Source organism: Lacinutrix venerupis (genome assembly GCF_003663945.1).
In the GTDB taxonomy this organism is placed as follows: Bacteria; Bacteroidota; Bacteroidia; order Flavobacteriales; family Flavobacteriaceae; genus Lacinutrix; species Lacinutrix venerupis.
In genome coordinates this window covers 1-57671 of the sequence record NZ_RCCH01000005.1, presented here as the reverse complement: position 1 = coordinate 57671, position 57671 = coordinate 1, and the positions used below count along the sequence as shown (strand labels likewise).

46 protein-coding genes (1 of these 46 running past the window's edge) are annotated in these 57671 nt (G+C 31.0%); 26 read left to right on the top strand and 20 right to left on the bottom strand.

Annotation, left to right across the window (positions count from 1 at the left end):
* The 8 genes from CLV86_RS08460 to CLV86_RS08425 form a co-directional block, all read right to left on the bottom strand.
* On the bottom strand, positions 1 to 288 hold the 5' portion of the coding sequence (locus CLV86_RS08460) for a hypothetical protein (RefSeq protein ID WP_076731445.1). The gene continues 117 nt to the left of window position 1, outside the view; the window shows 288 of its 405 coding nt (coding positions 1–288); its start codon is at positions 286 to 288; its stop codon lies off the left edge, out of view.
* Positions 289 to 328: 40 nt separating this feature from the next.
* Positions 329 to 1777, bottom strand: a complete 1449-nt coding sequence (sufB, locus tag CLV86_RS08455; protein ID WP_076731444.1) for a Fe-S cluster assembly protein SufB — start codon at positions 1775 to 1777, stop codon at positions 329 to 331.
* Positions 1778 to 1795: 18 nt separating this feature from the next.
* On the bottom strand, positions 1796 to 2125 hold the full coding sequence (locus tag CLV86_RS08450) for a HesB/IscA family protein (protein WP_076731443.1): 330 nt from the start codon (positions 2123 to 2125) through the stop codon (positions 1796 to 1798).
* Between the two features lie 129 nt (positions 2126 to 2254).
* Positions 2255 to 3322 (bottom strand): cytochrome-c peroxidase, encoded by a 1068-nt coding sequence (locus CLV86_RS08445; protein WP_121051602.1) that lies wholly within the window; start codon positions 3320 to 3322, stop codon positions 2255 to 2257.
* Between the two features lie 8 nt (positions 3323 to 3330).
* Complete coding sequence (locus CLV86_RS08440) at positions 3331 to 4095, bottom strand: MbnP family protein (protein WP_121051600.1); 765 nt, start codon at positions 4093 to 4095, stop codon at positions 3331 to 3333.
* Between the two features lies 1 nt (position 4096).
* Positions 4097 to 5458, bottom strand: coding sequence for a hypothetical protein (locus CLV86_RS08435; RefSeq protein ID WP_121051598.1), 1362 nt, complete (start codon positions 5456 to 5458; stop codon positions 4097 to 4099).
* Between the two features lie 7 nt (positions 5459 to 5465).
* Positions 5466 to 6824 (bottom strand): choice-of-anchor B family protein, encoded by a 1359-nt coding sequence (locus tag CLV86_RS08430; RefSeq protein ID WP_121051596.1) that lies wholly within the window; start codon positions 6822 to 6824, stop codon positions 5466 to 5468.
* Between the two features lie 11 nt (positions 6825 to 6835).
* Complete coding sequence (locus CLV86_RS08425) at positions 6836 to 8365, bottom strand: choice-of-anchor B family protein (RefSeq protein ID WP_121051594.1); 1530 nt, start codon at positions 8363 to 8365, stop codon at positions 6836 to 6838.
* A 170-nt stretch (positions 8366 to 8535) separates the two neighbouring features.
* Here CLV86_RS08425 and thiL point away from each other — a divergent pair, with 170 nt between their 5' ends.
* Positions 8536 to 9582: a thiamine-phosphate kinase gene (gene thiL / locus CLV86_RS08420; protein ID WP_076731438.1), complete on the top strand. Its 1047-nt coding sequence runs from the start codon at positions 8536 to 8538 to the stop codon at positions 9580 to 9582.
* Between the two features lie 3 nt (positions 9583 to 9585).
* Here thiL and CLV86_RS08415 read toward each other — a convergent pair whose 3' ends face one another.
* Both CLV86_RS08415 and CLV86_RS08410 read right to left on the bottom strand, forming a co-directional pair.
* A complete protein-coding gene (locus tag CLV86_RS08415) occupies positions 9586 to 9828 on the bottom strand; it encodes a hypothetical protein (protein WP_076731437.1) in 243 nt (80 codons plus the stop codon).
* A 91-nt stretch (positions 9829 to 9919) separates the two neighbouring features.
* A complete protein-coding gene (locus CLV86_RS08410; RefSeq protein ID WP_121051592.1) occupies positions 9920 to 10699 on the bottom strand; it encodes an alpha/beta hydrolase in 780 nt (259 codons plus the stop codon).
* A gap of 63 nt (positions 10700 to 10762) precedes the next feature.
* On the opposite strand from CLV86_RS08410, the gene brnQ reads away from it, so the two are divergent.
* From brnQ to CLV86_RS08390, 4 genes are all read left to right on the top strand, one after another.
* On the top strand, positions 10763 to 12064 hold the full coding sequence (gene brnQ / locus CLV86_RS08405) for a branched-chain amino acid transport system II carrier protein (protein ID WP_121051590.1): 1302 nt from the start codon (positions 10763 to 10765) through the stop codon (positions 12062 to 12064).
* Between the two features lie 10 nt (positions 12065 to 12074).
* Positions 12075 to 12914, top strand: coding sequence for a helix-turn-helix domain-containing protein (locus tag CLV86_RS08400; RefSeq protein ID WP_121051588.1), 840 nt, complete (start codon positions 12075 to 12077; stop codon positions 12912 to 12914).
* A gap of 363 nt (positions 12915 to 13277) precedes the next feature.
* A complete protein-coding gene (locus CLV86_RS08395; RefSeq protein ID WP_121051586.1) occupies positions 13278 to 13838 on the top strand; it encodes a carboxymuconolactone decarboxylase family protein in 561 nt (186 codons plus the stop codon).
* 32 nt (positions 13839 to 13870) lie between these two features.
* Positions 13871 to 14251 (top strand): cupredoxin domain-containing protein, encoded by a 381-nt coding sequence (locus CLV86_RS08390; protein ID WP_121051584.1) that lies wholly within the window; start codon positions 13871 to 13873, stop codon positions 14249 to 14251.
* Between the two features lie 53 nt (positions 14252 to 14304).
* Here CLV86_RS08390 and CLV86_RS08385 read toward each other — a convergent pair whose 3' ends face one another.
* Together CLV86_RS08385 and CLV86_RS08380 are read right to left on the bottom strand one after the other, a co-directional pair.
* Positions 14305 to 14772: a nuclear transport factor 2 family protein gene (locus CLV86_RS08385; RefSeq protein WP_121051582.1), complete on the bottom strand. Its 468-nt coding sequence runs from the start codon at positions 14770 to 14772 to the stop codon at positions 14305 to 14307.
* A 10-nt stretch (positions 14773 to 14782) separates the two neighbouring features.
* Complete coding sequence (locus CLV86_RS08380) at positions 14783 to 15433, bottom strand: hypothetical protein (protein WP_076731430.1); 651 nt, start codon at positions 15431 to 15433, stop codon at positions 14783 to 14785.
* A 103-nt stretch (positions 15434 to 15536) separates the two neighbouring features.
* On the opposite strand from CLV86_RS08380, the gene CLV86_RS08375 reads away from it, so the two are divergent.
* The gene (locus CLV86_RS08375) at positions 15537 to 16865 is read left to right on the top strand and encodes an aspartate kinase (protein ID WP_121051580.1); all 1329 of its coding nucleotides are present in this window, start codon (positions 15537 to 15539) and stop codon (positions 16863 to 16865) included.
* A gap of 93 nt (positions 16866 to 16958) precedes the next feature.
* On the opposite strand, the gene CLV86_RS08370 is transcribed toward CLV86_RS08375, so the two are convergent.
* On the bottom strand, positions 16959 to 18251 hold the full coding sequence (locus CLV86_RS08370; protein WP_121051578.1) for an aminopeptidase P family protein: 1293 nt from the start codon (positions 18249 to 18251) through the stop codon (positions 16959 to 16961).
* 193 nt (positions 18252 to 18444) lie between these two features.
* Between CLV86_RS08370 and CLV86_RS08365 the strand changes: the two genes are divergently transcribed.
* The 5 genes from CLV86_RS08365 (at position 18445) to CLV86_RS08345 (ending at position 26633) form a co-directional block, all read left to right on the top strand.
* Entirely contained in the window at positions 18445 to 21285 is a 2841-nt protein-coding gene (locus tag CLV86_RS08365) for a WD40/YVTN/BNR-like repeat-containing protein (protein WP_121051959.1), read from the top strand.
* An 84-nt stretch (positions 21286 to 21369) separates the two neighbouring features.
* Positions 21370 to 23067: an alpha/beta hydrolase family protein gene (locus CLV86_RS08360; RefSeq protein ID WP_121051576.1), complete on the top strand. Its 1698-nt coding sequence runs from the start codon at positions 21370 to 21372 to the stop codon at positions 23065 to 23067.
* A gap of 104 nt (positions 23068 to 23171) precedes the next feature.
* Positions 23172 to 23846 carry a succinate dehydrogenase cytochrome b subunit gene (locus CLV86_RS08355; RefSeq protein WP_076731425.1) on the top strand — a complete coding sequence of 225 codons (675 nt, stop codon included), beginning with the start codon at positions 23172 to 23174 and terminating at the stop codon, positions 23844 to 23846.
* A gap of 15 nt (positions 23847 to 23861) precedes the next feature.
* Entirely contained in the window at positions 23862 to 25874 is a 2013-nt protein-coding gene (locus CLV86_RS08350) for a fumarate reductase/succinate dehydrogenase flavoprotein subunit (RefSeq protein WP_076731424.1), read from the top strand.
* 12 nt (positions 25875 to 25886) lie between these two features.
* Positions 25887 to 26633, top strand: coding sequence for a succinate dehydrogenase/fumarate reductase iron-sulfur subunit (locus tag CLV86_RS08345; RefSeq protein ID WP_076731423.1), 747 nt, complete (start codon positions 25887 to 25889; stop codon positions 26631 to 26633).
* A gap of 73 nt (positions 26634 to 26706) precedes the next feature.
* On the opposite strand, the gene CLV86_RS08340 is transcribed toward CLV86_RS08345, so the two are convergent.
* Positions 26707 to 27348: a T9SS type A sorting domain-containing protein gene (locus CLV86_RS08340; protein ID WP_121051574.1), complete on the bottom strand. Its 642-nt coding sequence runs from the start codon at positions 27346 to 27348 to the stop codon at positions 26707 to 26709.
* Positions 27349 to 27554: 206 nt separating this feature from the next.
* On the opposite strand from CLV86_RS08340, the gene CLV86_RS08335 reads away from it, so the two are divergent.
* Positions 27555 to 28502 (top strand): M28 family peptidase, encoded by a 948-nt coding sequence (locus CLV86_RS08335; RefSeq protein ID WP_121051572.1) that lies wholly within the window; start codon positions 27555 to 27557, stop codon positions 28500 to 28502.
* A 5-nt stretch (positions 28503 to 28507) separates the two neighbouring features.
* Entirely contained in the window at positions 28508 to 30277 is a 1770-nt protein-coding gene (locus CLV86_RS08330) for a MutS-related protein (RefSeq protein ID WP_121051570.1), read from the top strand.
* Between the two features lie 58 nt (positions 30278 to 30335).
* Here the strand turns inward: CLV86_RS08330 and CLV86_RS08325 are convergent, their stop codons facing one another.
* A complete protein-coding gene (locus tag CLV86_RS08325; RefSeq protein ID WP_121051568.1) occupies positions 30336 to 30971 on the bottom strand; it encodes a thioredoxin family protein in 636 nt (211 codons plus the stop codon).
* 132 nt (positions 30972 to 31103) lie between these two features.
* Entirely contained in the window at positions 31104 to 31643 is a 540-nt protein-coding gene (locus CLV86_RS08320) for a TlpA family protein disulfide reductase (protein ID WP_121051566.1), read from the bottom strand.
* A 184-nt stretch (positions 31644 to 31827) separates the two neighbouring features.
* On the opposite strand from CLV86_RS08320, the gene CLV86_RS08315 reads away from it, so the two are divergent.
* On the top strand, positions 31828 to 32805 hold the full coding sequence (locus CLV86_RS08315) for a sensor histidine kinase (protein WP_249037466.1): 978 nt from the start codon (positions 31828 to 31830) through the stop codon (positions 32803 to 32805).
* Positions 32802 to 33497: a LytR/AlgR family response regulator transcription factor gene (locus CLV86_RS08310; RefSeq protein WP_121051564.1), complete on the top strand. Its 696-nt coding sequence runs from the start codon at positions 32802 to 32804 to the stop codon at positions 33495 to 33497. Before CLV86_RS08315 ends, CLV86_RS08310 begins: the two co-directional genes overlap by 4 nt.
* 115 nt (positions 33498 to 33612) lie before the next feature.
* Here the strand turns inward: CLV86_RS08310 and CLV86_RS08305 are convergent, their stop codons facing one another.
* Positions 33613 to 35703 carry a S46 family peptidase gene (locus CLV86_RS08305; RefSeq protein ID WP_121051563.1) on the bottom strand — a complete coding sequence of 697 codons (2091 nt, stop codon included), beginning with the start codon at positions 35701 to 35703 and terminating at the stop codon, positions 33613 to 33615.
* Between the two features lie 95 nt (positions 35704 to 35798).
* On the opposite strand from CLV86_RS08305, the gene CLV86_RS08300 reads away from it, so the two are divergent.
* Genes CLV86_RS08300 through CLV86_RS08290 form a run of 3 tightly spaced genes read left to right on the top strand, consistent with a single transcriptional unit; the run spans position 35799 to position 38238 of the window.
* Positions 35799 to 36941 (top strand): methionine aminotransferase, encoded by a 1143-nt coding sequence (locus CLV86_RS08300; protein WP_121051561.1) that lies wholly within the window; start codon positions 35799 to 35801, stop codon positions 36939 to 36941.
* 30 nt (positions 36942 to 36971) lie between these two features.
* The gene (locus tag CLV86_RS08295; RefSeq protein ID WP_121051559.1) at positions 36972 to 37454 is read left to right on the top strand and encodes a hypothetical protein; all 483 of its coding nucleotides are present in this window, start codon (positions 36972 to 36974) and stop codon (positions 37452 to 37454) included.
* A 1-nt stretch (position 37455) separates the two neighbouring features.
* Positions 37456 to 38238, top strand: coding sequence for an amidohydrolase (locus tag CLV86_RS08290; RefSeq protein ID WP_121051557.1), 783 nt, complete (start codon positions 37456 to 37458; stop codon positions 38236 to 38238).
* On the opposite strand, the gene CLV86_RS08285 is transcribed toward CLV86_RS08290, so the two are convergent.
* Together CLV86_RS08285 and CLV86_RS08280 are read right to left on the bottom strand one after the other, a co-directional pair.
* The gene (locus tag CLV86_RS08285) at positions 38222 to 39835 is read right to left on the bottom strand and encodes an Ig-like domain-containing domain (RefSeq protein WP_121051555.1); all 1614 of its coding nucleotides are present in this window, start codon (positions 39833 to 39835) and stop codon (positions 38222 to 38224) included. The genes CLV86_RS08290 and CLV86_RS08285 overlap by 17 nt on opposite strands.
* A gap of 106 nt (positions 39836 to 39941) precedes the next feature.
* Complete coding sequence (locus tag CLV86_RS08280; protein WP_076731411.1) at positions 39942 to 40619, bottom strand: ComF family protein; 678 nt, start codon at positions 40617 to 40619, stop codon at positions 39942 to 39944.
* Positions 40620 to 40896: 277 nt separating this feature from the next.
* Here CLV86_RS08280 and CLV86_RS08275 point away from each other — a divergent pair, with 277 nt between their 5' ends.
* From CLV86_RS08275 to CLV86_RS08260, 4 genes are all read left to right on the top strand, one after another.
* Positions 40897 to 41802 carry a hypothetical protein gene (locus CLV86_RS08275; RefSeq protein ID WP_121051553.1) on the top strand — a complete coding sequence of 302 codons (906 nt, stop codon included), beginning with the start codon at positions 40897 to 40899 and terminating at the stop codon, positions 41800 to 41802.
* A 182-nt stretch (positions 41803 to 41984) separates the two neighbouring features.
* Positions 41985 to 42812, top strand: coding sequence for a hypothetical protein (locus tag CLV86_RS08270; RefSeq protein ID WP_147427024.1), 828 nt, complete (start codon positions 41985 to 41987; stop codon positions 42810 to 42812).
* Between the two features lie 65 nt (positions 42813 to 42877).
* Positions 42878 to 44422, top strand: coding sequence for a glycine--tRNA ligase (locus CLV86_RS08265; RefSeq protein WP_121051549.1), 1545 nt, complete (start codon positions 42878 to 42880; stop codon positions 44420 to 44422).
* Between the two features lie 222 nt (positions 44423 to 44644).
* The gene (locus CLV86_RS08260; protein WP_147427023.1) at positions 44645 to 45667 is read left to right on the top strand and encodes a hypothetical protein; all 1023 of its coding nucleotides are present in this window, start codon (positions 44645 to 44647) and stop codon (positions 45665 to 45667) included.
* Here CLV86_RS08260 and CLV86_RS08255 read toward each other — a convergent pair.
* Positions 45664 to 49134 (bottom strand): hypothetical protein, encoded by a 3471-nt coding sequence (locus CLV86_RS08255; RefSeq protein ID WP_121051545.1) that lies wholly within the window; start codon positions 49132 to 49134, stop codon positions 45664 to 45666. The two genes, CLV86_RS08260 and CLV86_RS08255, sit on opposite strands and share 4 nt — an antisense overlap.
* Before the next feature lie 123 nt (positions 49135 to 49257).
* Between CLV86_RS08255 and CLV86_RS08250 the strand changes: the two genes are divergently transcribed.
* The 4 genes from CLV86_RS08250 to CLV86_RS08235 all read left to right on the top strand — a co-directional run.
* Positions 49258 to 50019, top strand: coding sequence for an exodeoxyribonuclease III (locus CLV86_RS08250; RefSeq protein WP_076731405.1), 762 nt, complete (start codon positions 49258 to 49260; stop codon positions 50017 to 50019).
* Positions 50020 to 50038: 19 nt separating this feature from the next.
* Positions 50039 to 50998 carry an OmpA family protein gene (locus CLV86_RS08245; protein ID WP_121051542.1) on the top strand — a complete coding sequence of 320 codons (960 nt, stop codon included), beginning with the start codon at positions 50039 to 50041 and terminating at the stop codon, positions 50996 to 50998.
* A gap of 186 nt (positions 50999 to 51184) precedes the next feature.
* Positions 51185 to 52222 carry an aldo/keto reductase gene (locus tag CLV86_RS08240; protein ID WP_121051540.1) on the top strand — a complete coding sequence of 346 codons (1038 nt, stop codon included), beginning with the start codon at positions 51185 to 51187 and terminating at the stop codon, positions 52220 to 52222.
* A 170-nt stretch (positions 52223 to 52392) separates the two neighbouring features.
* The coding region (locus CLV86_RS08235; RefSeq protein ID WP_121051538.1) for a fibronectin type III domain-containing protein at positions 52393 to 57671 on the top strand (5279 nt) is incomplete at its 3' end.

The window sequence follows — 57671 nt, the reverse complement described above, 5'->3', positions numbered from 1 at the left end:
ACCACGAACTTGAACAAGTACACCATCTGTATCTTCTGTTCTAAATGGTTTTCCCATTTTATGTAATTCGTGCATTTTTTCATTTAATACAACACCGTATATAGCGCTGTTTCCAACTTGTAAAACTGCAGCGTCTTCATAATAAGAAAACTCACCATTTAATGTGGTTAAACCATCGTTTTGTTCTACTGTTTTATTTGTATCGTCTATTGGTGTTTCTGTTTTTGCATCATTTTTACAATTTGTAAAAATGGAAAACATAAGCAGTAAGGTTAATATTTTTTTCATTTTTATTTATTTAAAAACAACTTGCTATTTGGTGTAACTTTTATCCTACAGAACCTTCAAGGCTAATTTCTAATAGTTTTTGTGCTTCTACTGCAAATTCCATTGGTAATTTGTTTAATACATCTTTACTAAAGCCATTTACAATTAATGCTATTGCTTTTTCGGTATCGATACCACGTTGGTTACAATAGAAAATTTGGTCTTCACCAATTTTACTTGTTGTAGCTTCGTGCTCTATCATAGCACTTTTGTTATTTGCTTCTATATATGGGAATGTGTGTGCACCACACTCGTTACCCATAAGTAAACTATCACATTGGCTAAAGTTACGTGCGTTTTCTGCACGAGAGCTTACTTGTACTAATCCACGATATGAATTTTGAGATTTTCCAGCTGAGATACCTTTAGAAATAATGGTTGATTTGGTGTTTTTTCCCAAATGAATCATTTTTGTTCCTGTATCTGCTTGTTGATAATTATTTGTTACAGCAATAGAATAAAATTCACCTACAGAATTATCTCCTTTTAGAACGCAACTTGGATATTTCCATGTTACAGCACTTCCTGTTTCAACTTGAGTCCATGAGATTTTAGCATTTTTTTCGCATAAACCTCTTTTGGTTACAAAGTTATAAACACCACCTTTTCCTTCTGCATTTCCTGGAAACCAGTTTTGTACTGTTGAGTATTTTATTTCTGCATCGTCAAGCGCAATAAGCTCTACAACTGCAGCGTGTAATTGGTTTTCATCACGACTAGGAGCTGTACAGCCTTCTAGGTAAGAAACATAACTACCTTCGTCTGCAATTACTAATGTACGCTCAAATTGTCCTGTTCCTGCTTGGTTAATTCTAAAATATGTAGACAACTCCATTGGGCATTTTACGCCTTTTGGAATATAACAGAAAGAACCATCACTAAATACTGCAGAGTTTAATGCTGCATAAAAATTGTCTTTAGTTGGAACAACTGTACCAATATATTTTTTAACCAATTCTGGGTGTTCTTGTATGGCTTCAGAAATTGGCATGAAAATAATACCTTTTTCTGCGAGAGTTTTTTTAAAGGTTGTTGCTACAGAAACAGAATCTACAACAATATCCATAGCAATATTGTTCATTTTCTTTTGTTCGTCTACAGAGATTCCTAACTTTTTATACATTGCTAGTAAATCTGGATCTACATCGTCTAATGTTTTGTTTGGGTCTATAGATTTTGGAGCAGAATAATAAGCAATAGCTTGAAAATCTGGTTTGGTGTAATTAACATTTGCCCAATCTGGTTCTTCCATAGATTCCCAAACTCTAAAAGCTTCTAGTCTCCATGCGGTCATCCACTCTGGCTCTTCTTTTTTCTTAGAAATAGCACGAACAATATCTTCGTTTAAACCAATAGGAAAAGTTTCAGATTCTATATCGGTATAGAAACCGTACTCGTATTCCTTTGTTTTTAATTCTTCTCTTAAATCGTCTTCAGTGTACTTCGACATAATACGTTCTTTCAATTTTTATAATGAAAATGATTCTCCACAACCACAGGTACGGTTTGCGTTTGGATTATTAAACACGAAACCTGTTCCGTTTAAACCTCCAGAGTATTCTAAAGTGGTGCCAATAAGATATAAAAAGCTTTTTTTATCGACTATGATTTTTACATCATTATCTTCAAAAACTTTATCATCTTCTTCCTTGATTTTATCAAACTTTAAATCGTAAGATAAACCAGAGCAACCTCCACTTTTAACACCAACACGAACGAAATGTTCGTTTGGATTAAAGCCGTCATCTGTCATGAGTTCAACGACTTTCTTTTTAGCTGTATCAGAAACTTTAATCATATTCTTATATAGAATTATCTAAATAGGTTGCAAAGATACAATATTGGTCTGTGTTTACCATACAACCTAACATTATATTAGCATATGGTTAAATAGGTGTTTTTTATAGCCTTTTTTCTTTGTGTTTTCTTACTCTTGAAAGTCAGGGTTGGTAAGAAATGATGGGTCTGAAAGTGATAATAAAAAAGCTTTTAAATCTGCTTTGTCTCCTTCTGAAAGATTAACACCACCAAATTCTACTTTTTTCATAAGTGGATCTATGGTTTCAGAATCTTGTAGTCCTGTGCTGTAAAATTCTATAACTTGGTCTAAAGTTTCAAATCTGCCATCATGCATATAAGGAGCTGTATAGGCAAGGTTTCTAAGCGACGGGCTTCTAAATTTGCCATTATCGTTTTCATCTCCAGTAACACTTCCTAAACCTAAATCTGTAAATGTGGCATCTAAGCCATTGTTATGAAAAGAATTATCTGTCCATAGCGGATTATTTGGGTTTCCATGACAATGGAGGCAATCTCCTCTATCTTCGTCCATAAAAACATTTAAGCCATTTTGTTCTTGAGGTGTAAGCGTTGCTTGACCTAATGAAAATTTATCGAATTTTGAATTTGCCGAAATAAGTGTGCGCTCAAATTGAGCTATAGCTTTGGTGGTGAGCTCTTTTGTAATTATTGAAGTTTTAAATGCTAAACGAAATAATTCTGGATACTCTGCATCGCTTTGCAGCCTATCTACTACGTTGTCCCAATCACTATGCATTTCTATAGGGTTTTGAACAGGTTCTAATGCTTGACGTTCTAGGCTTAGCTCCTCTCCATCCCAAGTAAAGCGCTCGTTATAATTCCAAGCTAAATTAAATAATGGCATAGAGTTTCTGTCTCCAAAAGTGCCATCTATTCCAGCGCTTGTAGATGTATTGTCTGTAAATGCGTGTTGTGGAGAATGACAAGAGGCACAAGCCATAGTTTGGTCTCCCGAAAGTTTTTTATCATAAAATAACTTTTTACCTAATGCAACACCTTGAACTGTTAGTTGATTGTTAATTGGTATTACTGGTGGGATGATGTTGTTTTTAAATATTTCAGGAATATCTAATGAAAGTGGAGTAGGCTCATAAGTTTCTGTATCTGGTTCGCTCTCTTTAGAGCAAGCCGAAATAGAAATAATTAATATTATATATATAAACCAATTTTTCATAAATTAGTTTACTGTGTAACATTTGTTATGCTAAATACACTTAAAACATTTTCTTGTATCATTTTTTGAGCAGTATAATTAGGCATTAATGGTGTGTCTAAAACATTTAAATCCCACGTGTTTGGGTTTTTAAAAAATTCTGCAATATTCATGTTTACATTTATTGTAGTATTATTTGTTATTACAATAGGTGTTTCTAATTCAATAATTGCAAAATTTTGTTCGAAGTTATCTGTGTCTACACGAGCGGTTCCGTTATGGAAATTAAACGGGCTAGGTGAGGTGTCTACATTATACATACCATCAAACTGTAAAAAGTGATAACCACCACCTAACATTGTTGGCCAATTCCAAGAAGCGCTATTTAAATCTAAATAAGTACCGTCAATATTATCTTCTTCATTAAATCCCCAAACAAATTTTAAGGTGTAAGTTCCAGTTGGAATAGTATTGTTTACTGGTGTAAAATTATAGGTGTTTGGTGCTTCTAAATCTGTAAATTTATATCCATCAAAGCTATACGTTTCTCCAGCAGTATTTGTTAATTGTAACCTTGAAACAAGATACCTTAGTCTTGTAATGTTTATAGATTCACCATTGGCATTTACTACTGTTTCTGTAGTTAGATTGTTATTATTTATTATTGTATTGTCCCAAGTATGAGAAAACGTAAAATTTACATTTGCATTAGCAACTAAATTATCATCGTTATCCTCTGCGCAAGAAGCAAAAATTAAAAAGGTAGATAATAATAAGATGAATGTTTTTTTCATTTTAATCAATGTTAATAATTAGTAAGTCTGAGAATCCTTTGTTTTCAGTAATATCTTCATCGTTACTGTAGGTGTCACCAACTACAACAACTTTTTTATTGTTTAATTCGGTAATGCCATAACCATAATCTATGTTGGTTCCTCCAATTGTAGCTTCCCACTCTATGTTGCCAACACTGTTTATTTTAAGTGCCCAAACATCGTTTTGTCCTTTATTTTGCGAAACATCTCCGTCGCTACTTCTTGAGCTTCCGGCTAATAAAAATCCGCCATCTTGTGTTGCAGAAATATCTCTTGCGGCATCAAAACTTGTTCCTCCTAAGGTTTTTTCCCAAAGTAATTCGCCTGAAGGAGAAATTTTAATTAGCCATAAATCTGCCGCACCAATATTATTTGAAATATCTACATTATTACTTCTAGTGTCTCCTGCTATTAAGTAATTTCCATCGCTAGACTTAACTATAGACCAGGCATCGTCTATTTCTTCTCCTCCAAAAGATTTTTCCCATTCAATATTGCCTGTTTCAGAAATTTTAACAACCCAAAAATCATAAGAGCCAATATTGTTAGAAATATCAGTATCGTCGCTATCTGAGCTTCCCACCATAATATAGCCATTGTCTTCTGTTTGTACTACATTTTGTGGTGTATCGGAAAGTAAGCCACCATAATATTTACTCCATTGTAAAGTACCAGAATTATCTAATTTTATTGCCCAATAATCTCCTCCTGCATGATTTGTATTATTTTGCTTTGTATTGCCTTCTCCATTGGAGGCTGTAACATCTAATACTCCGGTAATTAAGTAGCCGGAATCATTAGTTTGAATAACTGAAATTCCGTAATCTGCACCTTGGTATCCAAAAGACTTTTGCCATAAAATATTTCCTGAAGCATCTAGCTTTGCAAACCAAAAATCATTTTGACCATTGTTGCTAGAAACATCTTCATTATTGCTAAAACTTTCTCCTAAAATGGCATAACCGCCATCATTAGTTTGAATAATGTCTTCTCCTTTATCATCGCCCGTTCCACCATAGGTTTTATTCCATTCTATTTCATTATCTTGATTAAACTTTAAAACCCAAAAATTATAACTTTCATGTTGTTTATCTATAATATCGCCATCCATGCTTTGTGTAAAGCCTAAAACAGCATAACCTCCGTCGCTGGTACTTACAATTTCTTGAGCGCTGTCGTTAATAGAGCCTCCAAATGTTTTTACAGCAGTAACTAGACCGGTAGCAGAAGTATTATTTTCTGTAATTACAGCAATATCTCCATCATCGTTTTTACAGCTTATTGATATGATAGTAATTCCAATAAGAGATAGATAAAATAGTACGTTTTTATTATAGTTCATTTAAAAATTAATTACTTTTTCTTAATACAAATAATCCACCTTCAATATCACTAACAATAATATTTCCGCTTTCAAAATAAGGGTATACACTCCAAACACCATTAAAATTTGCATTATCATTGTCCGGAAAAGTGTCAAAAAATGCGGTTTCTACCATTGCGTTTGATGATGCAGAAATATTAGTAATATCTAATATTCTTAATCCAGCTCTATAATTAGCAAGGTAGAATTCGTTTCCTTTAATATAACCATTATGATCTATAGCAGTTGTTGGTCCAAAAAAAGTTGATGATAATGATGGATTATCTAAATCTGTTAAATTAAAGATTAAAGTTTTTGTGTTGAATCCAAATTCATCTTCATCTAACTCGTCACCTAAAACAAAGTAGGCATGATCGTCTGTAAACCAACCTTGATGTGCGTAATCTATTTGTGGGTATGTAAAGTCGCTAATTGGAATTACATTATTTTTATCTGTAACATCAAGTATAACAACTTTGTCTGTGTTACCATTGCTTCCAACATATATTTGTCTGCCAGTATAATCTAAATCTGGCCCGTTATATGTAACTACTTGAGCGTCGTGAGAGTAACCTCCAGCTGAATAATCGCCTAAAAAAGTTGGATTAAGAGGATTGGAAATGTCTACAAAAATAGGACCTCCGCCATTTGTTGAAGTACAGCCTACTAAATAGGCAACAGCTTCACTTTCGTTAATAACAATGTTATGGCAGCTACCAACTCCTGTATAAACAGTATCTGCAGTAAAACTTTCGGGAGCATTTGGTACATTTCTTAATCTAGTTAGATCAAAAACCTGCATACCATGATTTCCGACATTATCTGCAACTATAAAAGCATGGTTGTTATAGACTTTAACGTCTCTCCAAGCGTTTGTACCAGCGTTGGTGTTTAAACGTCCTAAAAAAAGAGGATTTACAGGATCTGTAACATCTACAAAGGCAGTACTATTTGTTAAAGCTATTATAGCGTATTCATTGTTATTAGTTGGGTCCGTCCATCCCCAAATATCTGCGCCATTTATACCTGCGCTTCCGCCTAAAACCTCTGCGCTTATAGCAGATAACAAATCTATGCCATTACAAGGATATATGCCTGCCATACCATTTACACAAGGAGTTAAAGCGGTAATGCTAGATTCGCAAGCATCTCCTATACCGTTATTGTTAGCATCTTCTTGGTTAGGATTAGGAGTGTTTAAACAATTATCTTGTGCATCTGGTATTCCATCGCCGTCTACATCACTAATTTGAATAATGGAATTACCTGTATCATCGTTTGAACAGTTATTTAATGTAAATAATACAATAATACAAACTATTATGTATGATGTAGTGTTTTTCATTTTTAGATTTATTATTCAATTACCAGTTTTTTGGTAATTGTATTATTAATTTTTATTAAATAAACTCCTGCTGAATAATCGCTTACAGGTAAAACGAATTCTTGACTGTTAATATTGTTCTTTTTATATACTTTTTGGCCAAGAATAGTATAGATTTCAATAGATTTAATAATATTATTTTTATCACCTTTTAAAGTCGAAGTCGAAGTTGTAGGATTTGGAGATAAATGAAAATTTTCTTGTAATTTAAAATTAGCTGTATTTAAAGTACCACTTTTTCTTACTATAAATAGGCCACTTTCTATATCGCTAATAATAATATTTCCACTTGAAAAATAAGGATAAACACTCCATGCACCATTAAAGTTAGCGCTATTGCTTGACGGGAAAGTGTCAAAATAACCAATTTCGGCATTAGAATTATTAGTCGATATTAATGTTGGTACATCTAAAACACGTAAACCAGCTCTATAGTTTGCCATATAAAATTTATTTCCGTTAACATACCCATTATGGTCTATAGCAGCAGTTGGTCCATAATAATCATTAATTAAATTTAAAGCAGGATTGTTAAAATTAGCATCTAAATCTTGGAAATCGAAAATTAAAGTACGCGTATTGTTCCCAAAAGATTGTTCATCGGTTTCATCTCCCAAAATAAAATAACGTTGATCGTCTGTAAACCAACCTTGATGCGCATAAGATATTTGAGGATAAGAGAAAGTTCCTATTGGAATAATATTGTTTTTGTTTGTAACATCTAAAATTACTACAGTATCCGAGTTTCCATTACTTCCTATGTAAATTTGTCTTCCAGTTATGCCATTTGCAGGATCGTAATAATCTGTATCTGGACCTGTGTATGTAACTACTTGTGCATCGTGAGAATATCCGCCAGCAGTATAATCTCCAATAACATTTGGATTTGATGGGTTGGAAATATCTACAAAAATTGGACCTCCTCCATTTGCAGAACCGCAACCTACTAAGTAAGCAATACCTTCAAATTCATTTATAACAATGTTGTGGCAGCTACCAATAGTAATTTCTCCTTCGCCTCCATTTCCTTGAAATCTTAAAACTTGGTTGCCATCATAGGTTAGATCTGCATCAACACCATTTCTTAAAATTGTTAAATCAAATATTTGCATACCGTGATTTCCAACGTTATCTGCAACAATAAAAGCATGGTTGTTATACACCTTAACGTCTCTCCAAAATGAATTGTTTCCATTTGCAGTTTCTATACGTCCTAAAAATACAGGATTAATAGGATTTGTAATATCTACAAAAGCCGTACTATTTGTTGTTGCAATTATGGCATATTCTTTTCCGTCTAATGGATCTGTCCATCCCCAAATGTCACTACCTTCTGGGTTTCCAGAAGTTGTTGCAAGTGTGGAAATTGGTATTCTAGACATTAAATCATAATCATTACAAGGATAAATATCTGCCATACCAGATTCGCAAGGAGTTTGGGCATTCGAAAGCAATGAATAAGAAGTAAAAACAAGTAGAAATAAAAAGTAATTTTTAAACATGAGGCTTAATCTTAATTAAAGATGGTTTGCGAAATTAACGAAAAATAAAGATAAAATGTTGGTTTATAGTATGAAAATACAGGGTTGTAAAGTTTGGATGTTATTTTTTATGCAGAAAAAACAAAGTAAATTTTACATTACTTATTAATTCATCTTCTTATTTTTGCATTATGATAGAAGATAAAAATCAAGCACGTACACCATTAAGTGAATTAGGAGAATTTGGACTTATAGATCACTTAACCAAACAATTTGAAATTAAACACACATCTACAGTAAAAAGTATTGGAGATGATGCTGCAGTTTTAGAGTTTAGTAATAAACAAATTGTAGTAACTACAGATATGTTGGTAGAAGGTGTACATTTCGATTTAAGCTATGTTCCTTTAAAGCATTTAGGATATAAGTCTGTAATTGTAAATTTATCTGATGTTTACGCTATGAATGCTCAAGCAACTCAGGTAACAGTTTCTATAGCAGTTTCAAATCGTTTTCCTTTAGAGGCTTTAGAAGCTTTATACGAAGGTGTTGCTTTAGCATCTAAAATATATAATATTGATGTTGTTGGTGGAGATACTACCTCTTCAACTTCTGGTTTATTAATTTCTGTTACAGCAATTGGAGAAGTAAATCCTGAAGATGCAGTATATAGAACAGGTGCAAAACCTAACGATTTGCTTGTTGTAACCGGAGATTTAGGTGGTGCTTATATGGGACTTCAAGTTTTGGAGCGTGAAAAAGAAGTATTTAAAGTGAACCCAAATAACCAACCAGATTTAGATGCTTATACTTATATTATGGAGCGTCAATTAAAACCTGAAGCTAGAAAAGATATTGTAAAACTTCTTAAAGATTTAGATGTAAAACCAACATCTATGATTGATGTAAGCGATGGTCTTTCTTCAGAAATTTTACATATTTGTAAAGCTAGTAAGGTAGGATGCGATTTATATGAAGATAAATTACCACTTGATCCTCAGGTTATTTCTACTTGCGAAGAATTTAATATAGATAGTACAACTGTTGTGCTAAATGGAGGTGAGGATTATGAGTTATTAATGACTATTTCTCAAAAAGATTTTCCAAAAATAAAAGCAAATCCTAATTTAACTGTTATAGGTTATATAACAGATGAAAGTGTTGGAGCAAATCTAGTAACTAGAGGTGATACAAAAATACCATTGCAAGCACAAGGTTGGAAGAATTTTAATAGCTAAAATTTAAGATGTCATTTTATAAGCAATATGTAGTTCTTCTCTACGTAATCTTGCTTGCCTTTTATTGTGTATTCGAGAAAGAATAGAATTAATTTCTTGATATTTTGGTGTAAGCTCTACTAATTGTCCATTGCCATTAGTAGTTAATTGCTTATTACAATTACAACATTTATACTCTTTTACGTGATACGTTACTTTTTTTGAAACTTCGTATTTATGGCCAAATAGATTACAAAATACAGACATGGTTAATTAAGTTTTTAAGATGATTTTGACTTTGAACTTTGATTAATAGGCAGTTAAATATATATAAAAAAATAATATCATCGTTTAAAAGTTATATTTTTTCGACAAAAAGCATAATTTGTTTAATAAAATCTATTTTGTTTTCGATATGGCTCATATGTCCTTCTGAAAAAATATAACTTTCAATATTGTGTTTTTTGGTAAATTTTAGAATGTTTTCAACATCAAGAATAGTATCTTTTTTACCTAATAATACTATTTTTTTAAATGATGCTTCAGTAAAAAAAGTAGAAGAATCTTCTCTTAATCGCATACCTTCATTTGCAGACATATAACCTTGAATAGGTGTTTTAAGTGCTGTTTTTAAAGCTTCATTATAAACTTCGTTATATTTTAATTTACTTTCGGCACTAAAAAGATTGGCAAAACTCATGCGTACCATATTTTCATAATTGTTTTGTGCCATTTTGTTAGCGCGAGCTCTTAGTTGTTTTCTTTCAATACTATCTTCTTGATATGTAGAGTTTAATAAACATAAGCCTTTAACGCTTTCTAAGTGTTTTTTTGCAAAAGCTAAAGCTACATAACCACCCATAGAATGACCTATAAAAATGTATTTACGAAGTTTTAATGTTTTTAAAACAAAATAAACAGCATTTGCCATATCTTCCATTGTATGTATGTAACCCAAACATGCTGTTTTGCCGTGTCCTAATAAATCTATTGTAATTACTCTGTTTTTTTGTGCTAATACAGGTGTTAATGTGTCCCACATCGAGCTGTCTTCTAAAAAACCATGAAGCAAAACAACAACTTGACCTTTGCCTGTGTCCGAATAAAAAACGGGTATTCCTTTGTAATCTAAAATCATTTTTAAAGTATATTAGACAAATATAATTAAGAGCATTGCCAATGCTTAATTTTTTAAAAATAAATGATAAACACTAAAAATTTACTTGTTACTAGTTTTGCTTTATTTTCTTTATTTTTTGGAGCAGGAAATTTATTGTTGCCTCCACTTTTAGGATATAATGCTGGTGAAAATTGGTTTTGGGTTACTTTGGGTTTTATAATAACAGCAGTTGCTATTCCAATAATTGGTATTTATGCGCATGCTAAGTTGCAAGGCACTTTATACGATTTTGGTAAAAAAGTATCACCTTTTTTTAGTTTAGTATATTGTGTTTTAATATATGTAATTGCTGTTTCCATTCCATCTCCAAGAACAGCTGCAGCTACTCATGAAATAGCTATACATCCCAATTTTGGTACTTCACCTTTATTAACAAGTAGTATCTATTTTGTTTTGGTGCTAATTTTTGCACTCAATAGATCAAAAATATTAGACCTTATAGGTAAATACTTAACACCTTTTATAGTGTTAATGTTACTTTTGGTTATAGGAATAGGTTTGTACTCTACTCAAATGGTAACAAATGTAACTCAATTTAAAGCACCTGTTGTAAGTGGTGTTTTAGAAGGTTATCAAACTTTCGATGCTATAGGAGCTGTAGTAGTGGGAGCCGTAATAATAATCTCTATAAATTTAAAGACAAAGGCTCCTTTTAAAGAGAAAAAAAACCTTATAAAAAAAGCTGGGCTTATAGCAGGATTAGCACTATTTATTATTTATGCTGGATTAATTGCTGTTGGTGCTTTTTATGGCTCAGAAATAGATGTAAATAGCGCTTTAAGTAGCGATATGCAACGCGCAAATTTATTAACAGGTATTACCAAACAAGCACTAGGAACTTTTGGTAATACCGTTTTAAGTATATTAATAGCATTAGCATGTTTTACAACTGCTGTAGGTATTGTAACAGGAACTGCAGATTATTTTAAAGGTTTAATTAATAATTCGCAAACAGTTTATGTAGTAACAGCTATAATTGCTAGTGTTTTTGGAGTAATAATAGGTCAATTAGATTTTAATTCTATTATAGTAATAGCGTTACCCGTTTTGTTATTTATTTATCCAATAACAATTGTGCTTATTTTACTCAATGCACTTCCAGATAAATATGCATCAAAATTAGTGTTTCGTATTGTTGTTTTGCTAACATTTGTTTTTAGTATTCCAGATGTTTTAGGCTTTTTAACGCCATCTAAAGAATTAAGTAGTGTTATAGATGTTATTCCATTTGCAAAACATAGTTTAGGTTGGGTCTTGCCAGCTTTTATTGGGTTTATTTTGTTAAATTTTAAAACTTTTACGACTAAAGCTATATCTAATTAATATTTGCAATATGGCAGAGCAAGACATTAAAAAATACGCTTATAAAAATATATTTTCACTTAGTGTTGTACAGTTTGAAAAAGCTTGTGTTTTTAATAAACCAGAACAGGTAGATGCATATAGTATTTATTGGATACAAAAAGGAAAAGGCACATATAATATAGATTTTGAAAGTTATGATTTTCAAGATAATATTTTGTTTTTTCTCTCTCCAGGACAAGTGTTTTCTATAGATACCGAAAAAATTAATACAGCATATAAAATTACATTTGTTCGTGACTTTTATTGTATTCAAACACATGATAAGGAGGTTGCTTGTAATGGCGTACTATTTAATAACGTTTACAAAACGCCTTTTGTAAAACCTTGTAAAAGCGATACGCAAAAATTACAATTAATATTAGAAGGTTTAATAGAAGAGTTTAAAACTAGCGAGGCAGCACAATACGATATGCTTCAAACTTATTTAAAGCAATTTATTATCCATGCAGTTCGCGTACAAAAAGAACATCATACAATAAAAAAAGACGAAGAAACTAAGCTTTTTAAGGACTTTAGTGTATTAGTAGAACAAAACTTTAAAACACTTCATACTGTAACAGAATATGCAAATAGGTTAGGGCTTTCACCAAAATCCTTAACTAAACATTTTAATAAAATAGGAAATCAAACACCTAGCGATTTTATTAAAAATAGAATTATCCTAGAAGCCAAAAGACAACTCATTTACTCTAACGATTCAGTAAAGCAAATAGCCTACAAATTAGGTTTTAATGATGCAGCCTATTTTACCAGGTTCTTTAAAAAAGCAACATTAAAATCACCACTTCAATTTAAAAAAGAATATTAATATTTTGGGCGTGACCTAAAGGTCAGGCTGTACATTATATCTTTTTTTTGCCATATATGGCAGCAAAAAAAAGGATGCCATTTCCATCCTTCACGCAATAATTACAGGTTCAACACTCTGTAAAAACCCAAAAAAACAAGTAAGTCCAAGCATAAGGAACTTTTGTCCATTTTTTAAGGTCTCTTCTCGTCGCATCTTTGCATTGTAATTAAAATAAAACAAATTATGAGCGAAGCACAAAACACACAATGCCCAAATTGTTGGGGATTTCAAGAATACGACGAAGCGCAACCAGATAATAAAATTTGCGATTGTAAATAGAAATAAAAAACAAATAAACAAATAAATAAAAAATTAAAAATTATGAGCACAAGAATTCAAACACTAAACCCAGAAACAACAACAGGAAAATCTAAAGAGCTATTTAATGCAGTACAAAGCAAATTAGGTTTCATACCAAACCTAATAAAAGTATTCGGAAACTCTCCAGCAACCTTACAAACCTATTTAAGTTTAGGCGAATTAACAGCTAGTGGAAACTTTAATAACAAATTTAGAGAACAATTAGCATTAGCAATTGCAGAAGAAAACTCATGTAATTACTGTTTATCAGCGCACACAGCAATAGGAAAAATGAATGGTTTAACAGAAGAGCAAACAGAATTAAGTAGACAAGCAATTGTGGCAGATACCAAAACACAAGCAGGTTTACAATTTGCGCAAACAGTAACAAAAAATAGAGGAAAAGTTTCTGCACAAGCTATACAAGAAGTAAAAGCAGCAGGTTATAACGATGAAGACATTTTAGAAATAGTGCTTAATGTAGTATCAAACACATTAACAAATTATGTAAATCACATTGCGGAAACCGAAGTAGATTTCCCAAGTGTAGAAGCAGGAAAATTTACAGTAACAAATAATTAATTTAATACAATAAACAGTAAAAACACAAAATCATGAAAAATTTATTTATCGCCATTTTTTTAGTAGCATTCTCTATTACAGCAACAGCTCAAGACAAAATGAACAAAACCGTTAAAACCGTTGCCTTAGAACAAACGTTAGGAGAATTTACACAACAATCTTTAACATTAAAAGAAGGAACTTATGTGTTTAATGTAACAAACACAAATGCCGCGCCAGAAGTAGGATTAGTTTTAGTAGAAGCAGGAAAAGATGCAAATAACGCTAAAAACCATATTGCAGATGCTTACGTAACAAAAATGGTAAAGCATGGAGAAACACAATCTTCAAAAGAAGTGACACTTACAAAAGGCACATATAAATATTTTTGTCCTTTTAATAAAACACCACAGTATACTTTAGTAGTGGAGTAATTAATAATTAGTTTTTAAGTAAAAAAGCGAGCTTGTAGAGGCTCGCTTTTTGTTTATTTTTTACTTATAAAATTATCTAATTTTTTTCTAGTGGTTTTTTGAATTTTAGTTTTCATAAAAGGAGTCCATCCTAATAATAATCCTGTAAAGCCAAGTGCTTGTCTAGACCAGTTCCATAAATTAAAAGTGTCTATATGTTTTATTATTTTGCCATTTTTAAAGGTGAAATTTGCAGTAATATTATTAACTACTTTTCTGTTTTTATTGCCATAAAGATACTTTGCAGTCCAGTTAACAGCGCCTTTATTTCCTTCTGTTGTTATGTTTGTAAAAGTAATTTTGGTAGTATTACTTTTTTTAGAGAGCAACATTCTCCACATATTAAAAACATTGTTCCCTTTTAATGTTCCAAATGCAGGATCTTTAAATAGTACATCTTCATGGTAACAGCTAATCATTTCTTCTGCATTGCAACTGGAAAAAGCAGTGTAAAATTTTTCTATTAATTCTTTATTATTCATAAATTAAATATTAATTATTCAACCTTTTTATAGCAGAAAAAGCTTTTTCTACATTTTCGTTTTCAACTAAAACTGTAAATTCATTCGTAGTAGAAATTACTTCATATAACGAAATACCTTCCCAAGCAAAGCGTTTAAATATTTGGTAGTATAACCCAGAAATTTTAGAATTATTTTCAGGTAAACGAATACTTATTGCAGATAGATTTTCTTGTAACCCAATCATAAATTCATTTTTAAAATAATTTTGTGTTTTCTGTTTTTCTGAAGCTGAAATCACCAAATTACTTTCGTAAATACCACGTGAGAAACCATAAAAGATATTACTATCTATGGTTTCTAATAGCTTACTGTGACTGTTAATTAAAGTTTTGGAATTTTTAAATGTAAAATCAACCAAATTTGAACGTACAGTAATGTCTCCTAAATTTTTTAAAACTAATTTTAACTGATTAGAATGTCTTAAATCTTTAGGAGGATTGTAGCGACGTAATGCCATCATTATAGCACCCGTTTTTACTGGTTTTCGTAGCATAGCGCCAATAGGCGCTTGTAATTCTTCTGCTAAGGCAGAAAAATTAATAATACTTCGTGATAATGCTTCCTCGAGAAACGGTTGTGTTACTAAAATCTCTTCAACACAAGTAGCAATAGTTTTCATTTTTGTTAATTATTTAACAATTTGTGCAAATGTAGTATATATTTTTCATTTTTATGTTTAATTAACGCTTGCGAGGTAGTTTCGTACAATAAAATAAATAGAAATGTTAGTATTAAAATTTGGAGGAACATCTGTTGGGTCTATTGAGAATATGATTCATGTAAAAGAAATTATTAATAATGAGCAAAGAAAAATAGTAGTATTATCTGCAATGTCTGGTACCACTAATGCGCTAGTTAAAATTTCAGAGCATATAAAAAACCAAAATAAAGATGAGGCTTTAATAGTTGTTAACGATCTTAGGAATAGTTATAATACAACTATTAAAAACCTTATAACAAATCAACAGTTTTACAAAACAGTTTTTGTTTATGTAAACGATGTGTTTAATACTTTAGAGTCCTTGGTGAATAAGGAATATAATAGCTTATTATATAACCAAATAGTTGCTCAAGGCGAACTACTATCTACTTATATATTTAGTAAATATTTAATGCAAGAAGGTATTAAAACAGCATTATTGCCTGCTTTAGATTTTATGCGAATTGATAAAACTAATGAGCCTGATAATTTTTATATCCAGCAAAATTTAAATAGAATTATGGACGAAACTCCAAATGCAGATATTTATATTACGCAAGGATTTATTTGCCGAAATGCAGAAGGAGACATAAGTAATTTGCAGCGAGGTGGTAGCGATTATACGGCAACAATAATTGGTGCTGTAGTTAATGCAGAAGAAGTACAAATCTGGACAGATATTGATGGTTTCCATAATAACGATCCGCGTTTTGTAGATAATACTAATGCTATTTCTAATCTATCTTTCGATGAGTCTGCAGAGTTGGCTTATTTTGGAGCCAAAATATTACATCCACAAACGGTAATGCCTGTTAGAGCATTAGATATTCCTGTACGTCTAAAAAACACAATGGCTCCTAAAGCGCACGGTACATTAATTACAAATCAAATTCATGGAGAAGGTATAAAAGCAATAGCAGCAAAAGATGGTATTACAGCCATAAAAATAAAATCTGCTAGAATGTTGCTGGCTCATGGTTTTTTAAAAAAAGTATTCGAGATTTTTGAACGCTATGAAACAGCTATAGATATGATTACAACATCTGAGATTGCTGTGTCTTTAACAGTAGATAATACTACGCATTTATCTGCAATAGTAGAAGAGTTAGACCGTTTTGCAACAGTTGAGGTAGACAATTATATGAGTATTGTTTGCTTAGTTGGAAATGCTATTATATACCATCCAGATACACCAAATTTATTTCAAGTATTACAAGATGTTAACGTGAGAATGATTTCTTATGGAGGTAGTAATAACAATATATCACTGTTAATAAACACTAGCGATAAAATTGAAACACTTCAAAAATTACAGCGCTATGTTTTTGAAAGTGATGGTGTTTTGGTTTAAAAATATTAGTACATCATATAATAGTATTATGTCAATATAATTGAATAAAAAAGCCTCTTGTTTAAGAGGCTTTTTTTTAAGTATATAATTTTTTTATTTATTCATTAAATCTTCGATCTCTTCAATTTCAATAGGAATGTCTCTCATTAAATTAAAAGGTTCTCCTTTTTCTTGAACGACAACATCATCTTCTAATCTAATTCCAAAACCTTCATCAGGAATATAAATACCTGGCTCAACAGTAAATACCATATTTGCTTGCATAGGTTCTGTTAAAATACCATAATCATGCGTATCTAGTCCCATATGGTGACTTGTACCATGCATAAAGTATTTTTTATAAGCTGGCCAATCTGGATTTTCATTTTTAACATCAGCTTTATCAAGTAATCCTAAGCCTAAAAGTTCACTAGTCATTAACTTGCCAACTTCAACATGGTAATCTGCCCAAATTGTTCCAGGTACTAACATTTTTGTAGCTTCATTTTTAACTCTAAGTACAGCGTTGTAAACAGCTTTTTGTCTTTCGTTGTATTTTCCAGAAACAGGAATAGTACGTGTCATGTCACTTGCGTAGTTAGCGTATTCTGCACCTGCATCTATTAAAATTAAATCGCCTGCTTTACACTCTTGATTATTTTCAATATAATGTAAAACATTTGCATTATTTCCAGAACCTACAATTGGTGTATAGGCGAATCCTTTAGAGCGGTTATTTAAAAACTCATGCATAAATTCGGCTTCAATATTGTATTCCATTACACCTGGTTTTACAAAGTCTAAAACTCTTCTAAAACCTTTATTAGTAATATTACAAGCGGTTTGTATTAAATCTATTTCAATTTGATCTTTTACAGATCGTAAACGCTGTAATATTGGGTTGCTTTTTGCCACACGATGCGCAGGATATTTATCTTTTAACCATTTTACAAACCGTGCTTCGCGAGTTTCGGTTTCAACATTTGCACGATAATGCTCGTTAGTGTTTATGTAAACAGTATCTGCTTGAGACATAATTTCGGCCAGAACTTTTTCAAGGTCTTGTAGCCAGTAAACTGTTTTTATTCCGCTAGTTTCTAAAGCAGCTTCTTTGGTTAATTTTTCGCCTTCCCATATAGCAATGTGCTCGTTTGTTTCTTTTAAAAATAAAATTTCACGATTTTTTGGGTTTGGACAGTCTGGATATAATACCAAAATACTTTCTTCTTGATCAACACCACTTAAATAAAAGATATCTCTGTGTTGCTGAAAAGGTAAAGTGCTATCTGCACTTATAGGATAAATATCGTTAGAGTTAAAAACAGCAAGACTGTTTGGTTGCATTTGTTTTGCAAAATTCTTACGATTTTTTATAAAAAGGCTGCTGTCTATTTTGTGGTATTTCATGAAAAAATATTTTTATTCCCTTGAAAACGGGAATATAATTAGTGTTTTAATTTTTCTCCGTCAAGCGGAAAAACTAAGAGGCTTGAATTAAGCTTGTCGGAGTGTCAAAAATAACATTTAATTACTAAAAAGCATTTCGGTTTTGCTCAATTTTAACAGAATGACTACCTTGAAACTTTATAAATCAATTTATATGAAATTTAAATTTCTTTTCACTTCTGCTTTTCTTTTTTTTCTAAATGTACAAGCGCAACAGCCAGCAACAAATTCTAATACTATAAAAGAAGCTCTTGCGAAAAAGAAGTTAATGGCAGAAGCGTCATTAGTTAAAAATGTAGCCTTTAAAAATATAGGACCAACCGTAATGAGTGGTCGTGTTGTAGATATAGATGTTAACCCAAATAATACTTCAGAGTTTTATGTTGGTTATGCCTCTGGAGGATTGTGGCATACAACAAATAATGGGTCGTCTTTTACACCAATTTTAGATAGTGCACAAACTCAAAATGTTGGTGATATTGCAGTAGATTGGAAATCTAGAACCATTTGGGTTGGTACAGGAGAAAATAACAGTTCACGCTCATCTTACGCTGGAATAGGTGTTTTAAAATCCACAAACAATGGTGAGACTTGGGAACATGTTGGCTTGCCAGATTCTCACCATATTGGGCGTATTTTAATAAACCCAAATAATGTTAATGAAGTTGTGGTTGGTGTAACAGGTCATTTATATTCATCAAACCAGGAACGCGGCATTTATAAAACAAAAGATGGTGGTAAAACATGGCAGCAAACGTTGTTTGTAGATGAGAATAGTGGCATTATAGATGTGCAACAATCACCAAATAACTTTAATACTCTTTATGCTTCATCATGGACAAGAGACAGAAAAGCTTGGAGTTTTGATGGCAGCGGAAATAATTCTGCAATATTTAAAAGTACAGATGCAGGAGAAACTTGGCAGAGAATGTCAACTAAAAAAAGTGGATTTCCAACAGGAAATGGCGTTGGGAGAATAGGCTTAGCAGTATCAAACGATAATGTTTTATATGCTTTTCACGATAGCCAATTTAGAAGAAAAGAAGAAGGAAAAAAAGAAGAAACACGTGGTCTAAAAAAAGAAGAGTTTAAAACCATGAGTACAGAAACCTTTTTAGCTTTAGATGATAAAAAGTTAAACGGATTTTTAAAAATGAATGGCTTTCAAGAAAAGTATCGCACTGAAAATGTAAAGCAAATGGTACGAAGCGGAAACGTAAAACCTGTTGATTTATCCAACTATCTTGAAGATGCAAACTCGATGTTGTTTAATACACCTGTAATTGGAGCTGAGGTATACAAGAGTACAGATGGCGGAAAAACATGGAAGAAAACCCACGACGATTATTTAGACGATGTATACTATTCTTATGGCTACTATTTTGGAGAAATTAGAGTCGATCCTCAAGATGAAAACGGTATTTATATTATGGGAGTTCCTATTTTAAAATCTAAAGACGGCGGAAAAACATTTACATCTATTAGTAAAGAAAACGTGCATGCAGACCATCAAGCTTTATGGGTAAACCCAAAAGTAGCTGGACATTTAATAAACGGTAACGATGGTGGTTTAAACATGTCTTACGATGATGGTGAAACTTGGGAAAAACTAAACGTTAATAGCGTTGGGCAGTTTTATGCTATAAATGTAGACAATCAAAAACCATATCGCGTTTATGGTGGCTTGCAAGACAATGGTGTTTGGGTTGGTGCTCATAATGCACCACAAGATAGAGCTTGGCATCAAAACGGTCAATATCCTTGGGAATCTATTATGGGTGGCGATGGTATGCAAATAGAAATCGATAACCGTAATGCAAATATTGTGTATACAGGTTATCAATTTGGAAATTATTATAGAATTAATAGAGAAACAGGAGAGCAAAAATACATACAGCCAAAACATGAGTTAGGCGAAAGTCCTTATAGGTTTAATTGGCAAACACCAATACATTTATCACGTCATAATCAAGATATATTATACTTAGGCGGTAATAAATTAATGAGATCATTAGATAAAGGCGATAGCTGGAAAGCCATTTCTAACGATTTAACTAATGGTGGAAAAAAAGGAAACGTAGCTTATGGAACATTAACTTCTATTAGCGAATCACCATTTGAATTTGGATTAATTTATGTTGGTAGTGATGATGGTTTAGTGCATGTTACTAAAAATGGAGGAGGAAATTGGATTAATATTTCTGCTGGATTACCAAAAGATTTATGGGTAAGTAGAGTAGTGGCATCAAAACATAAAAAAGAACGTGTTTATTTAACCTTAAACGGTTACCGTTGGGACGATTTTACAAGTTATGTCTATAAATCTGATGATTATGGGCAAACATGGTCGTCAATTTCAGCAAATATTCCAACATCTCCAGTAAACGTTATTCGTGAAGATTATAAAAACGAAAACATCTTGTATTTAGGTACAGATAATGGTGCTTACGTGTCGTTTAATAAAGGTGAAAATTGGGAAGCCTTTTCTAAAAATTTACCAGCAGTAGCAGTGCATGATATTGTGTTACACGAAGAGTCTAACGACTTGTTGTTAGGAACTCATGGTAGAAGCATTTATAAAACAAATGTCGAGCCATTGCAAGAGATGAATGCTTCTGTAAAAAATCAATCATTAACTATTTTTAATATAGAAAAAACCAGAAGTAGTCGCCGTTGGGGAAACAGTTGGAGTAAATGGATGCAACCTTATGAGCCTTCAATTACCTTAACGTTTTATTCAAATGAAGAATCTAAAAAAATAATAGAAATAAGAAGTGATAAAAACTCAGTATTACAAACTATAGATGTCGATGTAAATAAAGGATTTAATTATGTTGAGTACGATATTACTTTAACCGAAAAAGGACGCAAAAAACTATTAAAGGAAAACACAGCAATAGATATAGTAAAAGCAAAAAATGAAAAATATTACCTGCCTAAAGGAAATTATATAATTTCAATTGATGGTGTAACAAAAGGCTTCGAGATAGAATAGATGTTATAAAGTTGTTTGTTTTAAATATTTAAAGGTGTAACAAAAAGAAAAACTTTATCTCTTAAATTATATAAATCACAAACTATGAAGCCAATTGCAATTACTCTAACCGTTTTTTGTTTAATATTTTTTGGGTGTAAAAATGATAATATAAACGCTAACACATCTTATAAAAAAATACAAGAAAAAGCATTAAGCTTATCTAACACAGGAGATTCTATTAAGCAATTAGAGGCATTGCAGCTTTATGAAAAAGCGTTTAATAAATTTCCAGATAGTATAGACGAATATTCAAGATACGATGTAAGTTTAATAGCTAGTAAATACAAGAAATTTGATTTAGCTTTTAGAGAATTAAAATATTTAGCAGGCTTGTATGAGGATGAAGAAGGTTATCCTGGATGGAGTTATATTTTAGATGAATATGCAGAAGAAGATTATAAAAATTTAAAACAAGATAAAAGGTGGGAGGTTTTGTATAGTAAAGCCTTAATTGATAAAAAACAGTTTTTTGAAAATTTAAAAGAAGACGAAAAAGAGTTTTTCAATATTAAAAAAAAAAGTAAAGATTTAAATGCTTTTGAGGCCGAAGAGTTATATCATTATTTAAAAACTTCAAATAACTATTTGCCTAAGAAAAAACAAAACTATTCCATTTCATTTAAAATAAATGATACGGTTAATACTTCGTATTTTATTCACTTACCAAAAAACTACAAACCAGAAAACAAGTATTCGGTTCTAGTTGTGTTACATGGTGCAGTAAGAGGCACATCGCTTTCAGAATACGAAACAGTTAGTAATCTAAAATATTTTAATAGGTTTTACACCAAATATGCAGATATAAATAATGTAATTTTAGTATTTCCAAAAGCAGATAAAAATTTCAATTGGATGCTTAACGATGCTGGTTTCTTTATGGTGCCAAAAATTGTAAAACAAATTAAAACTGTTTTAAATATTGATAATAATAAAGTCTTCGTATCAGGACATTCTAATGGAGCAACAGGCTCATTTTCATATTTAGTAAAACAACCTTCACCTTTTGCCGGTTTTTATGGTTTTAATACACAACCAAAAGTTTATACGGGAGGTACTTTTATACAAAATGTACTAGCTAGATCTTTTGTGAATTTTTCTACAGATCAAGATTATTATTATCCTCCAAATGCCAATGATAGTTTAAATGTTTTAATGGCTAACATAAAAGCTGATTATAAAGATTATCGCTATAATGGTTTTCCGCATTGGTTCCCGGAATTTGACGAATCTGAACCAGCACACAAAATATTATTTGATGATATATTAAAGCGAAAAAGAAATCCGTTTCCTAAAACAATAGAGTGGGAATTAGACGATAACGCTAATGGTAATATAGATTGGATTAGTGATATTAAATTAGACACCCTAAAGCAAAAAGAAAGTTGGCATAAAACATTAAATTTTGAAATTAATAAGTGGTTAAAATACAGTAAAAATGATAGTCTAATTGCTGTAGATGTTAACAAGAAAGCCTTCGATTTTCCAAGGCAGTCTGGAAAAATTATAGCAAATTACGATAATAATAAATTTGAAATAAAAACGTCATGCTTAAAAGCGTTCACAATTAATATTTCTCCAGAAATGATTGATTTAAAAAATCCAGTTAAAGTTTATATAAATAATAAATTGCATTTTAATGATACTTTAAACTTTAATAAATCCTTTTTATTGAAGACTTGGGAAAACACTTTAGATTCAAATCAGCTCTGGATAAATGCTATTAATTTTGAAATTGATTAGCTATTACTTAAACCCATTCTAAATAGTACAAAAAAGTTTTAAAATTTGTTGCGAAAGCGTTTGCGTTGTATCTTTGTGGTAACTATACTTTAACTACAAATATAATGAGCGGAATTTTAAATTCTTCAATAGGAAGAAAGTTTGCTATGGCACTTTCGGCACTCTTTCTTATGATTTTCTTATTACAACATTTTACAATTAACTTACTATCTGTATTTAGTGCTGATGCTTTTAACGAAGTTTCTCATTTTATGGGTACATTTTGGTTAATTCAATATGTATTACAACCTGTTTTAATTTTTGGTGTAATTTTTCACTTTATAATGGGATTTGTTTTAGAAATAAGAAACAGAAATGCAAGACAAGTAAGCTATGCAAAAAACAATGGTGCTGCAAATTCATCTTGGATGAGCAGAAACATGATTTGGAGCGGATTAGCAATTTTAGCATTTATTGGTCTTCACTTTTACGATTTTTGGTTACCAGAAATTAACACAAAGTACATTCAGGGAGATATGTCTGGTTTACTTGCTAATGGTGAGTTTAGATACTTTGAAGAGCTACAGCATAAGTTTGTAGATATTTGGAGAGTAGTACTGTATTGTATTGCTTTTATCTTCTTAGCACTTCACTTATTACATGGGTTTAGTTCAGCATTCCAATCAACAGGAATGAATAATAAATACAGCAAAGGTTTACAAAGTTTTGGAAAAGCGTATGCAATAATTATTCCATTAGGATTTATTTTTATTGCATTATTTCATCACTTTACTCACTAAAAAAAACATCTAAAAATGGCTTTAGATTCAAAAGTACCAAAAGGTCCAATTAAAGATAAATGGACTAATTATAAAAATAAGATAGATCTTGTAAATCCAGCAAACAAAAGAAACATTGATGTTATCGTTGTTGGTACAGGATTAGCAGGAGGTTCTGCAGCTGCTACTTTAGCAGAATTAGGATATAACGTAAAAGCATTTTGCTTTCAAGATTCTCCACGTCGTGCGCACTCTATTGCAGCACAAGGAGGAATTAACGCAGCAAAAAACTACCAAGGTGATGGAGACTCAACGTACCGTTTATTTTACGATACTGTAAAAGGTGGAGATTATCGTTCACGTGAGGCAAACGTTTACCGTTTAGCTGAGGTGTCTGCAAATATTATTGACCAATGTGTTGCTCAAGGTGTTCCTTTTGCAAGAGAGTATGGTGGATTATTAGATAACCGTTCTTTTGGAGGAGTATTAGTATCTCGTACTTTTTACGCAGCAGGACAAACTGGACAACAATTATTATTAGGAGCGTATTCTGCTATGAACCGTCAAATTGGTCGTGGTAAAATTAAAATGTACAACCGTCACGAAATGTTAGACGTTGTAAAAGTTGATGGAAAAGCTCGTGGTATTATAACACGTAACCTAATTACTGGTGAAATTGAAAGACACTCAGCACACGCTGTTGTTTTAGGAACCGGTGGTTATGGTAATGTATTCTTCTTATCAACAAACGCGATGGGAAGTAACGTAACTGCAGCATGGAAAGCTCACAAACGTGGTGCTTACTTTGCAAATCCATGTTACACACAAATTCACCCAACTTGTATCCCTGTTTCTGGAGACCATCAGTCTAAACTAACATTAATGTCTGAGTCTTTACGTAATGATGGACGTATTTGGGTACCAAAACATATGAAAGATGTTGAGGCTATTAAAGCAGGAACTTTAAAACCAAAAGATCTAGCAGAAGAAGATAGAGATTACTACTTAGAACGTCGTTATCCTGCCTTTGGTAACTTAGTACCTCGTGATGTTGCCTCTCGTGCAGCAAAAGAACGTTGCGATGCTGGTTTTGGTGTAAATGCTACTGGTGAAGCTGTTTTCTTGGATTTTGCTTCGGCAATTCAACGTTACGGAAAAGAGCAAGCTCACGTTAAAGGATTAAACGAAAATGATGCTGCACTTGTTACTAAATTAGGACAAGAAGTAGTTAAAAATAAATACGGAAACTTATTCCAAATGTATGAGAAGATTGTAGATCAAGATCCATACAATACACCAATGATGATTTATCCTGCAGTACACTACACAATGGGTGGTATTTGGGTAGATTACAACTTAATGACAACCGTTCCTGGTTTATACTGTATTGGAGAAGCTAATTTCTCAGATCATGGAGCAAACAGGCTTGGAGCTTCTGCTTTAATGCAAGGTTTAGCAGATGGTTATTTTGTTTTACCTTATACTATTGGTGATTATTTATCTAATGATATTCGTACAGGACCAATTTCTACAGAAAGCAAAGAATTTGAAGAGGCTGAAAAAGAGGTTCGTGAAAAACTAAATTTCTTTGTAACTAACGAAGGAAAACATTCTGTAGATTATTTCCATAAGAGATTAGGAAAAATTATGTGGAACAAAGTAGGGATGTCTAGAAATGTTCAAGGTTTAACAGAAGCTATTTCAGAAATTAAAGCTTTAAGAGAGCAATTTTGGAAAGAAGTTAAAGTTCCTGGAACAAATGAAGAATATAACGAAGAATTAGCGAAAGCTGGACGTGTTGCAGATTTCTTAGAACTTGGTGAGTTATTTGCTAAAGATGCTCTTAATAGAGAAGAATCTTGTGGAGGACACTTTAGAGAAGACTCTGTAGAGCTTGATGGAGAGCAAAAAGGTGAAGCTTTACGTGATGACGAAAACTTTGCTTACGTTGCCGCTTGGGAATATAAAGGAGAGCCTAGTGATGCTGTTTTACACAAAGAGCAACTAGAGTTTAATGATATTGAATTAAAACAAAGAAGTTACAAATAAAGGATAGCTATGATGAATTTAACACTAAAGATTTGGCGTCAAAAAAACGCAAGTGATAAAGGGAGTATGGTTGATTATAAAGTCAGCGATATCTCACCAGATATGTCTTTCCTTGAAATGTTAGACGTTTTAAACGAACAATTAATTAATAATAACGAAGAGCCAGTAGCCTTCGATCACGATTGTCGTGAAGGAATTTGCGGTATGTGTTCTTTATATATAAATGGAGAAGCCCACGGTCCAGATCGTGGTGTAACCACTTGTCAGTTACACATGCGTATGTTTAAAGATGGAGATACAATTACTATCGAGCCATTTAGAGCAACAGCATTTCCAGTAGTAAAAGATTTAATTGTAGATAGAAGTTCTTTTGATAGAATACAACACGCAGGAGGTTTTATTTCTGTAAATACTTCTGGTAATACTATTGATGCAAATGCAATTCCTGTAAACAAACATGATGCAGATAAGGCTTTCGAAGCTGCTACATGTATTGGTTGTGGTGCTTGCGTTGCTTCTTGTAAAAACTCTTCTGCAATGTTATTTGTAGGAGCTAAGGTGTCGCAATTTGCATTATTACCACAAGGTAAAGTAGAAGCTACAGACCGTGTTTTAAATATGGTAAAACAAATGGATGAAGAAGGTTTTGGTAACTGTACCAACACTGGTGCTTGTGAGGTAGAATGTCCTAAAGGAATTTCTTTAGAAAACATTGCACGTATGAATCGTGAGTATTTAGCAGCTTCTTTAAAAGGATAAAAATTATTCATTTTATAAACAAAAAAACCAAGCATTTGCTTGGTTTTTTTGTTTTACAACTATAATTATTTATTTAATTCACAATAAATTTTCTAGTAGAAATTGCACCTTTTATAGATTGAATCCTAGCAACATAAACACCAGTTTTAAAAGTGTTTAAAGAAATTTTAGAATTATTAGAGTTTAATATGTTTTGGCCTAATAAATTATAAATAGCAACATTAGAAATTTTATTAGACGTAGTAATTTGCTTTAATGTATTGTAGTAAATAAAATCTGAAGGCTCTAATTCAAATGTATTAGTAGAAAGAGAAGGATCAACAGTTGCAGTCGTTAACTCTAAAGAATAAGCAACACTACCATTTAAATTATTTCTAACAAATGATAAAGAATATAACCTATCAGACTGTACACTTTCAGAAAACATATTAGCACCTTGAGAAAGAGGAGATTCTATACTACTTATTAAAGAGCCATCTAATTGGTAAGTTTTAAAATAAGCCACTGTATTTGGCGAGTTACCATTAATATTTAGAGTAAATTCTAATACATTATATATTTGTGCAGGAAAATTCCAGAAATCGGGATCGTTACCAGTTAATACACCCGTTCCAGTTTGAGGTGTCGTAGCAGAAAAGGTAAATGTACCTGAAGCATCTCTAGAATTGTTAGGTTCTGTTTCAGCAATTTGAGCAAATGTTATAGCGCATAGCAATATAGCTAAAATTGAGAGGGTAGTTTTTTTATATTTTATAAGGATTATTGATTAAGGCGCAAATAAAGTTTATTTTTTGAAATTTCTTTTAATTTAGAAGATAAATTTTGTATGAAATATCTTACAAGTATATTGTTTTTTATTTAGAATGAAACAATAAGTTATTGTGATAAAGAAAACTATATTAAACTTGGTTATATTTGAATATGAAAAATAATAAACCTTTACTTTTTTTGCTTTTTATAACATTGTTTTTGCAGGCTTGTAAAACGCAAAAAAACAACACGATAACTAAAGAGATAAATGAGAAAGCTATTGAAATTTATAGTTTTAATACTTCAGATTTATTAGAGGATGTTAAAATTTTATCTTCCAACGCATATCAAGGTAGACGTACTGGAACAAAAGGTGCTAAATTAGCTGAAGATTATATTATTGAAAGATTTTCTCAATTAAAAGTGAAACCTTTAAACTCAGGTTATAGACAAAGTTTTTCTTTTACAGCTGGTAAACAATATAATGCAAATAATATATTAGGATTAATAGAAGGTACTGCTAGTAATAATAAATATATAGTATTATCGGCTCATTACGATCATGAAGGTATAAAGAATGGAGAAACTTATAACGGTGCAGACGATAATGCTTCGGGTATTAGTGCTTTATTTGCTTTTGCAGAATATTTAAAAAATAATCCACCAAAACATAATGTTATTTTAGCAGCTTTTGATGGCGAAGAATTAGGTTTAAAAGGAGCATATCATTTTGTAAATGATAATGTTATTAAACAAAGAAATATTGTATTAAACCTAAATATGGATATGATTAGTAGAAGTGATAGGCACGAATTATTTGCTGTTGGAACACGCTATTATCCACACTTAAAACCTGCCATTGAAAACTTTAAAAATATAGGAATGGTAGATTTAGTAATTGGCCACGAAGGTTTAGATGCTAAAGATAATTGGACAAATTCTAGCGATCATGCAGCTTTTCATAAAGCTAAAATTCCTTTTGTTTATTTTGGTGTAGCAGACCACGACGATTACCACAAACCAACTGATGATTTCGAAAAAATTGATAAACAATTTTATAAAGATGCAGTAGAAACAATTATTCAGGTTTTTATAAAATATGATGCTTTAGAATTATAGAATAAATGCAAGATTCAATTACATATTATCAAGAGCAACTTAAAATCTATCAAGAAGAAGTTTCTAAATTATATAAGCAATTAACATTTTTAAGTACAGCAAGGTTATTTGTTTTTCTATCTACAGCTGTAGGTGTTTATTTTACATTTAATAACTGGCAAATAGCAGTTATTGTTGCGTTGTTAGGTGTAATTCTATTTATATATTTATTATCGAAACATAGCAATTTAAAAGCAACGTATAACTTAAAAAAAGCATTAGTAGAAATAAATAAAGAAGAGCTTAAAATAGGTTCAGGAGATTTTTTTCATAGAAATGAAGGTTTAGAATTTCAAGATCCATTGCATAATTATGCATTAGATATAGATTTATTTGGCCGTGGTTCTTTTTTTCAATTTATAGATAGAACAGCAACCAAAACAGGTGCTTTAGCTTTATCAAATGCACTTAAAGCTAATAATACTTTAAATATAGAAGAAAGACAAGAGGCTATAAAAGAATTGTCTTTAAAGCCAGAATGGAGACAAAAATTTCAGGCTACAGCTAATTTAATAAATGTAGAAACTAAACCAGATCAAATTACTTCATGGCTACATAATCACAAGTCGTTTTTACCTAAAAGTATAAAGTATCTCCCATTATTTTTTATTGGTATTTCGGCAATACTTTTAGTTTTAGGAATAACAAAAATAATCTCGATAGAATTTTTTGGCTATTGGTTGTTAATAGGCTTAGCAATAACAGGAAAGTATTTAAAGAAAATTAATGATTTAGCTGCAAATACAGATAAAATTAGAGACACATTTAGACAATATGCACAACTTTTAAATGCTATAGAAAATGCAACATTTTCTTCAACATTACTTATTAAAAAACAGCAAAGAATCCAATTAGAAGGAAAAACGGCATCAGCTATTTTAACCCATTTATCTAAGGCAATGGATGCATTAGATAATAGAAATAATTTAATATCGGCCATATTTGGAAACGGTTATTTTTTAATAGATATAAAAAATAGTTATAAAATTGAAAAATGGATAGAAACCTATAAAGACAAAGTAGAAGATTGGTTTCAGGTAGTAACTTTTTTTGATGCTTATAATAGTTTTGGAAACTATGCTTTTAATTATAAACATTATATATATCCTCAAATTTTAGAAGATGGAAAACAAACAAATATTACAGATCTGGGCCATCCATTATTAAAAACAGAAAAGCGAGTAGACAATAATTTTAATATTAAAACAGAGCAGTTTTTTATTATTACAGGCGCAAATATGGCAGGAAAAAGCACATTTTTAAGAACTGTTTCTTTACATATTGTAATGGCAAATGTAGGTTTACCAGTTTGCGCAAAATCTAGTGATTATGTACCAGTAAAACTTATTACAAGTATGCGTACAAGCGACTCTTTAACAGATGATAGTTCTTACTTTTTTAGTGAATTAACTCGCCTAAAATACATTGTCGATGCAATTAAAACAGATAACTATTTTATTATTTTAGACGAAATATTAAAAGGTACAAATAGTACAGACAAAGCTATAGGTTCTAGAAGGTTTGTAGAAAAGTTAGTAGCAAGTAATGCTACAGGAATTATTGCAACACACGATTTAAGTTTATGCGAAATTGAAAAAGAACTAGAAGAAGTTAAAAACTATTATTTCGATGCACAAATTATAAATGACGAATTGTATTTTGATTACACTTTTAAAAAAGGAATTTGTAAAAATATGAATGCTAGTTTTCTACTTAAAAAAATGGAAATAGTATAAAATAAAATGCAAGAACTAACTATAGTTCTTGCATTAAATTATATTTAAGTAAAAAAAATTATTTTATTGGGCAACCAATAGCTTTTGTAGTGCTAGGATTTGGTTTTTCGCCTTTTTCTAAAGCAGCAATTGCGTTTTCAACATACTTTACTTTTACGTCTTCTGGAGATTTAGAATTATCATCAATTGTACCAATATATTGTACTTTTAAATCTTGGTCTAATAAAAAGACGTTAGGTGTTCTAACGGCTCCATATTTAGTATATAGTTTTTGACCTTCGTCTACTAAGTATGGAAATGTAAATCCTTTTTCTTCTGCACGTTTTTGCATCGCTTCAAAGCCTTCTTTTTCATTTGAAGGATTATTACTATTAATAGCAATTACAGGATATCCCTTAGGAGCATACGTATTATTTAATGCAATTAAGCGGTCTTCGTATAATTTAGAAAATGGACATTCGTTACATGTAAAAGTAACTATATATCCTTTAGCATCTTTATAGTCTGATAAAGAAACCATAGAGCCATCTACATTTTTAAGTGAAAAATCTTCGGCAGTATCACCTATCATGTAACCTCCAATTTCCTCTAAAGTTCTTGTTTCTTCAGGTAAACCACCTCTCGGAGGTCCTTTGCGTTCTCCATTTTCACCATGTGGTGGAGGTCCTTTTCTATCGCCATGTTCTGGACGCATTCTTTTGTCGTTTTCATTTCAGAATGTTCTCCTTTTTCTTCTTTATTATCTTTACAAGAGGTTAAAACACCTGCAGATAAACATATAATGGCTACTATTAATACACTAATTTTTTTCATTTTTATAATTAATTTATTGTTTAAAATTTTTACTTATTTCGTTTTCAATATCTTCTAAATTTTCAAAAGAGCGTTCGTAAAATTTACGCGTTTCGTTATTAAAAATAATGGTAAACGGTATCGCGCCAGACCATTCAGGATTAATTTTGTCAATCCAACTATTAGCATCAGGGTCATCCAATAAAACAACTTTAGAGCTAATATTTCTTTCTTTTAAAAATGGTTTTAGTTTGGTGTCTATATCTTTAGGAAAATCTAGACTTACTAATAGAATTTCTATATCTGGATTTTTAGCTTGTAGTTGTTGTAAATAAGGCAACTCTTTCACACATGGAGCGCACCACATTGCCCAAAAGTTTACAATGTATATTTTATCTTTATTTGTATATAATAAAGGCTCTAAGTCGTTAAAATTATAAACAGGAATTTCTGTTTCTATATAGTTACTGGTTATAATTTCAGTTGTTTGTTCTTCTTTGTTTTCTTTACAACTAATACAGAATAGAAGCGTAGCAACTAGAAAAACAATATTTTTTTGTGCAATTGTAAGCATTTAGCAAAATATATTTTTAGTTAGAGTTATAGTTATTGAAATGGTTTAATTATAACTTTAAAAAAATGAAGAATTATTAAAATTTTTTTACAAAAATTTTATGCTGCATGTTGTTTGTATTGCTAAATATGGTTTTTATACCTTGTTTTTTGATGTTTAAAATATTTCTAACTACTTTACTTTTGTGAAAGAAAAATTTATTAAAAAACACGGTTCGCAAATTTTAGTACACATCTTATTTTGGATGCTTTTCGTGTTTGTATCATTGTCGGTCTTTTCAAAATATTATTGGAAAGAAAATCCTTTTTTGCAGTATTTATCTATACTTGTAGTAATTGTTTATGCTAACAATTTTATGTTATTACCATTTTTTGTTAAGAAAAAATGGTACATACCATACGTGTTTGTATTTGCAATTATTTCATTTTTTGCTACACAGCTATATTGTAATGTATTTACAAAATGTGGTTGTTCTGTAATGAAGTGTCTTAGCGATTACCTTTGGCAAACCTTAGTACCACTTATTTTCTTTTCTTTTGTTTGGGTTTTGTATCGTTTTATAGAAAAACAAGCAGAAGTAGAAAAGGTTAAAAAGGATCATGCAGAAATGGAACTTAAGTTTCTAAAATCGCAAATAAATCCGCATGTATTATTTAATAATTTAAATACAATTTATTCGTATTCAATTGAAAAACCATCTGAAACGCCAGAACTTATTTTAATGCTTTCAGATAACTTAAAACATATTTTATACGAAAGTAATACTAAAACAATTTTACTAGAAAAAGAGCTTCAATTTTTAGATAATTATATTAAGTTTCAACGCATTAGAACAGAAGGAGTAAAACAAATATTTTATAAAACGCAAATACAATCTACTGGTAAAAAAATAGCACCTTTATTATTAATTACAATAATAGAAAATGCTTTTAAACATAGTGCTTTAAATAGTGATATTTCTATTTCTATTATTGAAACAAATGGTGTGTTAGAATGTGTTTGTAGTAACGATTATAACAAAGATAGAGTAAGTTCAAGCGCTTTTAAAATTGGGTTACAAAATTTAGAAAAGCGATTGCAATTAATTTATAGAGGCAATTATAAATTAAATATTGTAAAAGCCGAACAATTTATAGTGACTTTAAAACTAAATTTATCATGACTTGCATTATTATAGAAGATGAAATTCCTGCTCAAAATATTCTTAAAAACTTTTTAGGTAAATTTCCTAATATAGAATTAAAAGGCACTTTTCAAGCAGCTATAGAGGCACATGTTTTTTTAAAAAGTGAAACTGTTGATCTTGTTTTTTTAGATATTAATTTACCAGATATTTCTGGAATAGATTTTATTAAAACGATAAAAAATCCACCAGCTATAATAATAACTACTGCTTATCCAGATTATGCAGTAGAAAGTTTTTCGTTAGATACAATTGTAGATTATTTAGTAAAACCTTTTTCGTTTGATAGGTTTTTAAAAGCAATTAATAAAGCAGAAACATTTACTAATAAACAACAAAACGCATTTAAAGAAAATAGTAACGACAGCTTGTTTTTAAATGTAGATAAAACTCATCATAAAATAATAATTAATGATATTCTATTTATAGAAAGCGATAGAAATTACATTACAGTTGTTACCAAAAAACAAAAGCTATCTTATATTGAATCTCTTAAAAATTGGAAGCAAAAATTACCAGAAACCAATTTTATTCAAGTTCATAAATCGTTTATAGTTAATAAAAACTATGTTAATAAAATTGCTGGTAACGAGATTTATATTTTGGAAAACAGGCTACCTATTGGCAGGACATATAAGCAGGAATTGTTAGCTAAATTGAAAATTGATTAGATAAAAAAAAATCACTCAAATAGACTTACATATTGCAAATAAAGCTACAATTTGTCTTTTTGAGTGATTTTATTTGATATAGAATAAAACTATATCAAGAAGTAATTTGTTTTAATTACTTTGTTTTTGGATGCACTAATTTCATTTCATCTATTAATCTAGTTGCACCTGCAAACTTATCTACTATAAATAAAATATAGCGTGCATCTACCATAATGTTTCTGCAAATTTCAGGATCATAATTCATATCGCTCATTGTACCTTCCCAAACACGATCAAAGTTTAAACCAACAAGGTTTCCATGCGCATCAATTGCAGGACTTCCAGAGTTTCCGCCAGTGGTGTGGTTTGTTCCTAAAAAGCAAACAGGCACTTTTCCGTTTTTATCAGCATATTGCCCATAATCTTTAGCGTTGTATAAGTCGCGTAATTTTTTTGGTACATCAAACTCGTAATCTCCAGGAATAAATTTTTCTATAACACCTTCTAGATAACTTACAGGTTCGTAGTAAACAGCGTCTCTTGGCGAATATCCACGAACTTGACCATAAGTTACACGTAGTGTACTATTTGCGTCTGGAAAATAACGTGCATCTGGTAAAGCCTCCATTAACGCAGTCATGTATTTAGTTTGTAATGCCGAAATCACTTCGTTTTTTTGCTGAAATTCTGGGTTAATAATATTGTTAAATTCTTCAATTATTGGTTTAGCATATTTGTATGCAGCATCCTTGTTTAACTTTTTTAATACGTCTTTTGGCTCGCCTTCAAATAAAGCAAGAGTAGATTCTAAATTTGTAAATGCAGTTTTTTCGTAAATTGAAGCATCTACATTATCTGTATACATTGGCATTACAGCTTGGTAAACTCCTTTGTCTACGTTTGCGTTAAAATCTTTGTGTATACCTTTTAATCTCGAAATTGTTGCATTTTTTGCACGTTCAAAATTGTCTTCATTAGCAGTAATAGCAGCTTCCATTTGGTATGATCTAAATATCATTTGCATAAGCTCATTAGTAACAATAAATACTTCTATAAAGTTTCTTCTTTTAATGTTTGTACTAGAAAAATCTGTATATAGTTTGTCGAATTCTGGAAGAATATTACCGTATTTATTTACTAAGTTTTTATCCTTTAATGCAGCAGTAAACTCGTTTTCAAAATCACGACGATTTGCGACAGCATTACTTTTTTCAATTCCTAAATTTTCACCTATCCATTTTTTCCAAGCATTTGCAATTCTTGCTTGTTTAGATGCATATTTAATTCTTACATCATCACTAGATTTCATAGCAGCATCAATTACTTTTAATGCAGCTTCACGAATAGCAATATTGCTAGGATTAAATTCTTTTGTAATATGCTCTATTGCTACAGCAGGTAAGTATTCGTTTGTAGTTCCTGGAAAACCAAAAACAAGTGTAAAATCACCTTCTTCTATACCATCTAAAGATATTGGTAAAAAGTGTTTTGGTTTATATGGCTTGTTATTTTTACTGTATTTTGCAGGCCTGTTGTTTTCATCTGCATAAATTCTAAACATAGAAAAATCGCCAGTATGCCTTGGGAAAACCCAATTATCTGTATCACTACCAAATTTACCAATACTACTTGGTGGTGCTCCTACTAAGCGTATATCTTCAAAACGTTCTGTAACAAATAAAAAATACTGATTACCATTATAAAATGCTTTAATTTTAGTGTCTTGCCATGCTTCTTTTGTTGTAGCTCCTTCTATGGCATTGCTATTTTTGCTAATTTGAGATTGACGTTCTTTCTCTGTCATAGCATCCGTTACATTTGCTAAAACTTGAGAAGTAACATCTTTAATACTTACAATAAACTCTATAAAAAGACCTTCGTTTGGTAATTCGTCTTCAAGATTCATTGCCCAAAATCCATCTTTTAAATAATCATTTTCTAATGATGAGTGCGATTGTATTTGAGAGAAACCACAATGGTGATTAGTTAAAATCAAACCTTGATCGCTAATAACTTCACTAGTACAACCACCATTAAAATGACCAATTGCATCTTTTAAACTAGAGTTGTTAACATTGTAAATATCTTTAGCTGTTAGTTTACTGCCAAGATTAGTCATTTCGTCTTCGTTCATGCCTTCTAAAAGTGAAGGAATCCACATACCACCTTGTTGTGCCGAAACGTTAATTGTAATAAAAAGTAAAATGAACTTTAGAAATTTCATAGTCGAATTGTTTTTTTTTTTGAGTAGCTTCAAATATAAAAAATCGAGCGCTAAAATTTGTTAAAATCTATCTATTTTCTATTTATATTTAGGGTATGAAACATCTATCTAAACTCCCAAATGTAGGGACTACTATTTTTTCGGTAATGAGTGCGCTGGCCAATAAGCACGATGCAATTAATATGTCTCAAGGTTTTCCAAATTTTAAAAGTGATAAAAATCTAATAGATTTAGTATCGCAAGCCATGTGTTCTGGCTATAACCAATATGCACCAATGCCTGGAAATATGGAATTAAGGGAGGCAATTGCTAAAAAAATGGATTTGCTTTATAATTCTACTTATAATCCAGAAGATGAAATCACGATTACTGCAGGAGCAACACAAGCTATCTATACTATAATTTCTGCTTTTATAAAACCAAAAGACGAAGTAATAATTTTTCGTCCTGCTTACGATTGTTACGAACCAGCAATAGAAATAAATGGAGGAAAAACCATTTCTATACAATTAACGGCTCCAAATTATACAATAGATTGGGATGAGGTGGAAAGTAAATTTAGTTCTAAAACTAAAATGATAATTATAAATACACCACAAAATCCTAGCGGAACTGTTTTTTCTAATGCAAATATGTTAGCGCTACAAAAATTAACTCAAGACTCTAACTGTATTGTGTTAAGTGATGAGGTTTACGAACATATTATTTATGATGGTTTACAACACCAAAGTGTATGTAGGTTTTCTAATTTAAAATCAAGAAGTTTTATAACAGCATCTTTTGGTAAAACATTTCATAACACGGGTTGGAAAGTTGGTTATTGTTGCGCTCCAAAAACATTAATGAGCGAGTTTAGAAAAGTACATCAATTTAACGTGTTTAGTGTTAATTCTCCCATGCAAAAAGCGTTAGCCGATTATTTAAAAGAACCAAGTAATTATCTGAATTTATCAGAATTTTATCAAGCCAAAAGAGATTTATTTTTAAGTTTAATAAAACATTCTCGTTTTAAATTTAAACCTGCAAAAGGAACCTATTTTCAAGTATTAGATTTTTCTGAAATTACACAAGTAGGTGATGTGGAGTTTGCAAAGCAATTAACAGTAGAGTATGGTTTAGCATCAATACCATTATCGGTATTTAACAATAATAATAGAGATGATAAAGTGTTGCGCTTTTGCTTTGCAAAAACAGACGAAACAATAAAAAAAGCAGCAGCTATATTAAATAGTATATAAAATAGTATATTGTAAATAATAATTTAAATAATGAAAACAATAAAAGTAATAGTATTTTTAATATTTATAACAGCAAATTTTTCTTTTGCACAAGAGGTCATTTATAATAATGAAATTTACAATGTAAAAGGAAAAACCGTTTATAAAAATGGAGAAGATATGTCTGAAATTTTATCTCCAGAAGCTCAAAATGAAATTAAAACGCGATTAAAGCATATTGAAAAACAAGCTAAGCAAACTAGAAAAAATGAAAAAGCTTTAAAAAAAGCCGAAAAAGAGAAAAAACAGTCTGAAAAAGAGCTAAAAAAGAAGGAAAAGGCAGAGAAAAAGCTTAAAGATGCAAAAAAGAGTTTAAGCAAAGCAGAAAACAAATATGCATCTGAATATAAGAAATTTGAAAAACTTAAAAACAAAGGAAAACTCTCTCCAGATGACCATGAAAAATGGGAGAAGAAATTTGAAAAATTACGAAGTAATATTGAAAAAACAGAGAAACGGTTAAAACGTTTTTAAAATGTTAGAAAATTTAAAAGTAGCTATAATACAATCTGATTTAGTTTGGGAAAATGCGGAGCAAAACCGTATTAACTTCAAAAATAAAATAGAATTAATTTCAGAAAATATAGATTTAATTGTCCTGCCAGAAATGTTTAATTCTGGTTTTACAATGAATGCCGAAACTGTTGCAGAATCTATAGAAGGAGATACTGTTGTTTGGATGTTAGATATAGCTAAACATAAAGCAACTGCCATTGTTGGAAGTTTAACAATAAAAGAAAACGGGAAATATTATAATCGTTTACTTTTTGTAAAGCCAGATGGTGAGATTTTACAGTATAATAAACGCCATAGTTTCTCGCTTGCTGGAGAAGATAAAATATTTACTGCTGGACAAGAAAAAGTAATTATAGAATATAAAGGCTGGAGTATTTGTCCGCAGATTTGTTACGATCTTCGCTTTCCAGTTTGGGCAAGAAATATCGAGGATTATGATGTGCTGTTATATGTTGCTAATTGGCCAAAAGTTAGAATAGCTGTTTGGGATGCTTTATTAAAAGCAAGAGCTATAGAAAATATGAGCTATTGCATAGGAGTAAATAGAGTAGGTTTAGATGGCAATAATTATGAATACTCAGGGCATTCTGCTATTTATAATGTTTTAGGAAAAAAACTAACAAGCAATAATAGTGATAGAGAATCTATTGAAATTGTATCGCTTAGTAAAAGTGAGATAGAAAAAAACCGTAAGCATTTAGGTTTTTTAAACGATAAGGACAATTTTAGTCTAATAGTTTAAGCGTTAAAACTTCGTCAAATCCTGCTGTTCCTTCAATAATATCGGGATGGTAACTTACACGTTCTGGTTGTATGCCTTTTAAGTAATCTCCGGTATCGTATTTTTTATTTTTATTGGTATCATAAATAACCCTTAAATGAAATCGTTTAGGATCTAAAAAGTTAAAATCTACAGGTTGAGGTGTTTCAATATATTGTTCTGCAATAACCTCAAAATTAGTATCTGTTAATTGTACAATAACAGGATATTTAGCATTTTCTAATATAACTCTAAAGTTAAAATACTTGTATTGAGTTTGTGTTTTTAAGTTATAATTTAAGGAGTCGTTTGTGTTATTAAATAAATCTGTTAAAGCTTCAGGAAGTAGCTGTACTTTATACTCATTATCTACCGTTTTATCAAATTTAAGGGCATAACTGTTTTTTAAGGTATCGTATTTTGTTTTAAAGTCTACTAAAGCTGAATCTTTATCGCGAATAGTAATTTTACTCTGGTTTATATTTGTAAATGGAATGTTAGATTTTATAAAAAAATCTTTTTCAATACCTATAGTTCCTTTTGGGCTTGGTGTTATAATAAGAGAGTCTCTTTTTTTATCACGAATTCTTACTGTAAAAGTATCAACTACTTTTTGGTTTGAAATTTTAAAAATTAAAGAGTCAACTTTTAATTTTGGGTTGTAGTAATAGAGTAAGGAATCGGTTTTTTCATCTTTATAATAACGTCCAACAAAACTATCGGTTACTTTAGAAAGCAGGTCTATTTTTATATTTTTATAATCACCTTCATACCCAAAAATAATTTTTTCACCTGCCACTAAACTAGGTTTCGAGGCTCTGTAATTTGGTGTTTCTTGAAAAAGCTCAAGTTCAAAAACCTTAGCTGTGTCTTGAGGTAGTATAACAGGATTTTCGTAAAAGGCTATTTTTTCGGTTTTTTGCTGAAATTTATTGTCGCTATTTTTATCTTTTAAAGCGCGTAGCATGTATTTTCCAGCTTTTACGTTTTCAATTTTAAAACTAGTTGTAGTATCTAGTGTGTTTGTAATGTAATTAGGTTCTTTTTTAAATATTAAAGAATCGTTGTAAGTTGAATCTAATTCATATAAAGCAACAGAAACATAGTCGTCAACATCAAAAGATAAAGCATCTTTAATGGTTCCTTTTACAGATAGAGAATCTATATAGTCTCCTGTAGAGAATACATATCTGTAGTATTTAAATGGGTTTTCTTCATTATTATCTACAATACTATTGCCAAAATTAATAGCATATGTAGTGTTAGGTTGTAGTGTATCGAAAATTTTAATTGTAATATATTTACTAGCAGAGCCAAGAGGTGTAATGTCTGGCTGAGTTTTCATTGGTGGAGATATAACCAATTGCTTTGTTAAGTTTTTGGTTTTTATATACTCGTTAAAATAAATTTTAATTTCCTTTTTATTAAAATTTGTAGAAAAATTTTCAGGTTCAGATTTTATAATTTCTGGTGGTAAAATATCTTTTTCTCCTCCGCTAGGTGTTCCTCTATTGGCGCAACTAGCAATAATTATTACTATTGAAATAAAGAATAAAAAATTATAAAACCTGTTTTGCATAATTTTGATTAATTGATTGCAAAATAACAACATATTTATAAAGTAACATAAAGTGCGTTATATTAAACGTTGTATTTATAAAGAATTTAACAAATAGTAAAGCAACTTAGGCAATTGCCATAGTAGCAATACTTATTTTAATATTTTTTGCTTTATTTAATTCAAGTATACAGGCTTCTAGTGTTGCTCCTGTTGTAATAATGTCGTCTATTAAAAGTATATGTTTTCCTTGAATTTGATCAAGGTTGTGTATTGTAAATAAGTCGTTTTTGCCATCCCATCGGGAGAATCTGTTTTTTGTAACTTGAGATTCTGTATTTGTAATTTTAATTAAAACATTATCTACGTAATTTGCTTTTAAAGCAGTTGCTATCTCTATGCCAAATTTAGAAACTTGATTATAGCCTCGACTTCTTAATTTTTTTTTGTGTAAAGGCACAGGAATAACGATGTCTACAGTAGAGTAATCTCCACAATCGTTTAATTCTTTACCTAGCCAAGCGCCTAAAAACGTGCCAACTTGTTGTTGTTCTTTGTATTTTAATTGGTGAATTAACTTTTGGGTAATACCTTTTTTTTCAAATTTAAGCAAAGCTGTTCCATTTTCAATTTTTGCTCTTCCGTAAAATAGTTTTGATACAAAATTATCTTTAGTTAAATGGTAGTTTGTTAAAGGAAGTTTGTGCCTACAACTCGTGCATAAGTACTCTTCGTTATCAGCAAGCCGGAATAAGCATGTTAAGCATACTTTTGGAAAAAATAAATTTACAAGCGCATTAAGCATTAAAAGAAAATATTATACATGTGTTATCTAAAATACATTAACATTTTAGAAATCAACAATAAAACTTATTATTTATCTTAAAATTTAGAATGTTAATGGTGTAATTATCTATTGTAAATAGTAATTTAAGTATCGTAATTACAAGAGTTTTAAATATGCGTTATTTCTTACGAGTTAAGGGTTAACAATAGTTTTAACAAGTTTATAACCATTTCATCGATTTTAATTATTAGTTATAGCCTATTTGTATAGTTTAGATTATTAATTAAACTAAACGATGATAATTAATACACAATTATTCAACTATAGATTAATTATTGGTACATTGGTTATAGCAATTGTAATTTTAGGCTCTGTTAGCTATTTTAATTACAAAACCGTAAAAGAAAATCAGGTGTTTATAGAACAAGAGAAATATCTTGTTGAAAGTGAGCTATCCGAAATGATTTCTAGTTACGAAAACCTAGATGTTAAAAGCGAATATCTAGCGAAGCAATTAGAAGAAACAAAATCTAAAATTTTAATTATTTTAGATTCTGTAAAACAATTAAAAGCCAACGTATCTTTAATATCTAAATACAGAGCTCAACTAAAAGAGCTTAGAAAAGAAAATGCCCAATTGTTAGCGTTAACAGACAATTTGGAAGCAGAAAACACTTCATTAAAATTACAGGCAAAAGAAGTGGAAGAAGACTTAACAAATAGCAAAACTTACGTTAGCACTCTTAAAACAAAAAATAAAACATTAGTAGAAAATAATCTAGATTTAAAAGAAAATTTAGAAAAAGCTAAGCAATTAAATATTACAAATATTGTTGCAAAAGGAGTGAAAAGAGTAACGTCTTCGAGTAGAATAGTAAATACTAAAAATTTTAAAAAGACAAATAAATTTCACGTGTGCTTTACTTTAGTAAACAACGAATTTTTAAAAAAAGGAGATTTGGATATTTACTTTCAAGTTTTAGACTCTAAAATGAATGTTGTTGCAGATAAAGGCACAATAAATTATGGTAAAACATCTTTAATATATTCTGCAAAAGAAACCATAAATTATAACAACCAAGATATTGATGTTTGTACATTAATAGATAAAGGACCAGAATCTTTAGCTAAAGGTTCTTACTTTATTAGTATATTTCATCAAGGTAAAAAATTAGGAGGCACAACTATTTATCTAAAATAAATGCTCTATTGAGTACAAAAACACCTTTATCAGTTTTTTAGATGTAATTTTGTTTTTTTTCATTTTTAAATTTCTTAAAATTATAGCTTAATTATTTTTCAATGTTAATAGCCCCAAAAATTAACAGATCTAAATTAATTATAATTGCGTCACTTTTAACTCTGGTTTTAGTTACGGTTTTTATGATGTTTAACCGTTTAGAGCTGAGCGATGAAAACAGTATGCTTCATCAAGAAAAAACACTCATGTTAAACGAACTATCCGAAATGATAGACGTTTATGAAACTGTGGAACTTTTAAACGATACACTTAAATTACAGCTTAAACAATCAAAAGACAAGTTAATAAATATAAGAGACTCCATTAATAATTTAAATTCTGATGATATATTATTTGATAAGTTAAAACCTAAAGTAGCAATATTTAGGTCAAATAATAATAAAATTCTCTCTCAATTAGGTATAAAAGAACTTGAAATTAAAAAGCTTTTAAAAGAAAAAAAAGAATTTAAAAAAATATTAAACTCCAGAGATTCTTTAACAAAATTACTAAGTTCCAAGTACGAGATTTTTCAAAATAACAATAAGGTATCCCAAAATAATACTAATCCTTTAGACATTCCCCTTATAAGTAATTTAAATGTAAAAGGAACAAAGCGCATTACCTCTAAAGGTAGAGTAGTAGATACTAAATATGCTCGAAGAACTAAAAAATTTCATGTTGAATTTACGTTAGTTAAAAACAAATTCTTATCTAAAGGAACAAAAACATTATATTTTCAAGTGTTGCGCTCAAACATGACTGTTGTAGCATCTAAAGGCACAGTAAGCTTTGGAGAGAAGTCGCTTATATACTCAAAAAAGAAAAACTTTAATTACAACGGAAAAGAGTCTGTAGTTTCTGTAATTATCGATAAAAATGAGAAAGAACATCTCGAAAAAGGAACATATTACATAAATGTTATTTATCAAGGAGAAGTTTTAGCAAAACAGTCTATAGTATTAAAATAAAAAATAACTTCAATATTATTAAATAAACCGTTTCAAATTTGGAACGGTTTTATATTTTTGTACATATGGCAAATCAAGATGATCAATTTAAAAAAGTAATCTCTCACGCAAAGGAGTATGGTTACGTATTCCAAAGTAGTGAAATCTACGATGGACTAAGTGCAGTGTACGATTATGCACAAAATGGAGCAGAATTAAAAAAGAACATTCGTGACTACTGGTGGAAAGCGATGGTGCAAATGCATGATAACATTGTTGGTATCGATGCCGCAATATTTATGCATCCTACTACCTGGAAAGCATCAGGGCACGTAGATGCTTTTAGCGATCCTTTAATAGATAATAAAGACTCTAAAAAACGCTATCGAGCAGACGTTTTAGTAGAAGATTATTGCGCTAAAATTGAAGCTAAAATAGAGAAGGAAGTAAAAAAGGCCGAAAAACGCTTTGGTGAAGCCTTTAATAAAGAAGAATTTCTTGCAACCAATGGAAGAGTTTTAGGGTATCAAGAAAAAATAGATACTATTTTAAAACGTTTAGGTAAATCTCTAGAAGCAGAAGATTTAGCAGATGTTAAGGCTTTAATTGAAGAACTAGAAATAGCTTGTCCATTAAGTGGAAGCCGAAATTGGACAGATGTTAAGCAATTTAACCTCATGTTTGGAACTAAACTTGGCGCCTCTGCAGAAACAGCAATGGATCTATATTTACGTCCAGAAACAGCGCAAGGTATATTTGTAAACTTCTTGAACGTGCAAAAAACAGGAAGAATGAAAATTCCTTTTGGTATCGCGCAAACAGGAAAAGCATTTAGAAACGAAATTGTAGCAAGACAATTTATTTTTAGAATGCGTGAGTTTGAGCAAATGGAAATGCAGTTTTTTATTAAACCAGGAACGCAAAAAGAATGGTTTGATAAGTGGAAAGAAACCAGATTAAAATGGCATCTTTCTTTAGGAATGGGAGAAGACAATTACCGTTTTCATGACCACGAAAAATTAGCACATTATGCCGATGCAGCAACAGATATTGAGTTTAAATTTCCTTTCGGATTTAAAGAATTAGAAGGTATTCACTCTCGTACCGATTTCGATTTAAAACAACACGAAGAATTTTCAGGAAAAAAATTACAGTATTTCGATCATGAAGATAACGCGAGTTATACACCATATGTTTTAGAAACTTCAATTGGTTTAGATAGAATGTTTTTAGCAGTTTTTTCTAATGCTTTACAAGAAGAAGAATTAGAAAACAACACCACAAGAACCGTTTTAAAATTACCAGCAGTTTTAGCACCAGTAAAAGCAGCCGTTTTTCCTTTAGTAAAAAAGGATGGCTTACCAGAAGTTGCAAAACAAATTGTAGAGGATTTAAAATGGGATTTTAATGTGTTTTATGACGAAAAAGATGCGGTTGGAAAACGTTACAGACGTCAAGATGCCAACGGAACACCATTTTGTATTACAGTAGATCACAACACTTTAGAAGATAACACAGTTACCATTCGCCATAGAGATACAATGGAACAATCTAGAGTTAAAATAGAAGACTTAAGAGATATCATTAAAAAAGAAGTTGATGTTAGAAATTGGTTAATGAAAATGAAATAATAAATTCCTTTCAAAGAAGGAATCTCATAAAATATAACTCTCAAACATCAATTGTTTGGGAGTTTTTTGTTTTTACTCACTCAAAAGCACTATTCACTCATTATTACTTTTAGAGTTTTAATAGTTCTTTTAACTTTAGATTACTAATTTTATGGAATTATGAAATTTACAATAAAACTATTCGCTCTGTTTTTTGTTTTCAATGTCTTTGCGCAAAGAAATATGGATACTATTTATGGCAATCCAAAGTCTGTAAGTGAGAAAATTGTGTTTCTTAAAACGAAAGTTGCCAAACGTTATACAGAATATCTAAATAATAGTTTTAGAAATATACGTCTATACAAGAAAGGTAATTTAGAACGCTTTTTTGGAGATAGAAATGTGAGTTATGTTAATTGTAAAATAGTTTACAATAAAAAAGGATTAAGAGAAAAAGAGGTGTGGTATAATTTCTCTGAAGAAATAGAAAGAACTTTTTATTATTCTTATGATAAAAACAATAATTTAATTGAAGAAAAAGAAGTTTATTGGGATGATGAATTTTGGTTAATTAAGTATCACTATAACCGGTTAAATAAACCAATTGCTATGAGTTATTATAATAGCTTAGAACCTAATGAATTTGTACATTGGTATTCAATTAGAGATGAAAATAACAATGTAGTTGAAAGAAGAATAATAGATGAAGATGGAGAGGATTATGTAACGCTATATGAACTTAATAAGGAAGGAAAAGTAATTAGAGCCTATATAAAATATATACTTAACAAACGGAAATCTAAGAAAGCTCAATCAAAATTTCAAAAGAAAGAAAGGAATATAAGTGAATATAGATATGATGAAAGAGGAAATAAAATACAGCAGCTAAACTATAACACATCCACTAATAACATTCAATCAAAACAGGTTTATAAATACGATGATAGAAATTATTTAATTGAGTATAAAAATTATTGGAATATTAGTGATACAACTAATTATAGAAAAGTAGTATATAATTATAACCATAAAGGTTTTAAAACTTATGAGAAAGAAACAACAACTAATGATTCTACTTTTAGTATAATTAAAACATTTTATAATAAAAATGATTATATACTTAAAACCATCGTCTTAGGTAATAATAAATCAAAAACATTAGATTTCAAATACAAATTCGACCGTAAAGGCAACTGGACAAAAATCACTAAAATAGTTAATGGAGAGCCATTTTGTGTTTGGACTCGAAAAATAAAGTATTATTAAAAATAAGCCTTCAACTGCACATTTCCAGTATGAATAGTTTTACTAGTCTCTGTTTTTCTGCCAAAATAAGTTAAATTCAAATCTAAAAACTTAGTAATCTTTTGTTGTGCTAAAACACTCCATGTTAAGTTTTTTCCTGGTTGCAAACCTTCAAGCATTTGATAGCCAACAGGTGAATTGGCATTACCTTCAAAAGTATTGGCAAAAACGTTAAACTCTCCAGAAATAGCAGACTTTACATTTTTAGTTATAGCAAAAGAGAAGCCATATTTTTGTTGGTTTAAGGTTTCTAAATCTCCAATGGTATTCGCTTTGTTGGTGTATTGATAAAAAACATCAAAACGTACATTGTCGTTTAGTAAATAAGACAGTTTTGGATTAAAACTTTCTTCGTCTATTTTAAAATTTTTAGACACAAAATTGTTACTAACACTCTCGTTAACATCAAAACTGCTTAAAAAATTAATAAGCCAGCTCGTTGCAAATTTATGATTAAAATTAAGCTGGTGACTCTTTAAAGTATTAGCTATAAAACTTACATCATCAGCATTTGCAGTACTAGATACAAAGCTTAAAATATTTCGAGATTGGTTGTTTAAATAGGTGTAAGATGTGGTATAGTGTTGTTTACCACGATTATAGAATAAAACATTTCTAAAATTAAGTTGTAAACCTAATTGGTTGTCTTCGTCTTCTTCAAAAGGATTAAGGTTAAATGTATTGCCTTCGCGTTTAATTTTTCTATCTATTAAATAACTACTTTGGTTATAAAAATGAGACCAGAATTTTTTGGTTTTGCTCGTTTCATTAATCCAGTTTGCTGGATTTAAAGTTAAAGCTTGACTTAATCTATTTTGATGTGTTTTTATAAAAATCTGGTTGGGTAATAATACTCTAATATATTGTCCTTGATCTTGAAATTGTGCAATTTCAAACTCTTCAATTTCTTGGATGCCGTTACCATTATAGTCGTTCCAAGTATAAGCACCTTGGCCAGATTCTACTTCGACATAAGTAAAATCTTGTTGTGCTAAAGTTCCAGAGTTGGTTTCGAAAACCGTATTCCAGTTTACCATGTTTTTAAAAAATTGTTGACTGTATAATAATCTGGAATTTAAAGATTGCTCATCTTCTACATCTACGTCTGTATTTTTTAAAGTTCTATAATTTGCAAATAGTGATAAATTTGTACGCTCATTTTTAATTAATCTAGAGTTTAAGGAATAGGTGTTAGATTTGTTTACACGTTGCAAATTGTTGTTTCTTACACTATCGTTTACACGGTACTTGTAACCAACTTCGGCAAAAACACCAGTACTGTCGCCTACACCAGTATAAATTTCATAAGCGTTAAAACGTTGGCTTAAGTCTGTAAAATTGTTTGTTTCGGTTTCTTTTTGTTCATTGTTTTCGGCAGAAAATCTTCCGCCAATCCAACTCTTTTTAAAGTTGTAACGCGCATCATTATAAGTTCTAAAAAATGTTGAGGTACTTTCGGTAGCATTACTATTTAAAATACTTGAATTTGTATTAATTGTTAGTTTTTCATTTAGAAATAACTTGGCATTTACGGTGTGTTTATTTCCGCTAAATGTGTTAGAAAATCCTAGATGTTCAAATAAATAATTAGCATTTCCTTTTTTGTCATGAAACGCACGTGTTCCAGCCGAAAATAATACTTGATCGCCAAAATTAGAATTTAATCCATTTGTGGTAGTGGCATTAATATTCCAGTCTCGGTTAAACTCAGGGTTATATAATCCTTCAATGTTTCTAAATTCCTCTTGTATATAATCGGTATCTACAAAAGCATCCAAATTCCATAAACTATCTTGTTTTATAATAGATTGGTTTATGTTTAATTTTCCTGCAAAGCCATTATTGTTATTATCATCTATATTAGAAAATAGGTTTAAATCGTTTTTACTACCAGCAAATTCAAAATTTATACTTGTTTTTTCGGTTGGAGTGTAGCTTCCATTAACAACGGCAACTTGTAATTTTACAGGAGCAACTAGTTGTACTACAGGTTCAAAGTTTCCTTGTGGTTCTCCTAAAGTATTTGGTTCCACATACTCATAAATAGTATTAATAGCATTAATGTTGCTTATTTTGTAGTTACCTTGGTAGTCTCCAACATTTGTAAACCGAACGCTAAAAAGTGTATCGTCTGGATTGTTAGAGTAAACAAAAGCTTCAACACCATTTATATTTTCTTTTTTATATAAAATTCTGTTTTCATTAAAAGCTTCTTCTACTTCAGAAGGAGCAACCATTAAAGCTCGATTATCTCCAGCTTCACTTAAAATACCAACTTGTTCGGTAGATAGATTTTGTTGTAATGGGTTGTTTTTTGCATCATTTTCAGAATAAACAGAAGCTCCAATTTTAAATTTTTCGGTTTGGTAACTTCCGCCACCATATGCTACTAAACGAGAATAATTTCTATCGCTAAATTGATAATCAACCGTAATTCGCATTTCACTATTTATAGGAAAAGTAGAGTTAAATATAATTTCTCCAGCATTATAATCTATAATGTAGTCTTCATTTTCTCCACGTTTTACAGCGACTCCATTAACATAAACAGTTTCGCTTCCAGAAACAATAAGTACAAATAATTCTCCATTTTGACCTTGTAATTTATATGGACCTTGGTTGCCTTCTTGTGATGTAAATTGACTTGTTGTAAATTGTCCACGAACTAGTGCTCCAGCTGCAAACAAATTGGTTCTAGAGTCTTCGTCTCCTAATCTTGTTTTAAGCGAAAGGCCTTGCACGCGTTTAGAAAATTCGGAAAAATAAGAGTCGTTGTTTTCTAAATCTACATCACCGGCACGAATATTCCACTGGTCGCTAAAAATTTCTACAAAAACTTGATCGAATTCATCTAATCGCTGCGAGTAGCCACTTTCTTGTAAAGGAATATTAGCATCTTGAATAGAAGCACGCAGCGACACTTTGTCGTTTAATTTTCCTGTAATTTGAAGATCCAACTCACTATTTAAAACCGAGTTCTGGTTATTGCCAATGGTAACACCGCGCGAAATACTTCCACTAGTTGTTAAACCGTCAAAAGGAGAAAACTCTTTATCTGTATTAGGTTGTTTTATTTTGTAAAGTTTATTGAGCTTGTTGTTATTTTCAACAATCACAGTCTCATCAAACTGTTGGTAGGTTTTAGTTAAAAATTCTGGGAATTTAAGGTAATTAATAATTATAGAGTCTGCTTTAATTGGCTTTTTTAAAGTTAAAATGGCTTTAGCAAAATCAATAGAATAATAAGAAGTGTCTATAACTGTAGAGTCTTTAAGCTCAATAAAAAACCGATAAGAATTTATACTTACACTATCAACTTTAATACTATCATTTATAGCTACGGTTTTTTGCCTAAAATTACTATCGCTTTCTTGTGAGAAAGCAGTAATTGTAAAGAAAAAAAATAAAAAAGTAACTTTAAACTTCATATAGTAGTTAAACTAAATATTTGCTAATATATTTTGTTAATAGTTTGTGATTAATTTAGTATTCATTTAATGCTGTAAAAGTAACGCATTATTTATTTTAGCAGAAATTACAATCCTATATAAATGAAAATCATCTCCTACAACGTAAATGGTATACGAGCTGCTATAAAAAAAGGTTTTATAGAATGGTTAAAAAGCGCTAATGCAGATGTAGTTTGCCTACAAGAAATTAAAGCTTTAAAAGAACAATTAGACCTATCGCTCTTTGAAGAAGCTGGATATAAATATAATTATTGGTACAGCGCACAAAAAAAAGGATATAGTGGTGTCGCTATTTTAAGTAAAATCAAACCAAATCATGTAGAGTACGGTACAGGTATTGAAACAATGGATTTTGAAGGTAGAAATATTCGAGCAGATTACGATAATGTTTCTGTAATGAGTATGTATTTGCCATCTGGAACAAACATAGATAGGTTAGAATTTAAACTTAATTATATGGCAGAAGTTCAAGAATATATAAATGAGTTAAGAGTAGAGATTCCAAATCTAGTAGTTTGTGGCGATTATAATATTTGTCACGAAGCTATAGATATTCATAACCCAAAAATGAAAAACGTTTCTGGTTTTTTACCAGTAGAACGTGAGTGGATTGGTAATTTTATAAATAGTGGTTTAATAGATTCATTTCGCTATTTAAATCCAGAGAAAGTAGAATATAGCTGGTGGAGTTATAGAGCGAATGCTCGAGCAAACAATAAAGGTTGGCGTTTAGATTATGCTATGGTAACACAACCATTACAAGAAAAAATAAAAAGAGCCGTTATACTTACAGAGGCAAAACATAGCGATCACTGCCCAATATTATTAGAACTAGAAAACTAATTTTTAAAACTCTTCCCAAATGAAAAATAAAATAGTAATTGCAGTAATATTATTAATATCAATAACATCGTGTGTTTCACCAAAAGTTTATAAAAACTTAGAAGATAAATATGCTGCATTAAAAAAAGAAAACAGAAGTTTACAAGACCAATACGATGCGTTATTAAACGCTAAAAATGAAGCAGAAAATAACTTTAATAGTACTAAACAAGATTATGATAATGCTATTGCAGAAAAAAAACAACGGGAAGCAGATTATAAAGCATTAGTTAACGACCATAAAAACCTAAAAGATTCTTACGATGCTTTGGTAACAAATAGTTCTTCGGCAATTGCAGAAAATTTCCAAAAAAACAGAGAATTATTAGCAAAATTAGAAGCAAAAGAACAAGCATTAACATCAGAGAATTTAAGGCTAGAACAGTTAAAAAAAGAGTTGGAAGCAAGGTCAACTAGAGTAGCAGAATTAGAAAGCGTTATAGCGGCAAAAGATGCAGCAATGACTAAGTTGAAAAATGCCATTTCAAGTGCATTAACAGATTTTGAAGGCAAAGGATTAACCGTAGAACAACGCAACGGTAAAGTATATGTCTCTATGGAAAACAAACTGTTATTTAATTCTGGAAGTTGGGCAGTTGGTACAGAAGGTAAAAAAGCAGTAAATCAATTAGCAAGTGTGCTATCAAGCAATCCAGAAATAGCTATTTTAATAGAAGGCCATACAGATAATGCTCCATATACAGGGTCAGGAGAAATAAAAGGAAATTGGGATCTATCAACAAAAAGAGCAACTGCAATCGTGGAGATTCTAAGACAAAACAATAAAATTAATCCAGAAAATCTTACTGCAGCAGGACGTGGAGAATTTGCACCAATAGCAAGTAACAATACAGCACAAGGAAAAGCAAAAAACCGACGTATTGAAATAATTCTAACACCTAAATTAGACGAGATTTCTAAATTGCTAAATGAGATTTAATTTCATTTGGGCGTTCCCAAAATATACCTTCTAGGTATTATTTTGGTCAGGCTCTCGGCAGTCGCTCTCTGCGAGGAGCTCCAACAATGCCTCCATCCTTAACGCGCGAATATTAACAAATATTTAAATTAAGATGGTAAGCATTTATTTTTTACAATTTTTATATTTACAAAAAGCATCTAAATCATGAAATATACTACACTGCCAAACACAAATATTAAAGTAAGTAAAATTTGCTTAGGTTCAATGACTTGGGGAAATCAAAATACAGAGGCAGAAGGCCATCTTCAATTAGACTATGCCATAGATCACGGTGTAAATTTTATAGACACCGCAGAACTATATCCATTTCCAGCTCAAGCAGAAACTCAAGGAGCAACAAGTAAAACAATAGGGAATTGGTTAAAAAAAACAAATAATAGAGATAAAGTAGTTATAGCTTCTAAAATTGCAGGTAATGGAGATTATACAGCACATATAAGAACTACAGGTTTTAGTAAGCAAAGTATAAACGATGCAGTAAATAACGAATTAAAAAGACTACAAACAGATTATATAGACTTATTCCAGTTGCATTGGCCAGAAAGAGAAACTAATACTTTTGGAATAAGAGATTATAAACACAATCCTAACGACGAGTGGGAAGATAATTTTAAAGAACTATTAGAAAGTTTAAGTCAAATTGTTAAGGAGGGTAAAATAGGTAATGTTGGGTTATCAAACGAAAAAGCATGGGGAACTATGCGTTATTTAGAAGAATCTAAAAATAACAATTTAGTAAGACCAATAACAATTCAAAACCCATACTCATTATTAAATCGTGTTTACGAAGGTGATTTAGCAGAAATATCTATGCGAGAAAATATAGGTTTATTAGCATATTCTCCTATGGCTTTTGGTGTGCTTTCAGGAAAATATTTAAATAATACTGCCTCAGAAAACTCAAGATTAAAATTATTTCCAAGGTACACTCGATATAGTAGTGAGCAAGCAACAAAAGCAACACAAAAATATTTGGATTTAGCCAAAGCAAATAATATGTCTTTAGCCCAAATGTCTTTAGCTTTTGTAAACCAAAGAGAGTTTGTAACTAGTAATATTATTGGGGCGTCAAACTTAGAGCAGCTTAAAGAGAATATAAGTAGTGTTAGTGTAGACTTAAATCAAACTATAATGAGTGATATAAATAACATTCATAATGCTATTCCAAATCCAGCTCCATAAATAATTATATTAATTTCAGTCAGGTTGTCTTAGGTTAGTGAATGCTTTTTTGTTTTAACACTTTTTATCGTTAATAATTGTATTTAATCTATAATCTAAAACTTAAATATCATTCGTGTTTTTTTTTCTTTAGTTTAGTAAATTACATAATCTAATTGAAATTAGCAACGATGAGAAAAACTACACTTTTATTAGCTGGTATGCTACTGTTTTTAGGGCATATCGTTAATGCACAAATTACAACTTATCCATACTCTGAAGATTTTGAAGCAGGTGATGGTGGATGGGTAGCAGATAATGCAACTAATGGCACATGGGCTTTAGGAACACCTGCAGCAACAGTTATAAATAGTGCTGCTTCTGGAGCAAATTCATGGACAACAAATTTAACAGGAGAATATAATAATTCAGAATCTTCATCTGTTACAAGTCCAGTTTTCGATTTTTCAGCTTTATTAGCACCAGCAATAACATTTAATATTTGGTGGGAATCAGAATTTAGTTGGGATGGAACCGTACTTCAATCTTCAATTGATGGCGGAACAACATGGCAAAATGTTGGCGCATTAGGAGATGCGGGTAACTGGTATACAGATGGTACAATAAATGGAAATCCTGGAGGTCAGCAACAAGGATGGACTGGGCGTGATGGATCAGGATCTAATGGTTGGGTTACAGCCAGTCATGCATTAACAGGTTTAGCAGGAGAAGCTAGTGTACAATTACGTTTTGCATTTGGTTCAGACGGTTCTGTACCAGATGAAGGAGTAGCTTTTGATGATGTTACAGTATTTGAAGTAACATGTCCAGAGCCTTCAGCATTAACTTTTATTAGTGCAACTTCTAGTACAGCCAATTTATCTTGGACTCCTGGAGGAGGAGAAACAGCATGGGAAGTTGTTGTGCAGCCACAAGGTACAGGGATACCTACAGGAGCTGGTACAGGAACTACTTTAAATACAGGATATGAAGAAACAGGATTAACACCAGCGACAAATTACGAAGCTTATGTAAGATCAGATTGTGGTGGAGAATTTAGTATATGGGTTGGACCTTTAAATTTTGCAACAGAATGTGTAACATTTGTGGCACCTTATACAGAAGGTTTCGAAAACGGAGGAACAATTCCTTTATGTTGGTCAATGGATGGTGGAGAAGATTGGCAGTTTAATACCGCAGGACCTAACCATGTTGGAAATAATGGAACACTTACAGGAACAACAGTTACAGGTAATTACTACGCAGTAGTTGATGCTTCTGGAGACGATGGAGTTACTACTCTTACAACACCTCTTGTAGATGTGTCGACTTTAACAACTCCAGCAATAACTTTTTATGAAATTAGTGATAATGAAGGATTTTCAAATTCACAATTAGACGTTGAGGTTTGGGATGGAGCTGCTTGGAATTTAATGGGTACTTATAATACAAACACAAGTGGTTGGGAACAACGAACAATTAATATAAGTACACTTACTATTACAGGAGATGTACAGGCAAGATTTATTTTTTCTGAAGTAATAAATTCAGGAGATTTTTATGATGATATCGCAATTGATGATGTTACTTTCGATGAGTTACCATCATGTGTAAACCCATCAAATTTAGCTGTAGATAGTGCTACAGATACAACTGCAACATTATCATGGGTTTCTAACGGTACAGAAACAGCTTGGGAAGTAGTAGTACAAGCTCCTGGTTCTGGAGCTCCAACTGGAGCTGGAGATGCAGCAGTAACTAATCCATATACTGCAACAGGATTAACTGCAGCAACAACATACGAATATTATATAAGAGCAGATTGTGGCGGAGGTGAATTTAGTGACTGGATTGGACCATTAACTTTTGATACCGAGTGTACAACTTATATAGCACCATATACAGAAGGATTTGAAAACGGAGGAGTTATTCCATTATGTTGGTCAATGGATGGTGGAGAAGATTGGCAGTTTAATACCGCAGGACCAAATCACGTAGGTGATGGAGGTACTTTATCAGGAGCAACAGCAACAGGTAATTACTATGCGGTTGTAGACGCTTCAGGAGATGATGGAGCTATAACTCTTACAACACCTCTTGTAGATGTATCTACTTTAACAACACCTGCTCTATCTTTCTATGAAATTAGTGATAATGAAGGAAATGCAAACTCTCAATTAGATGTAGAGGTTTGGGATGGTGCCGCATGGAACTTAATGGGTACATATAATACAAATACTGTAGGATGGGAATTAAAAATAATTGACATAAGTACATTAACAATTACTGGAGATGTTCAGGCAAGATTTATTTTCTCTGAAGTAATAGCACCAGGAGATTTTTATGATGATATCGCTATTGATGATGTTACTTTTGATGAATTACCACCATGTGTTATTCCAGGAGGAATAGCAGCAAATAATATAGCAGGAACTTCAGCCGATATTACCTGGATGGCAGGTGGAGGAGAAACTGCTTGGGAGTATGTAATACAACCTGCAGGAACTGGAGAACCAACTGGAGCTGGAACAGCAACTACTACAACAGGATTTTCAGCTACAGGTTTAAATTACCAAACAACTTACGAAATTTATGTAAGATCAGATTGTGGTGTTGATGGATTTAGTGAATGGGCAGGACCAATTACTTTTACAACTACTGCGCAACTTAACTTTTCAGTAGACTGTGCAGTAGGACCAGAAAACCTTGTTTATTGTTATGAGGATAATGAAACTAATGTATTTACATTTACAAGTACAGACGGTTCTCCTTTAAACTTTATTATTAACTCTGGAAATGTAGAATCTTGTTGCGATGAATTAGTAGTTTATGACACCGATGGAACAGAGCTATTTAACGATACCAATGGAGGGAATTTAAGTGGTTTAACTTTCCAATCTACAGGAGATACTATTTCATTTACAATAGCTTCAGACGGATCTGTAAACTGTCAAGGTAGTTCAACAATTAATCCAATAGACGTAACGGTATCTTGTGCTACATGTACAAACCCAACTGCAACATACCAAGTTGTAGATGATTGTGCAAATGGAGACCAATTTTTAGTAGATGTTAACATTACTTCTTTAGGAGACGCTACATCACTTTCAATAGAGGATAATCAAGGAAATCCACCAGTTTCTGTTTCTGCAACAGGTGTAACTTCATTTGGGCCATATCCTTTTAATACAGATATAATTTTTACAGTTAGTAATGAGCAAGATGTAAATTGTGTAATTACAAGTCCAGCTTTACAATTAGCTGCTTGTCCTCCAGTTAACGATAATTGTGATGGAGCAACAGTAGCTACTGTAAACGATAGCTTTTTATGTGAAGTTAGTACACCAGGAACATTAACAGAAGCTACACCTTCTGGAGTTCCAAACCCTTCTTGTGGTGGTGACCCAGATGATGATATTTGGTTTCAGTTTGTTGCTACTAGCGAATACCAATTAATTGCTTTAGCAAATATTCAAGGTAGCTCAACAACTAATATAGATCATGCAGTCTATGAAGGAACTTGTGGTACATTAACAGAAATTAGTTGTACAACAGGATTTACATTACTTTCTAGTATTACACCTCAATTAACAATTGGAAATACTTATTTTATTAGAATATTTTCTAATGGTAGTGTCGCACAAACAACAACGTTCGATTTGTGTATTACACCTTACGAAGCACCAACAAATATAACATGTGACCTTACAGAAAACTTATGTCCAGGTGGAGACGATTTATATACTTACAATACAGTAGGTGTTCTTCCAGGATTTGGTTCTATAGACTGTTTAGGGTCTTCGCCAAACCCAACTTTTAGTGTAATCGAAATTGGAACGTCTGGAGATATTGATATCGAGATGGTTCAGAATACAGCTTTCGATTCTATGGGTAACCCAATTGGAGATGAGTTAGATGTAGATTTTGCTCTTTGGGGACCATTTAATGCAGGTGACGATTATTGTAATGGAGGAGATTACCCATCAACTCCAGTAACAGCATGTAGTTATTCTGCTGCTCCAGTTGAAAACTTTATAATTAACAATGCCGTTGCAGGTGATATTTATATCTTGTTAATTACAAACTTTGAGCAAGATCCAGGAATAATTCAAATTAATCAAACTAATTTAGATCCTAATAATCCAGATCCAAATGCTGGAACTTTAAGTGGAGAAATAGAAGCTGAAATTATTAGTAATGATACTGTTTTTATAGATGAAGATAATGATGAAACAACACCTCCTGTAGCTAATCTATGTGGTTTTGATTCTATCGTTTTAGAAGTAGATTCTCCTTTTGCAGATACTGTAGAATGGTATGTTAATGGAATTTTAGATCCTACTTTAACAACAACATCTATAACTGTAACAGAATCTAACTCTTATACAGTAACAGCATATGATAACCAATGTATGGGTAACGATACAAGTACTGTAATTGTTAATCTGTATCAAGAACCAACAGTAAACACTGTTCCAGATGAAGAAGTATCAATTACAACTTGTGATGATGAGTCTGGAGATGGTATTGAAGAATTCGATTTTAGTTCATTATCTAGTATAATTTTAGATAGTCCAGGACAAGATCCAGCAGACTTTTTAGTAACATATCATGAAACTTTAAACGATGCTCAATCAGGAACAAATGCATTAACTTCGCCATATTCTGCTACAGATGGAACTATAATATATGTTAGAGTAGAAGATGTAGATTCTGTAGGTTCTGGGTCTGGTTGTGCAAGTACTAATACTACTTTTGAATTAACAGTATTAGGAGCACTTCCTGAAATTTCAGATTTAGATGATTTAGAGTTATGTGATGATGAATCTAGAGATGGTACTGAGTTTTTTGATTTAGAACAAAATACACCTGCAATACTTAATGGTCAAGATCCATCAGTATTTGTGGTTAGTTATCATGAGACTCAGGCTGATGCTGATGCTGGTGCGAACCCATTAACTTCGCCTTATGCAAATACATCAACTCCTCAAACAATTTATGCTAGAATACAAAATAACGCAGCATCAGATTGTTACAAGACTACAACCTTTAATTTAATAGTTAAGGATCTTCCAGAAACAACATTTGATGCAAATGTAGATTACGAAGTTTGCCCTAACGCTACCTCTCCAATAACTATTACTGCAATAGCTAATAATTATACAGAGAGTGAAGTTACTATAAATTGGTATTATGAAGGAGATTTAATTGCGGGACAAAACGATCTTACTTTAGATACAGTACTTTTAGCTGGTGATTACGAAATAGAAGTTACTTTTAGCGGAGATAATACACAATGTACATCATCTCAAACAGTATCTGTAATAGAACTAGAATCATGTATAATTCCACAAGGTATTTCACCAAACGGAGATCAGAAGAATGACACGTTTGATTTAAGTAGTTTCGATGTTCAAAGCTTAACTATATTTAATAGAAATGGAGTAAAAGTTTACGAGAAGACGAATTA

Excerpts from the sequence above, each read along its gene's own strand:
- sufB (WP_076731444.1), bottom strand. The coding sequence starts at position 1,777 with ATGTCGAAGTACACTGAAGACGATTTAAGAGAAGAATTAAAAACAAAG.
- CLV86_RS08450 (WP_076731443.1), bottom strand. The coding sequence starts at position 2,125 with ATGATTAAAGTTTCTGATACAGCTAAAAAGAAAGTCGTTGAACTCATG.
- CLV86_RS08445 (WP_121051602.1), bottom strand. The coding sequence starts at position 3,322 with ATGAAAAATTGGTTTATATATATAATATTAATTATTTCTATTTCGGCT.
- CLV86_RS08440 (WP_121051600.1), bottom strand. The coding sequence starts at position 4,095 with ATGAAAAAAACATTCATCTTATTATTATCTACCTTTTTAATTTTTGCT.
- CLV86_RS08435 (WP_121051598.1), bottom strand. The coding sequence starts at position 5,458 with ATGAACTATAATAAAAACGTACTATTTTATCTATCTCTTATTGGAATT.
- CLV86_RS08430 (WP_121051596.1), bottom strand. The coding sequence starts at position 6,824 with ATGAAAAACACTACATCATACATAATAGTTTGTATTATTGTATTATTT.
- CLV86_RS08425 (WP_121051594.1), bottom strand. The coding sequence starts at position 8,365 with ATGTTTAAAAATTACTTTTTATTTCTACTTGTTTTTACTTCTTATTCA.
- thiL (WP_076731438.1), top strand. The coding sequence starts at position 8,536 with ATGATAGAAGATAAAAATCAAGCACGTACACCATTAAGTGAATTAGGA.
- CLV86_RS08415 (WP_076731437.1), bottom strand. The coding sequence starts at position 9,828 with ATGTCTGTATTTTGTAATCTATTTGGCCATAAATACGAAGTTTCAAAA.
- CLV86_RS08410 (WP_121051592.1), bottom strand. The coding sequence starts at position 10,699 with ATGATTTTAGATTACAAAGGAATACCCGTTTTTTATTCGGACACAGGC.
- brnQ (WP_121051590.1), top strand. The coding sequence starts at position 10,763 with ATGATAAACACTAAAAATTTACTTGTTACTAGTTTTGCTTTATTTTCT.
- CLV86_RS08400 (WP_121051588.1), top strand. The coding sequence starts at position 12,075 with ATGGCAGAGCAAGACATTAAAAAATACGCTTATAAAAATATATTTTCA.
- CLV86_RS08395 (WP_121051586.1), top strand. The coding sequence starts at position 13,278 with ATGAGCACAAGAATTCAAACACTAAACCCAGAAACAACAACAGGAAAA.
- CLV86_RS08390 (WP_121051584.1), top strand. The coding sequence starts at position 13,871 with ATGAAAAATTTATTTATCGCCATTTTTTTAGTAGCATTCTCTATTACA.
- CLV86_RS08385 (WP_121051582.1), bottom strand. The coding sequence starts at position 14,772 with ATGAATAATAAAGAATTAATAGAAAAATTTTACACTGCTTTTTCCAGT.
- CLV86_RS08380 (WP_076731430.1), bottom strand. The coding sequence starts at position 15,433 with ATGAAAACTATTGCTACTTGTGTTGAAGAGATTTTAGTAACACAACCG.
- CLV86_RS08375 (WP_121051580.1), top strand. The coding sequence starts at position 15,537 with ATGTTAGTATTAAAATTTGGAGGAACATCTGTTGGGTCTATTGAGAAT.
- CLV86_RS08370 (WP_121051578.1), bottom strand. The coding sequence starts at position 18,251 with ATGAAATACCACAAAATAGACAGCAGCCTTTTTATAAAAAATCGTAAG.
- CLV86_RS08365 (WP_121051959.1), top strand. The coding sequence starts at position 18,445 with ATGAAATTTAAATTTCTTTTCACTTCTGCTTTTCTTTTTTTTCTAAAT.
- CLV86_RS08360 (WP_121051576.1), top strand. The coding sequence starts at position 21,370 with ATGAAGCCAATTGCAATTACTCTAACCGTTTTTTGTTTAATATTTTTT.
- CLV86_RS08355 (WP_076731425.1), top strand. The coding sequence starts at position 23,172 with ATGAGCGGAATTTTAAATTCTTCAATAGGAAGAAAGTTTGCTATGGCA.
- CLV86_RS08350 (WP_076731424.1), top strand. The coding sequence starts at position 23,862 with ATGGCTTTAGATTCAAAAGTACCAAAAGGTCCAATTAAAGATAAATGG.
- CLV86_RS08345 (WP_076731423.1), top strand. The coding sequence starts at position 25,887 with ATGAATTTAACACTAAAGATTTGGCGTCAAAAAAACGCAAGTGATAAA.
- CLV86_RS08335 (WP_121051572.1), top strand. The coding sequence starts at position 27,555 with ATGAAAAATAATAAACCTTTACTTTTTTTGCTTTTTATAACATTGTTT.
- CLV86_RS08330 (WP_121051570.1), top strand. The coding sequence starts at position 28,508 with ATGCAAGATTCAATTACATATTATCAAGAGCAACTTAAAATCTATCAA.
- CLV86_RS08325 (WP_121051568.1), bottom strand. The coding sequence starts at position 30,971 with ATGCGTCCAGAACATGGCGATAGAAAAGGACCTCCACCACATGGTGAA.
- CLV86_RS08320 (WP_121051566.1), bottom strand. The coding sequence starts at position 31,643 with ATGCTTACAATTGCACAAAAAAATATTGTTTTTCTAGTTGCTACGCTT.
- CLV86_RS08310 (WP_121051564.1), top strand. The coding sequence starts at position 32,802 with ATGACTTGCATTATTATAGAAGATGAAATTCCTGCTCAAAATATTCTT.
- CLV86_RS08305 (WP_121051563.1), bottom strand. The coding sequence starts at position 35,703 with ATGAAATTTCTAAAGTTCATTTTACTTTTTATTACAATTAACGTTTCG.
- CLV86_RS08300 (WP_121051561.1), top strand. The coding sequence starts at position 35,799 with ATGAAACATCTATCTAAACTCCCAAATGTAGGGACTACTATTTTTTCG.
- CLV86_RS08295 (WP_121051559.1), top strand. The coding sequence starts at position 36,972 with ATGAAAACAATAAAAGTAATAGTATTTTTAATATTTATAACAGCAAAT.
- CLV86_RS08290 (WP_121051557.1), top strand. The coding sequence starts at position 37,456 with ATGTTAGAAAATTTAAAAGTAGCTATAATACAATCTGATTTAGTTTGG.
- CLV86_RS08285 (WP_121051555.1), bottom strand. The coding sequence starts at position 39,835 with ATGCAAAACAGGTTTTATAATTTTTTATTCTTTATTTCAATAGTAATA.
- CLV86_RS08280 (WP_076731411.1), bottom strand. The coding sequence starts at position 40,619 with ATGCTTAATGCGCTTGTAAATTTATTTTTTCCAAAAGTATGCTTAACA.
- CLV86_RS08275 (WP_121051553.1), top strand. The coding sequence starts at position 40,897 with ATGATAATTAATACACAATTATTCAACTATAGATTAATTATTGGTACA.
- CLV86_RS08270 (WP_147427024.1), top strand. The coding sequence starts at position 41,985 with ATGATGTTTAACCGTTTAGAGCTGAGCGATGAAAACAGTATGCTTCAT.
- CLV86_RS08265 (WP_121051549.1), top strand. The coding sequence starts at position 42,878 with ATGGCAAATCAAGATGATCAATTTAAAAAAGTAATCTCTCACGCAAAG.
- CLV86_RS08260 (WP_147427023.1), top strand. The coding sequence starts at position 44,645 with ATGGATACTATTTATGGCAATCCAAAGTCTGTAAGTGAGAAAATTGTG.
- CLV86_RS08255 (WP_121051545.1), bottom strand. The coding sequence starts at position 49,134 with ATGAAGTTTAAAGTTACTTTTTTATTTTTTTTCTTTACAATTACTGCT.
- CLV86_RS08250 (WP_076731405.1), top strand. The coding sequence starts at position 49,258 with ATGAAAATCATCTCCTACAACGTAAATGGTATACGAGCTGCTATAAAA.
- CLV86_RS08245 (WP_121051542.1), top strand. The coding sequence starts at position 50,039 with ATGAAAAATAAAATAGTAATTGCAGTAATATTATTAATATCAATAACA.
- CLV86_RS08240 (WP_121051540.1), top strand. The coding sequence starts at position 51,185 with ATGAAATATACTACACTGCCAAACACAAATATTAAAGTAAGTAAAATT.